50 protein-coding genes, 3 pseudogenes and 1 other annotated feature (1 of these 54 running past the window's edge) are annotated in these 57,671 nt (G+C 36.4%); of the genes and pseudogenes, 38 read left to right on the plus strand and 15 right to left on the minus strand.

Annotated elements, in window-relative coordinates; all coding sequences use genetic code 11:
• The 3 genes and pseudogenes from PY093_RS13040 to PY093_RS13050 all read right to left on the minus strand — a co-directional run.
• Positions 1–705: pseudogene (locus PY093_RS13040) on the minus strand (IS1595 family transposase); the annotation flags it as partial.
• 58 nt (positions 706–763) lie between these two features.
• Positions 764–1,129: pseudogene (locus PY093_RS13045) on the minus strand (MFS transporter); the annotation flags it as partial.
• Positions 1,130–1,478: 349 nt separating this feature from the next.
• Positions 1,479–1,904, minus strand: a complete 426-nt coding sequence (locus PY093_RS13050) for an SRPBCC family protein (RefSeq protein ID WP_275646308.1) — start codon at positions 1,902–1,904, stop codon at positions 1,479–1,481.
• 1,223 nt (positions 1,905–3,127) lie between these two features.
• Here PY093_RS13050 and PY093_RS13055 point away from each other — a divergent pair.
• The 3 genes from PY093_RS13055 (at position 3,128) to PY093_RS13065 (ending at position 7,479) form a co-directional block, all read left to right on the plus strand.
• A complete protein-coding gene (locus PY093_RS13055) occupies positions 3,128–3,412 on the plus strand; it encodes a M20/M25/M40 family metallo-hydrolase (RefSeq protein ID WP_275646309.1) in 285 nt (94 codons plus the stop codon).
• A 185-nt stretch (positions 3,413–3,597) separates the two neighbouring features.
• Positions 3,598–4,530, plus strand: a complete 933-nt coding sequence (locus PY093_RS13060; protein WP_275646310.1) for a D-2-hydroxyacid dehydrogenase — start codon at positions 3,598–3,600, stop codon at positions 4,528–4,530.
• 961 nt (positions 4,531–5,491) lie between these two features.
• Positions 5,492–5,711: a binding site (T-box leader), on the plus strand.
• A 61-nt stretch (positions 5,712–5,772) separates the two neighbouring features.
• Positions 5,773–7,479 carry a 2-isopropylmalate synthase gene (locus tag PY093_RS13065; protein ID WP_275646311.1) on the plus strand — a complete coding sequence of 569 codons (1,707 nt, stop codon included), beginning with the start codon at positions 5,773–5,775 and terminating at the stop codon, positions 7,477–7,479.
• A gap of 510 nt (positions 7,480–7,989) precedes the next feature.
• Here PY093_RS13065 and PY093_RS13070 read toward each other — a convergent pair.
• Positions 7,990–8,904 carry an SDR family oxidoreductase gene (locus tag PY093_RS13070; protein ID WP_275646312.1) on the minus strand — a complete coding sequence of 305 codons (915 nt, stop codon included), beginning with the start codon at positions 8,902–8,904 and terminating at the stop codon, positions 7,990–7,992.
• Positions 8,905–9,060: 156 nt separating this feature from the next.
• On the opposite strand from PY093_RS13070, the gene PY093_RS13075 reads away from it, so the two are divergent.
• The 4 genes from PY093_RS13075 (at position 9,061) to PY093_RS13090 (ending at position 13,390) form a co-directional block, all read left to right on the plus strand.
• Positions 9,061–9,231: a hypothetical protein gene (locus tag PY093_RS13075; protein WP_275646313.1), complete on the plus strand. Its 171-nt coding sequence runs from the start codon at positions 9,061–9,063 to the stop codon at positions 9,229–9,231.
• Positions 9,232–9,846: 615 nt separating this feature from the next.
• Positions 9,847–10,716, plus strand: coding sequence for a cation diffusion facilitator family transporter (locus tag PY093_RS13080; RefSeq protein WP_275646314.1), 870 nt, complete (start codon positions 9,847–9,849; stop codon positions 10,714–10,716).
• Between the two features lie 145 nt (positions 10,717–10,861).
• Entirely contained in the window at positions 10,862–11,638 is a 777-nt protein-coding gene (locus tag PY093_RS13085; RefSeq protein WP_275646315.1) for a 2-keto-4-pentenoate hydratase, read from the plus strand.
• A gap of 495 nt (positions 11,639–12,133) precedes the next feature.
• Complete coding sequence (locus tag PY093_RS13090) at positions 12,134–13,390, plus strand: MFS transporter (protein ID WP_275646316.1); 1,257 nt, start codon at positions 12,134–12,136, stop codon at positions 13,388–13,390.
• 399 nt (positions 13,391–13,789) lie between these two features.
• Here the strand turns inward: PY093_RS13090 and PY093_RS13095 are convergent, their stop codons facing one another.
• The 3 genes from PY093_RS13095 to PY093_RS13105 form a co-directional block, all read right to left on the minus strand.
• On the minus strand, positions 13,790–14,302 hold the full coding sequence (locus PY093_RS13095) for an MBL fold metallo-hydrolase (protein WP_275646317.1): 513 nt from the start codon (positions 14,300–14,302) through the stop codon (positions 13,790–13,792).
• Positions 14,296–14,661, minus strand: a complete 366-nt coding sequence (locus PY093_RS13100) for an MBL fold metallo-hydrolase (protein ID WP_275646318.1) — start codon at positions 14,659–14,661, stop codon at positions 14,296–14,298. The genes PY093_RS13095 and PY093_RS13100 overlap by 7 nt, the downstream gene beginning before the upstream one ends.
• A 444-nt stretch (positions 14,662–15,105) precedes the next feature.
• Positions 15,106–16,530: a hypothetical protein gene (locus PY093_RS13105; RefSeq protein ID WP_275646319.1), complete on the minus strand. Its 1,425-nt coding sequence runs from the start codon at positions 16,528–16,530 to the stop codon at positions 15,106–15,108.
• Positions 16,531–16,958: 428 nt separating this feature from the next.
• Here PY093_RS13105 and PY093_RS13110 point away from each other — a divergent pair, with 428 nt between their 5' ends.
• Positions 16,959–17,243 carry a hypothetical protein gene (locus tag PY093_RS13110; RefSeq protein WP_275646320.1) on the plus strand — a complete coding sequence of 95 codons (285 nt, stop codon included), beginning with the start codon at positions 16,959–16,961 and terminating at the stop codon, positions 17,241–17,243.
• 338 nt (positions 17,244–17,581) lie between these two features.
• Here PY093_RS13110 and PY093_RS13115 read toward each other — a convergent pair whose 3' ends face one another.
• A complete protein-coding gene (locus PY093_RS13115) occupies positions 17,582–18,172 on the minus strand; it encodes a guanylate kinase (RefSeq protein ID WP_275646321.1) in 591 nt (196 codons plus the stop codon).
• Positions 18,173–18,536: 364 nt separating this feature from the next.
• Complete coding sequence (locus tag PY093_RS13120) at positions 18,537–19,331, minus strand: hypothetical protein (RefSeq protein ID WP_275646322.1); 795 nt, start codon at positions 19,329–19,331, stop codon at positions 18,537–18,539.
• A gap of 432 nt (positions 19,332–19,763) precedes the next feature.
• Between PY093_RS13120 and PY093_RS13125 the strand changes: the two genes are divergently transcribed.
• A complete protein-coding gene (locus PY093_RS13125; RefSeq protein WP_275646323.1) occupies positions 19,764–20,048 on the plus strand; it encodes a hypothetical protein in 285 nt (94 codons plus the stop codon).
• 352 nt (positions 20,049–20,400) lie between these two features.
• On the opposite strand, the gene PY093_RS13130 is transcribed toward PY093_RS13125, so the two are convergent.
• Positions 20,401–21,828: an alanine/glycine:cation symporter family protein gene (locus PY093_RS13130; protein WP_275646324.1), complete on the minus strand. Its 1,428-nt coding sequence runs from the start codon at positions 21,826–21,828 to the stop codon at positions 20,401–20,403.
• A 440-nt stretch (positions 21,829–22,268) separates the two neighbouring features.
• On the opposite strand from PY093_RS13130, the gene PY093_RS13135 reads away from it, so the two are divergent.
• The 4 genes from PY093_RS13135 to PY093_RS13150 all read left to right on the plus strand — a co-directional run bounded on the left by PY093_RS13135 (position 22,269) and on the right by PY093_RS13150 (position 25,902).
• Positions 22,269–23,000: a class I SAM-dependent methyltransferase gene (locus PY093_RS13135; RefSeq protein WP_275646325.1), complete on the plus strand. Its 732-nt coding sequence runs from the start codon at positions 22,269–22,271 to the stop codon at positions 22,998–23,000.
• A 404-nt stretch (positions 23,001–23,404) separates the two neighbouring features.
• On the plus strand, positions 23,405–23,575 hold the full coding sequence (locus tag PY093_RS13140) for a hypothetical protein (RefSeq protein WP_275646326.1): 171 nt from the start codon (positions 23,405–23,407) through the stop codon (positions 23,573–23,575).
• Positions 23,576–23,744: 169 nt separating this feature from the next.
• Positions 23,745–24,296, plus strand: a complete 552-nt coding sequence (locus PY093_RS13145; protein WP_275646327.1) for a nucleotidyltransferase family protein — start codon at positions 23,745–23,747, stop codon at positions 24,294–24,296.
• Between the two features lie 376 nt (positions 24,297–24,672).
• Complete coding sequence (locus tag PY093_RS13150) at positions 24,673–25,902, plus strand: DUF438 domain-containing protein (protein WP_275646328.1); 1,230 nt, start codon at positions 24,673–24,675, stop codon at positions 25,900–25,902.
• 62 nt (positions 25,903–25,964) lie between these two features.
• On the opposite strand, the gene PY093_RS13155 is transcribed toward PY093_RS13150, so the two are convergent.
• A complete protein-coding gene (locus PY093_RS13155) occupies positions 25,965–27,350 on the minus strand; it encodes a class II fumarate hydratase (RefSeq protein ID WP_275646329.1) in 1,386 nt (461 codons plus the stop codon).
• 472 nt (positions 27,351–27,822) lie between these two features.
• Here PY093_RS13155 and proB point away from each other — a divergent pair, with 472 nt between their 5' ends.
• Both proB and PY093_RS13165 read left to right on the plus strand, forming a co-directional pair.
• Positions 27,823–28,926 (plus strand): glutamate 5-kinase, encoded by a 1,104-nt coding sequence (proB, locus tag PY093_RS13160; RefSeq protein WP_275646330.1) that lies wholly within the window; start codon positions 27,823–27,825, stop codon positions 28,924–28,926.
• 17 nt (positions 28,927–28,943) lie between these two features.
• Positions 28,944–30,209 (plus strand): glutamate-5-semialdehyde dehydrogenase, encoded by a 1,266-nt coding sequence (locus PY093_RS13165; RefSeq protein ID WP_275646331.1) that lies wholly within the window; start codon positions 28,944–28,946, stop codon positions 30,207–30,209.
• Between the two features lie 176 nt (positions 30,210–30,385).
• On the opposite strand, the gene PY093_RS13170 is transcribed toward PY093_RS13165, so the two are convergent.
• On the minus strand, positions 30,386–30,817 hold the full coding sequence (locus tag PY093_RS13170; protein ID WP_275646332.1) for an IS1595 family transposase: 432 nt from the start codon (positions 30,815–30,817) through the stop codon (positions 30,386–30,388).
• 870 nt (positions 30,818–31,687) lie between these two features.
• On the opposite strand from PY093_RS13170, the gene PY093_RS13175 reads away from it, so the two are divergent.
• The 3 genes from PY093_RS13175 (at position 31,688) to PY093_RS13185 (ending at position 32,711) form a co-directional block, all read left to right on the plus strand.
• Positions 31,688–32,011, plus strand: coding sequence for a hypothetical protein (locus PY093_RS13175; protein WP_275646333.1), 324 nt, complete (start codon positions 31,688–31,690; stop codon positions 32,009–32,011).
• Positions 32,012–32,073: 62 nt separating this feature from the next.
• Positions 32,074–32,331 carry a hypothetical protein gene (locus tag PY093_RS13180; RefSeq protein ID WP_275646334.1) on the plus strand — a complete coding sequence of 86 codons (258 nt, stop codon included), beginning with the start codon at positions 32,074–32,076 and terminating at the stop codon, positions 32,329–32,331.
• Complete coding sequence (locus PY093_RS13185; protein ID WP_275646335.1) at positions 32,307–32,711, plus strand: retropepsin-like aspartic protease; 405 nt, start codon at positions 32,307–32,309, stop codon at positions 32,709–32,711. Before PY093_RS13180 ends, PY093_RS13185 begins: the two co-directional genes overlap by 25 nt.
• Before the next feature lie 135 nt (positions 32,712–32,846).
• On the opposite strand, the gene PY093_RS13190 is transcribed toward PY093_RS13185, so the two are convergent.
• Positions 32,847–33,785 carry a cupredoxin domain-containing protein gene (locus tag PY093_RS13190; protein ID WP_275646336.1) on the minus strand — a complete coding sequence of 313 codons (939 nt, stop codon included), beginning with the start codon at positions 33,783–33,785 and terminating at the stop codon, positions 32,847–32,849.
• 214 nt (positions 33,786–33,999) lie between these two features.
• On the opposite strand from PY093_RS13190, the gene PY093_RS13195 reads away from it, so the two are divergent.
• The 8 genes from PY093_RS13195 to copZ (PY093_RS13230) all read left to right on the plus strand — a co-directional run bounded on the left by PY093_RS13195 (position 34,000) and on the right by copZ (PY093_RS13230) (position 41,287).
• A complete protein-coding gene (locus tag PY093_RS13195; RefSeq protein ID WP_275646337.1) occupies positions 34,000–34,749 on the plus strand; it encodes a PIG-L deacetylase family protein in 750 nt (249 codons plus the stop codon).
• A 25-nt stretch (positions 34,750–34,774) separates the two neighbouring features.
• Positions 34,775–36,571, plus strand: coding sequence for an ABC transporter substrate-binding protein (locus tag PY093_RS13200; protein WP_275646338.1), 1,797 nt, complete (start codon positions 34,775–34,777; stop codon positions 36,569–36,571).
• A gap of 66 nt (positions 36,572–36,637) precedes the next feature.
• Complete coding sequence (locus PY093_RS13205) at positions 36,638–37,615, plus strand: ABC transporter permease (protein ID WP_275646339.1); 978 nt, start codon at positions 36,638–36,640, stop codon at positions 37,613–37,615.
• Complete coding sequence (locus PY093_RS13210) at positions 37,608–38,465, plus strand: ABC transporter permease (protein ID WP_275646340.1); 858 nt, start codon at positions 37,608–37,610, stop codon at positions 38,463–38,465. Before PY093_RS13205 ends, PY093_RS13210 begins: the two co-directional genes overlap by 8 nt.
• 3 nt (positions 38,466–38,468) lie before the next feature.
• The gene (locus PY093_RS13215) at positions 38,469–39,437 is read left to right on the plus strand and encodes an ABC transporter ATP-binding protein (RefSeq protein ID WP_275646341.1); all 969 of its coding nucleotides are present in this window, start codon (positions 38,469–38,471) and stop codon (positions 39,435–39,437) included.
• Complete coding sequence (locus PY093_RS13220; RefSeq protein WP_275646342.1) at positions 39,430–40,434, plus strand: ABC transporter ATP-binding protein; 1,005 nt, start codon at positions 39,430–39,432, stop codon at positions 40,432–40,434. Before PY093_RS13215 ends, PY093_RS13220 begins: the two co-directional genes overlap by 8 nt.
• A gap of 286 nt (positions 40,435–40,720) precedes the next feature.
• Complete coding sequence (locus tag PY093_RS13225) at positions 40,721–41,065, plus strand: metal-sensitive transcriptional regulator (RefSeq protein WP_275646343.1); 345 nt, start codon at positions 40,721–40,723, stop codon at positions 41,063–41,065.
• A gap of 15 nt (positions 41,066–41,080) precedes the next feature.
• The gene (gene copZ / locus PY093_RS13230; protein ID WP_275646344.1) at positions 41,081–41,287 is read left to right on the plus strand and encodes a copper chaperone CopZ; all 207 of its coding nucleotides are present in this window, start codon (positions 41,081–41,083) and stop codon (positions 41,285–41,287) included.
• Positions 41,288–41,593: 306 nt separating this feature from the next.
• Here the strand turns inward: copZ (PY093_RS13230) and PY093_RS21435 are convergent.
• Positions 41,594–41,901, minus strand: a pseudogene (locus PY093_RS21435) (IS4 family transposase); the annotation flags it as partial.
• 614 nt (positions 41,902–42,515) lie between these two features.
• Between PY093_RS21435 and PY093_RS13235 the strand changes: the two are divergent.
• The 10 genes from PY093_RS13235 (at position 42,516) to PY093_RS13280 (ending at position 54,299) form a co-directional block, all read left to right on the plus strand.
• Positions 42,516–43,916, plus strand: a complete 1,401-nt coding sequence (locus PY093_RS13235; protein WP_275646345.1) for a fused MFS/spermidine synthase — start codon at positions 42,516–42,518, stop codon at positions 43,914–43,916.
• 268 nt (positions 43,917–44,184) lie between these two features.
• On the plus strand, positions 44,185–44,547 hold the full coding sequence (locus PY093_RS13240) for a hypothetical protein (RefSeq protein ID WP_275646346.1): 363 nt from the start codon (positions 44,185–44,187) through the stop codon (positions 44,545–44,547).
• Positions 44,548–44,746: 199 nt separating this feature from the next.
• Complete coding sequence (locus tag PY093_RS13245; protein ID WP_275646347.1) at positions 44,747–45,658, plus strand: YIEGIA family protein; 912 nt, start codon at positions 44,747–44,749, stop codon at positions 45,656–45,658.
• A gap of 1 nt (position 45,659) precedes the next feature.
• A complete protein-coding gene (locus tag PY093_RS13250) occupies positions 45,660–45,866 on the plus strand; it encodes a capping complex subunit for YIEGIA (protein ID WP_275646348.1) in 207 nt (68 codons plus the stop codon).
• Positions 45,867–46,021: 155 nt separating this feature from the next.
• Positions 46,022–46,528, plus strand: coding sequence for a QcrA and Rieske domain-containing protein (locus PY093_RS13255; RefSeq protein WP_275646349.1), 507 nt, complete (start codon positions 46,022–46,024; stop codon positions 46,526–46,528).
• Between the two features lie 512 nt (positions 46,529–47,040).
• A complete protein-coding gene (locus PY093_RS13260) occupies positions 47,041–48,147 on the plus strand; it encodes a YncE family protein (protein WP_275646350.1) in 1,107 nt (368 codons plus the stop codon).
• A 314-nt stretch (positions 48,148–48,461) separates the two neighbouring features.
• On the plus strand, positions 48,462–48,668 hold the full coding sequence (gene copZ / locus PY093_RS13265) for a copper chaperone CopZ (protein ID WP_275646351.1): 207 nt from the start codon (positions 48,462–48,464) through the stop codon (positions 48,666–48,668).
• Between the two features lie 121 nt (positions 48,669–48,789).
• Positions 48,790–48,999, plus strand: coding sequence for a hypothetical protein (locus PY093_RS13270; RefSeq protein WP_275646352.1), 210 nt, complete (start codon positions 48,790–48,792; stop codon positions 48,997–48,999).
• 2 nt (positions 49,000–49,001) lie between these two features.
• Positions 49,002–51,434 (plus strand): heavy metal translocating P-type ATPase, encoded by a 2,433-nt coding sequence (locus tag PY093_RS13275; protein WP_275646353.1) that lies wholly within the window; start codon positions 49,002–49,004, stop codon positions 51,432–51,434.
• Positions 51,435–52,442: 1,008 nt separating this feature from the next.
• Positions 52,443–54,299: a copper-translocating P-type ATPase gene (locus PY093_RS13280; protein WP_481769299.1), complete on the plus strand. Its 1,857-nt coding sequence runs from the start codon at positions 52,443–52,445 to the stop codon at positions 54,297–54,299.
• A 214-nt stretch (positions 54,300–54,513) separates the two neighbouring features.
• Here the strand turns inward: PY093_RS13280 and PY093_RS13285 are convergent, their stop codons facing one another.
• A complete protein-coding gene (locus tag PY093_RS13285; RefSeq protein WP_275646354.1) occupies positions 54,514–55,467 on the minus strand; it encodes a metal ABC transporter solute-binding protein, Zn/Mn family in 954 nt (317 codons plus the stop codon).
• A 232-nt stretch (positions 55,468–55,699) separates the two neighbouring features.
• On the opposite strand from PY093_RS13285, the gene PY093_RS13290 reads away from it, so the two are divergent.
• Both PY093_RS13290 and spoIIP read left to right on the plus strand, forming a co-directional pair.
• Complete coding sequence (locus tag PY093_RS13290; protein WP_275646355.1) at positions 55,700–56,590, plus strand: multicopper oxidase family protein; 891 nt, start codon at positions 55,700–55,702, stop codon at positions 56,588–56,590.
• 248 nt (positions 56,591–56,838) lie between these two features.
• On the plus strand, positions 56,839–57,671 hold the 5' portion of the coding sequence (gene spoIIP, locus PY093_RS13295) for a stage II sporulation protein P (protein WP_275646356.1). The gene runs 346 nt beyond the window's last position; only the first 833 of its 1,179 coding nucleotides appear in the window; it begins with the start codon at positions 56,839–56,841; the stop codon falls past the right edge of the window.

Here is a 57,671-nt window from a genome sequence, read left to right on the forward strand (position 1 = left end):
TGCCCCTAAACGATGGAACCATTCACCTTTGAATTTTCTTCGATTAAATCGATAACAAAATTCGTCTAGGTAGGATTGGAGATGCTTGGAGTCAAGTCCGTGATACGTTCCACCAACAAATGCTTTAGCATTTGAAAGAACAGTGTGTAGCCAGTGAAGATGGTCTGGACTTTCTTTGGCATTGAATACTTGATACTCATGTTTAAAACCAGCACCTTTGAGTGATCGGTACGAATGATAGGCATCGCTGCTAATTGTTGAACCTTTTTGGATGTTGTTCTCTGCAAAATCAATCAAGGTTTCCCGCTTTATGTTAGGGACGACCTTCATTTTTAGAAAAAGAGGATGTCCTTGTTTGTTCAAGGATAAACCTACTAATACCTTGGTTTTGTCTGTGCCTCTCCCGCGCTTTCCGCCTTCGGACGGCGCACCAAAGAAGGCATCATCTAGCTCTACGATTCCTGCTAGCGTATAGTTTGCATCACGTTTTCTCATTGCTTGGCGAATCTTATGAAGCATAAGCCAAGCGGTTTTATACGTTACTTCAAGTTCTACTGAAAGCCTTGTCGCAGATACACCACGTTTATCATGAGCGATCATATAGATGGCTAAGAACCATTTAATTAAGTCAGTTCTTGTTTTTTCCATCACAGTTCCGACAGTGACAGTAGCTTGATACCGGCACTTTTTACATTCATAAAGCTTGTGCTTACGCGTTTTTGTTTCAAAATACATCCACGGGGCAAGCCCGCGTGGTTTTACGGGCTATTTCTATAACAAGACCACCAGCTGCTGCAAATCCTTGTAAAAAACGAGCTCCAATAAAAAGATAAATAGATGGAGCAAGGGCGCATATTACGGAAGCTAGTAAATATAAGAATAGAAAAATAAGCAATGGCTTCCGACGACCTAGCACATCACTCATTGGACCAATAAATAATTGTCCTATTCCTAGACCCAATAAACATGTCGTTAAGCTGATTTGTACTAGGGATGCTGTCGTTCCATAATCCTCCACAATCGTCGGAAATGATGGTAAATACATATCGATCGTGAATGGACCTAATAGTCCAAGTGATCCTAAAAGCAGTGCAAGTTGTAAACGTTTCGTTCCTGTAGGTTTATTCATGTAGTTTTCGCCTTCCTAATCTGTGTTTAGGACAAGGGAGTTGTCCGTCGGTACCACTATGTACGATTTTCTTATCGTAACAAGCAACAGATTTATCCGTCAATTTTTATGGACTTTAACATATTTGAAAAAGTCGAGGCGATGGAGAAGATTTTGCGGAAGTAATAATTGAAATTCCGATTACTCGAAAATAGCTGTCTTAAATTATCGGATTGAGTTGCACCCTAGTTTAGCTAAAGATGTATGTTAGTAGAATAAAGGCCATAATAAAAATGCACATCTGCAGTTATTTTATATTAACAGATGTGCCATTAAATGTCTTATGAAAATAGTAACTGGAGGAGCTATTTTAATCGTTAGCTTGCTCAACATAATTTTTAAAATTATTCAAAATAGCCTGCCATCCTTGTTGTTGAAACTCAATCGGATGTGTAGTCTCGGCATCGAAAGTTTCAATTACTATGGTTTCGTTTTCCTGATAATTAAAATTGATTTTTACTTTTCTTCCATCGCCCATGGTGTAAGCAATAACCTCATGTATTTTTACTTCATCATAGATTCCACCAAAATCGAAACCAGCACTACCATCTTTGGCTTCCATTCTTGAAACGAATTTTCCACCTGTTCTAAGATCATTTTCAGCAAATGGAGTGTACCAATCTTCTGAAGCATTGTTCCATTTTGTTATGTGATTTGGTTCTGTCCAATACTTCCACACCTTTTCTAATGGTGCATGAACTGTTGTTTCCACTGTGATTTTTTTAGATGTTTGCATTTTATTTCCACCTCTACAAATACAAAAATTTAATGAAATTTGTTTACATAAAGTGCCTGGATATATTATAAATGTTCCCAAGTGTTTTGACTATTATAAATTGGGAATAAATAATTTGTAAAACTTTTCTTATTTCCTTTGCGTAATATTAAACGAGGTGGAGAAGTAGTTGAGGAAAGCTAATAATAGATAGGTATTATTTTAGCCAAAGACAAACTCAAGGACCAAGAGATGAGGGAATCAGCATGGTTTAATAAATAAGCGGAGAAATTTCTCTTAATTACGAAATAGCACTTAAAATAGCTTAAATAGACGGAAGAATTCCGGCTATTTACACAAAAAACGTCAAAATGGATCATTTTGCATTGCTTAAGCGGAATACCTCCGCTTATATACCTCGAACCAAGCCTTATTACGCAGTTTAACCGGAAAATCTCCTCTTATTTTAACGATCACTGGTTACTAAATTCAGGAGATGACTTCTGATGTATATGGAAATGTATTTCTACGGGTTTTGATCGAAAGTTGGGCTAAGACTTACCCTTTGGTCATTACATGTTAAACAAACTAATTTTTCTTCATAATCTGGGCAATGATTAAGTTTGAGATGCCGTTTATGCTAGACATGGAGGGGCGGAAGGAAGAATATAACACACCATTAGGGGAACTAATGGGTGTAATTATCGTCTCTCACACAGTAGCTAAGTAACTACTACTATAGCAGAGTTTATCTTTGTAAAATCTAGAAAAAAATAGTATAGTCTATTAAACAGAATATACAAAAAATTAATTTCAAGATAACCCTAGTTATACTTTATAAAGAGGGATGATATAAGATGGAAAATAAAAATCTAGAATTAGTAAAACAGCTCCGTCATGAATTGTATCAGCATCCTAAACTCTCCAACCAAGAGGTATGGACCAAAAAGCATTAAATTGAATTTCTTAAAGAGAATACACAACTGGAAATCGTAGACAAGGGTAAGTGGTTTTACGCGATTTATCAGGCAGGAGAAGATAAAAAAAACATTGCATTCCGTGCTGATTTTGATGCACTTCCGATAGAGGAATCGTTTGACATTCCACATGCTTCACTGTTCTCTGGGATATCGCACAAATGTGGACATGATGGCCACTCTGCATGCCTTGCTGGGTTTGCACTAGAAATCGATCAAAAGGGTGCAGATCTTTCTATTACTCTAGCAGAAAAGTACGGTCTCAAAGTGAGCTTTTCGTATAATGATTGTTTCCCAGAAACAGTTAATCACAAGGAAAGCTCTGATAAGATACATAAAGTATGTCAAACTAAGGGGATTCAGTTAGTTGAAATGAAGGATGCCTTCCGTGCGTCTGAAGATTTTGGTTACTATTTAAAAGAGACAAAAGGTGCAATCTGCTACATCGGGAACGGAGAAGATCATCCTCACATCCATACTTCAGAGTATGATTTCCCAGACGAAATCATCGAAACAGCAGTTGAACTTTTTAAAGGGCTAACTGAATTGTAATTCAATCGACTTAATAATTTCTTTTTCGATAAATTCCCCGACGGTAATTGACAGAATCTTTAATATATTGTCAGTTCCTGCGCTTGCCTAGGAAATATATAGTAAGTACTGAAGCTGCAATCGTATTGATTAAAACGTTACTACGAAACAAAAACTAGTTCAAATAATAGAATAGGAGAGTATCCATGATAATAAATAATATTGTAATAGTAAGCCCGATGTATAAAGAAATTCAAGCTTTAATAGAAAGTGCCCAACTACAGAAAGAATTTCGGTATTTACCTGAAGATGAAGTAACAGATAAAGATCTAGAGTGGGCTGATGCGTTTCTTTCTTTTAAAACGAAAAACACCTATGATTATAGCAAATTCAAATGGGTACATTCTCTAGGAGCAGGGGTTGATAGCTTCTTATTCAAAAAAGAGTGGGATGAAAATGTCCTGTTAACAAGAACAATCTGTTCATTCGGACAACGGATTGCAGAATACTGTTTGAGTTACATATTAAAAGATTTACAGTTTCACGCTCAATTCTATCAGTTGAAAACTGAAAAGAAATGGAATCCTATTACACCAAAGCTTCTACATGAAGCAAAAGTCATGATCTATGGAACAGGAGAGATTGGTCAAAAAACGGCTCAAGTTCTTTCTTCATTAGGGGTAGAAGTGTATGGTGTTTCATTAAGTGGAAAAGACAAAGAATTTTTTAAAGGAGTATTGCCTGTTGATTCACATGATTCACTTTTAAATAAGATGGATTATGTTATTAATACCTTGCCACTAACGGAAAAAACAGAAAACCTGTTTAATGAACAAATCTTTAAGTTTTTAAATAATGTAGGTTTTATTAATGTAGGGAGAGGTGCTTCCCTAAATGAAACAGCCCTTTTAGCTGCAATGGATGAAAACCAAGTAAGATTTGCAGTTCTTGATGTATTTGACCAAGAGCCACTACCAGTAGATAATCCTTTATGGAATCATCCAAACGTGACGATCACACCGCATATATCAGCTGTAACAACACCTTGTGAAGCAGTGGATTGTTTTATTGAGACACTTGAAAACTTAGAATGGAATAAACCACTTCGTAATAAAGTTGATGTTATAAAAGAATTTTAACAGAAACATTGGGAAACAAGGGGGACGTCTCTATTGCTCCCTTTCATTCTTCAGTTTTGTACCATCGAAATATCGGTGCCAATCAGCATTACTTTAACTTACTGGTGATAGGTACCATTTTTTTGAAATTTTCATTTCTTTGGTATCAATTAATAGGCTTATTTGCCGACTTCACTCTGCGAAAGTTATGTAATAAGTGGGAATTATGAAGTGAATTTTTCATTTTTGAATGATAAGAAAGTATAAAAGTTTGTACCTAGTTTTAGTGCCCTAGCTCCGGGCGCCATCGGACCTAAGGTCATAAGCCAAACCGTCTTCTTTTAATAACCTTCTACAATATGTTACGATTTAAAGCGCTAAAGTGGATTAACAGAAAATTCATTTTAGCATAGGTCTGTATCTATCTAAGTAAAGAGGTGATTACATCGCCTTTTTCGTGTAAATAGGAGGGACTAAACAAAGAGGTTCATTAATGGTGAACTAAGTCAATCATGTATGGGTAGATACACTAGAAGGAGCACAACATGAAGCTGGGGATCTTATTCAACCAGTTGAAGCTGAACTTTATTCCTAGGATAGGTGTAAGTGGCGAGATCGCAGGACTAGTAGCTGAGTAAAATCTGGTCGAAATCACGATTCAGAGATTACATTATATAAATCGGTAGGTGTATCCTATATGGATACCATTGTAGCTCCCAGAGAGTATGAAAGGGCGGTTCAATAAACTATTTATACGAAATCAGCTTAAATAGGTAGTAGTTAAAAAAAGAGTATTCCTAAAACAAAAATAACCCTCTAGGCATGATTAGGTGCCGGATCATCACTAGTTTAAAACCTAACCTTTTCTTACACCAAATGTTCTAAGAAAAGTTCTGACTAAATAGGAGCAAATTTATAAATTATGGCTTGAATAATATCTAAAACCATTATAAAATTAAAATAATCAGATTAATATAATAAATAAAACACTATGAACGGGAGTATTAAGGAATATTTATTGTATAGAGAGCTGTCGGCTGGTGAAAGACAGTCAATAAATTCCCCAACTCACCCAGGAGTGGTAAGTCCGATTTGTAGGTCTTAACGGTTGACTGCCGTAATATAGTCTTTTAGTGGGTTCGTTGTTTTTTTAATGAATCAAAAAGAGTGGTACCACGTAGGTAAAGCCTGTCGTCTCTTATGAGATGATAGGCTTTTTTATTTTTAATTAAACTAACTATCATGGAAAAGGTGGGAGTCAGAATGAAAAATATTGAAAAATATTCTAGAGGTTACTTTATGCCCCCAGTAAAAAGCCTGAAATGGACAGAGAAGGAATATATTATGGAAGCTCCTACATGGTGTAGTGTGGATCTTCGAGATGGAAATCAGGCTTTGGTTGTCCCTATGAGTCTGGAAGAAAAGTTACAATATTTCCAATTGCTTTTGGAAGTAGGTTTTAAGGAAATAGAAGTGGGTTTTCCCGCTGCCTCGGAAACAGAATACGCATTTTTACGTACATTGATTGAACAAGATTTGATTCCAGATGATGTGACAATTCAAGTATTAACACAGTCAAGAGAACACATTATCAGTAAAACATTTGAAGCACTACAAGGTGTGAATAAAGCAGTTGTGCACCTGTACAATTCCACATCTGTGGCACAGCGTGAGCAAGTATTCAAAAAGCCTAAAAAACAAATTATTGATATTGCTGTAACTGGAGCAAAAATGCTTAAGAAATATGCTGCCAAAACAGAAGGGGATTTTCAGTATCAGTATTCCCCGGAAAGTTTCACGGGGACAGAGGTGGAGTTTGCACTTGATATTTGCAACCAGGTACTTAATGTATGGCAGCCAACAGCCGATAACAAGGTAATTATTAACCTCCCAGCCACGGTGTCAATGTCCATGCCTCACGTTTACGCAAGTCAAATTGAGTATATGAGTGACCATCTTAACTACCGGGACAATGTGATCCTTTCACTCCATCCACACAATGACAGAGGAACTGGGGTTGCAGACGCAGAGCTGGGAATGCTTGCTGGTGCGCAAAGAGTTGAAGGAACATTGTTTGGAAATGGAGAACGAACAGGTAACGTAGACATTGTAACACTTGCATTAAACATGTATTCACATGGAGTAGATCCAAAACTTAATTTTGATAATATCCCTAAAATTATTTTTAGGTATGAAAAGTTGACAAAAATGATGGTTCACGAAAGACATCCATATGGAGGAGAACTCGTCTTTACTGCATTTTCAGGCTCCCATCAAGATGCCATTGCCAAAGGAATGAAATGGCGTGAGGAAAAAGAACGTCAGTATTGGACTGTACCTTATCTACTGATTGATCCGATGGATATTGGCAGAGAATATGAAGGAGATATCATCCGAATTAACAGCCAATCCGGTAAGGGCGGAATCGGTTATGTGCTTCAGCAAAAGTATGGACTTGATCTGCCTGCCGAAATGCGTGAAAGCTTTGGATATAGTGTTAAAAATGTTTCGGATCGTAAACATAAGGAGCTTATGCCAAATGAAATCTATGACATTTTCACCAACGAATATGTGAATATTAATACCCCTGTCGAGTTTATCAATTACAGATTTACTCAAAATGATCATTACGAAACAATTGTATCGATCTTGATGAATAAAGAAGAACATGAGTTTATCGGTGTGGGAAATGGTAGACTAGATGCTATCAGCAACGTTCTTCAAAACCAATTGGGTATCCATTACAAAGATCTAATCTATAAGGAGCATGCGCTAGAAATAGGCTCAGGATCAAATGCTGTATCTTATGTAGGGATTACCGCTATGAATGGTGATGTATATTGGGGCTGCGGAATTGATGCTGATATTATGACCTCATCTGTAAAAGCCCTGTTTAGTGCCGTTAACAACATGATAGTTAAATTACAATTACCTGTTGAAAAAAAGGTTATCTTTTCAAATGGCTCTTAAAAATTGTTGTTTTTAAATAGATTCTTTGAACAAGAACTGTTTAAGGTTGATAGAAGCGAAAGGTCCAGGACTCCTGCGGGAGAGCAGCGGGAAGGTGAGCCCAACAGGCGCTGTACGCCGAGTATGCTCACCGCCCGCCTCGCACAAAGCGATTCCTTTCGCCTCCAATCACCCATTCCCCACTATTTGTTAGAAAGCAACAAAATTTGTGGAAACAGCCTTTCAAAAAATAACTGAGAAATGTTTTCGGGGATAATTAATTTCCTTACCCTGATTGTTTAAAAACAATATTGATGTTGATAAAAAAAGGTAAAAAACTATATTATAGTAGTAAAATTATCGGCTATTTAATAGATCCTATAATAAAAAAGCCTGGAGTTTTGTTAATTAGGTAGTTCCTAAAATGTGGAGAAAAACTAAAAAAAGGGAGAAATCACCTAGTAACTTCTTGCATCGCTGAAGCCATTAGTTCAATAACCTCTGCATCAGTTTGATATACTTTATAAGGTGTTAACCAAACACCTGCCCACCATTAACATGCATCGTCTGTCCAGTTACAAATCTAGAATCATCTGATGCAAGATAGACAAACGTTGGTGCAACTTCAAATGGTTGGCCTTGGCGGTCCATTGGATTTCCAGCTAGTGGTACTTGATCTGCAGAAAAGCTTGATGGAATAAGGGGAGTCCATATTTTTCCTGGAGCAATCGCATTTACTCTAATTCCTTTGCTAACCAAGTTTCGTGCCAAAGCACGGGTAAACCCAACGTTTGCTGCTTTTGTCGCTGTGTAATCCATTAATTGTTCATTACCGTAAAATGCAACAACGGAAGCGGTATTAATAATCGAACTCCCAGCTTTTAAGTATTTTAGTGCTGCACGAGTAGTGTAAAAATGGGAGTAAATATTTACTTTAAAGGTATCATCAAACTGTTCATCGGTAATATCTAGTAAGCTATGTTGTTGGAATTGGATACCAACATGATTACAAAGGATATGAAGTTCACCAAACGTTTCAATCGTCTTTTCGACTATATCGATACATTGCTGTTTTTTTCTAAGATCACCTGGTAATAATAGGCAACGCTGTCCAAGCTCTTCAACTCTACTTTTTGTGCGATTTGCATCTTCATGCTCATCTAAGTAAGCGATGGCTACATCGGCACCTTCTTTTGCAAAAGCAATCGCGGCCGCTGCACCCATACCACTGTCACCACCTGTTATTAGAGCTACTTTGCCTTTTAATTTCCCACTGCCTTTATAGTTAGGATTCTCGATAATCGGTCTTGGTACCATTAAATTTTCGACCCCGGGTTGACGGTATTGACGTTGTTCAGGAACAGTAAGTGCAATGTCTTCATAGCGCGTTATTTTTCCGTAGTTGGGATACAATGGATATTTTTCGTTGGTTTTATCTTCAGCCATTTCTGGTCATCCTCCTAAATAAAACGAATGTCAGATTACATTATGTTAAATAGGCGACTATCGTGCTTGACTAGTGATTCAACTAACTAGTACAGGCTCATTACCTGAGTAGGCTGAATACGATTAAAAGAAATAGGATCTTAGGAGGGTAGCGTAATGCAATTTTATTACAATCCTGAAGTAAAGTTATTATTAATACCTCAGTCCAAAGAAATAGAAGAAATGATATATGCCAACAATAAGAACAAATTCAATGTTCCTAAAATCGGACCTAGACCGCCATACTATTATAATCCGAGGTATGATCAGTATTATCCGGTTATTTAGTTTTAAGGTACAACTAATGTTAGCGAGCGAATAATCAGTTTCAGAAACATGCATTACTCACTCAATTTCGAATTGTTTTGATAGGGAAGAGGTCAATAGTTTTGCTAGTCTGAATCCTTGTATTGTATCAAAGGGTTCAGACCTTTTACTCATGGAGAGAGTTGTTAATAAATACATACGCGAAAAAGTTTTTCAGAGGAAATTGTTTGAAGATGGTATAGAAAAAGTTATAACTACAATAAATTTATCGTGAATAAAATTGTGAATAAGTGCCAGTCCCTAGGGCGTTCTAGAGGGACTGGCATTTTTTTAAAGAATTATCCTAGTTGGTTCAATACTATTATTAATTTGAGTTAATAATAGTATAGCTCATCATTATGGGGCAACATCTATAGGGACAAAATAGAAAAAATCGATTCCTTTCTAATCAATCCAGAATGAGCTACACGTGTGTTTTTAATGTTTTGGTGTAATTTTCCCAAAGACTTATTTCCCTTACGAAACACTTTTATATGTAGTCCATTTATTTCAAACGACACAAAAATGTTACTATAGACCCACTCATATTTAATTTGATATCCTATTCAAGTACTGAATTTATATGGAGGGCGAAGGATGGAAAATGAAAAGTATCATGATCTGAAATTAGGCGAACGTGGAGCAATCATTAGTATTATTGCATATATCGTTCTTTCTATCATGAAATTAGTTATTGGCTATATGACTGACTCTGCTGCTTTGAAAGCAGACGGTCTAAACAATGCAACCGATATCATAGCATCTATTGCTGTACTTATTGGACTAAAGCTTTCACAAAGACCACCTGATAAAGATCATGGTTACGGTCATTGGAAAAGTGAAACAATTGCATCAATGTTTGCTTCTTTTATCATGTTAGCCGTTGGTCTACAAGTGTTGGTTGATGCTATTACCTCTTTGTTTCAAGGTGGAAAAGAGTCACCTGACATTACTGCTGCTTACGTAGGCATTTTTGCTGCAATAGCCATGTATTTTGTTTATCGTTACAATAAAAAATTGGCTATTAAAATTAATAGTAAAGCCGTGATGGCAGCCGCAAAAGATAACATTTCAGATGCTTGGGTAAGTATAGGAACAGCTGTAGGTATATTGGGTTCTCAATTTAATATGCCTTGGCTAGACACATTAACTGCCTTTATTGTAGGATTATTAATATGTAAAACAGCTTGGGAAATCTTTAAACAAGCTTCTCATGAACTTTCAGATGGATTCGATGAAAATAAGATTCAACTTTATCGGGATGTCATTTCAAAAGTAGATGGAGTTAAAGGAATAAAAGAAATTAAAGGGAGAAATTATGGAAATAATGAAGTAATAGATGTAGTGATACTTGTAAATTCAACTTTAGACATTAGAGAAGCTCATGATATCGCAACCCATATCGAAAAAGTCATGATAAAAGTTTACGGTGTATATGATGTTCATGTTCATGTAGAGCCACATTAGGGACGAAGAAAGCTCGTCTCTCTTCGGGAAGCAGGGACATTCCCTAAATTGGTATTACCTAATTTGCAAATATCATGGATGAGAGGTTGCCAGACGACAAACCTGTCCCTACGTCCCAAAAATTCAATGTGAAAGGTGAGTTAAAGTGACTAACACTACATACAACAATAAATTAGAGGAAACAATACTAAGTGCATATAAAAACAATCAGCCCCTTTCCAAAGAAACCTTTCCAGATGAGCTAGAAAAACCAGCGGCTTATCAAATTCAACACGAAGTCACTACTAGAAGAAGAACAATTAACAATGAGGAGCTTATAGGGTATAAAATCAGTTTAACGAGTAAGCAAACCCAAAGTTTGTTCAACTCAAATACACCTCTATATGGCGCGTTAACAACTTCTAATCTTTCTAATGGAAATATATTACTTAATGACATGTTCTCTCCTCTTATTGAAATCGAGCTAATGTTCCTTGTAAAAGCGGATCTTTCGACAGAGGATAGTTTGGATGATATTCTTGCTAAAACCAGTGTTGCACCAGGACTTGAAATTCCAGATTCCCGTTTTACAGACTGGTTCCCAAAGCTTACTTTAGGGCAGATAATTGCGGACAGTGCAGTTGCAGGTAAAGTAATTATAGGTACTCCTATTGAAGGACTTACGTTTGAAAAACTAAATGATGTGCCTGGTACCCTGAAATTTAATGGCGAAGTTGTTGATAAAGGATCTTCAAGTCAAGTTCTTGAGCATCCTATCAATGCGATAAAATGGCTGATAGACGAACTAGCCACCACTGGTCATACAATAAAGAAGGGGATGGTTATCTCATCAGGTACCTTTATTATGCCTAAAGTATTAGAAAAAGGAAGATACGAAGCTACTTATGAAGGGATCGGAGAAGTTAGCCTTGATGTTATGTAACAGGGACGGAGGGACAGGTTTTTTGTCCGAGTGAATTTTTTTCTTTTAACCAGATAATTAGGGGACGGTGTATCTTTATTTTAGAAAGGTTTAACTTGGGTGAAGACTACTTTGACAAACAGAAACAACAATCAATTGTACGCCATTCTCTTGCCTAACTTCTCGCCGAAGGGAATCTGAACTTGAAAAAGCCGGCAGTTGGGCTTTCTCAAAAGATAAGAAAGTATAATAGTTTGTACTTAGTTTTAGTGTCTAGCTCCGGATGCCCTCGGCTCTATGGTATAAGCCAAGCCGATAGGCGGGCGCCCTGCGCTTTTCTTATGATTCCCCACGGAAAATAAGTGCCTAGACCAGAAATCAACGGACAAAATTAATAGAACTATCCAAAATAACAACAATCCTTTAGACAACAGCCAAAAAATTATAAAAAAAACTGGTTCCTACCAATACAAAAACCATATATATAGAGTAAAAGCCTAACAGGAGTAGATATAGTTGGACAAACAAAATAGCCGATTTAGATGGGTTGTATTTGCTTCTGTATTGTTTACTTATGTGTTAATGTCAGGCCAACGAACCGCTCCGGGATTGATTACAGACCAAGTCATGTTGGATTTTAATGTAACGGCTACAACCATTGGGTTACTAACAAGTATTCAATTTTTTGTGTACACTGGTTTGCAAATTCCCATGGGGATTTTAGCCGATCGGTATGGACCTAATTTTTTTCTCATAATTGGTGCCATTCTTACAGGAGTAGGTACAATCATCTACAGTCTTAGTACGCATGAATTTATCTTGTTTTTTGCCAGAATTTTGACCGGGACAGGGGATGCGACCATCTGGGTGAATATGGTGTTAATTTTGAGCCAGTGGTTTAATGCAAAGGAGTTTACGAGATTAATTGGTGTGGCAGCGATGACAGGGAGCCTCGGTTTTCTATTGGCGACCGTTCCTTTCTCCTTAATGATTGACTTCCTAGGATGGAGGGCAGCATTTTTTTCACTAGGCCTACTATTATGTTTAAGTAGCATTCTCCTTTATTTTGTACTCTTAAAAAAACCGAACCAACTGGTATTTAGTAAAAGTGAAATACAACGTGAAAAAACATTCGTTTTACTACGAAGAATATTTTCGAATCGACAATCATGGTCTTTATTTTTATGTCACTTTGGGATTGTTGGAACATATGTTGGATTTATCAGTTCTTGGGGAGTGCCTTACGGGATGAATGTGTATGAAATGACACGTTTAGATGCGAGTCAGTTGATTATGATTGGTTTAATCGGGGCACTTATTGGAGCACCTCTAGCAGGTTGGATTTCTAGTCGGTTAGGGATGATTAAACGGCCGTATATTGTTGTACACTCTATTCTTTTGGTTAGTTGGTCAACCTTTCTTGTATTTAATGGCAACCCACCATTTATCTTGTTAATTATACTTTTCTTTATTATCGGCCTCGCATATGGGGCAAATGCTTTAACTTTTGCCGCTGTTCGTCAATCTTTTCCTATAAAGGAAACTGGCATTGTCTCTGGATTCGCGAATACAGGTGGATTTTTAAGTGCGATATTACTGCCAAGCATTTTTGGAAAAATATTGGACCATTCTGAGGCTGTTTCGGGTAGTTTAAGTGATGGATATTACTATGGTTTTATCACTCCAGTTATCTTCTCCATGATTGGCTTACTTGGAGTCATTCTATTAAAGGAAAAGCGTCAATTGGAGGAGGTAAAGCCAGGTAGCCACTAATCTTATAGTGTCATTAACAGACTGTAATCCTAGTTGTTCATATCTAAATCTATACATGTGTCATAGGAATGGGAGAGATGTAGAGAAACGAGCTTTAGCCTTGAAAATGCATGAGGAAGGTCTTGAAGTCTCTTTAGTGGCTAAGCTATCAGAATTAAGTAAATATGAAATTCAAGAACTAAAAAACAAAAGAGACTAGTATTCAATCATTACAGTTTTAGCTCTTTTTATCAGTATTTTTGATAATAGGTCGATTAATTGTCATACATAAGACGGAATACCAACGGTGAATAACCAATCTGTCTAAAATGAACAGTTCGAGAGTTCAGGTTAAGTTTGCTTGCCCTAGCAACAAAAGGAAAAGGTAGAGCAACTTAAGTTGTGGCTCTACCTTTTCCTTTATAGATGAAACTCCATTCCTTCTTTTGCCATTTTAAACCCTCTATTAATAAGATTAGCATGTTCTGAATTTGTTGAATTTAATACAGGGTTTGTATGATTAAAATGCAGGAAGTAAACTTCACAGCTTTTATTATCAACGACTTCCTGTAACAAATCCATTGAATTCGTTATATAAGGATGAGGAATTTCTTTATAATTTCTTCCTAATTGCATTAATTCATCGGCCGAATAAAATGTTGCATCGATAAAGCAATAATCCACATTTGAAGCCATTTCTATCAGGCTAAGATCCCAATCCTCCCACCGATCAATATCAGGGATATATAGAATCTTTTTATTTGGTCCACTGATAATAAAAGCAAAGGTTTCGGAAAATTCGTTTCGATGGGGTACATCTATTGGAGTAATCGTTAAATGCTCCAACGATACATCTTCAGCCACTTTTAAACGATTGATTTTAATATTATTTAATTCGATTAATTGCTTCCATGGAGCATGATCTGTTAACATTTTCGTGATTTTTCACCAGCAAGCACATCCAACTCTTTCGTTGACATTGCTTCTCTTCCTAGAAATATTATACCAGTGTAATGACCAATATGAGCGTGAGTTAGAAAAATACCATCTAATTTCATTGAATCTTTTTGTTCTTTATTTACCAAAAGTAATTGATCTTTAAAGTCAGGTGTGGCATCTATCAAATACCACTTTTTAAAATCGGGCAAAAGGATCCCAAGTGATGAAGCATATCTTTTACTGTCTGGATTATTAATCGCCTCTATACAATTGTTACAAAAACAATTTGGTTGTGGAATGCCACCATCTTGTGCTGTACCTATTATTTTGACTGTAATTGTTGATTCTACCAAAATGTTCACATCCTATATAGGTTAAATTGATTCTTGTACTGGCTGAGATAGTGGGGGAGTAGATGCTGTATCCACATAATCCTTTTTTGCGATTGAAATACCAGTATATCCATAGAAGATATTAATAAGAATGACTAGGTATGCAAAGAAGATAAATGGGATAAAGGCTGTAGGACTACTATTTATTTCCTCAGAACCCGCTAGATTTGGTGATGAATTGATTTGAACAATGGGGTAAGGGAGCCTTATTTTTGGGTAAAGATTGTGTTTACTGATACGTATTACATATAAATGGTGTCATATCACCTTTATAGCTAATGCCGTACTTATGTATTTCATCATTACGAAAGCCCAGTTTTGTTAATGTTTTAACAAGACTGGGCTTAAATACTATATTCTTTCAAGCGTATTCGGTTTGATGGGAAACATGGGGATGGTATTACTTTACCAGATAAATAAAGCAACAATGGTTGATATGACTAGACCTATGATAACCGGCTTGAAGTTTTTTCGAACAAGATCCATAACAGGAACTCCACATAACCCCGCAACAGCGACAAGGGAGGACCAGGCAATGATTGTTCCTCCACCAGTCCAAATCGAACCCATTTGTCCTATAGCTGCAAGGGTAGATGGATCAACTGAATTTGATGCTAATGCCCCTGATAATGCACCTGTTAATGGTAATCCAGAAAATCCAGATCCATCTAAACCGGTGATGATTCCGATGAGTAAAATCCCAAAGGCCGTTAATACCATATTCTCAGGGATGACCGTCTGACCTGCCTGAACTAAATCAAAAAGGAAGGCTGGACTGGCTTGATCTCCGAGAGATAAAATACTTGCCGAAAAATCTCCACTACCAAGGAAGAAGAAGCCTGCTATTGGAATAACGGGTCCCATTGCTTTAAATGCAAAAACAAATCCTTCCGTTATATGCTCACTAATTCTCTCTAAAGCTTCACTTTTGTCTTTTGTAAGAGTAGCTAAGGCGAGTAATAGAACGGCAACCCCGCCAATAAATGCAGCACCATCTCCACCTTCAAATCCACCCATTCGGCCGCCACTCAGCTTTGTGTAAATCATGAAAATCATCACTGCAAGCATCGATAAAGGAACTAAAATCGCAAAAAATTTACTTTTTACTCCCTGATGAACAGGTTTATTTTTACCAGCTTCATCCTGCTTACTTTGTAGTAGGATTAATTCTTTTTCGATAATAGGGTCATCCGATTTACGCATGTGCTTTCTGAACCCTAGGTAACCAAGTAGAATTGCGACGATACCGGCTACAAGTGATAATACTAGTGCCTTTTGGGCAACAAGGGCCTGATCAATTCCTGCGGCTGTAGCACTTAAGCCAGGAGCAACTTGGATGACATAATCTGAAGAAAGTGCCATTCCTTGACCAGCAAGGGCTACTGCCATAGCGGCACCCATTACAGGTAAACCGGCTCTTACGGCTGCTGGTACGAGTAATGCACAAATGAGAGGAACTGCTGGAGTAGGCCAGAAAAAGAGAGAAATAGCATATGTGACTGCGACGAGTGTAAAATAAGCAATATGGCCATTCTTCATCACCTTTTTTATAGGAGAAATCATTTGTTTATCTGCGCCCAGATCCTTTAATGATTGAAGTAAAGCAACCATAAACGTAATAATTAAAAAAATACTAAACAATTCTTTTGCAGCGGTTAAATTTGCGTTAAAAACGGAAGTGAAACCACCTACAAGACTCCCTTTATAAACCCACGCTACAAGGAACGTACCTAATAAAGTCGGTAAAACGACACCCTTCTTGAAAATCATGGTTAATATAACAGCCAAGGTAACAAGGAAATATAACCAATGAGCGAGTGTTAATGTCATCTAAAATCCCTCCTTTTTCACCTTATGTGAACCTCTTCAGGTTTGATTTATACTATGCACACATGCCTAGTTTTGTGATGTACAAAGAAAACTATCTTATCGATTTTTTGAACAAGCAATTAACAGAGGAAGCTAAACAGGTAGGAGAATACTAGGTAAGGTCCATGTTGATGTAGGGATAAGATTTGTCATTGATTCTTACTCTTCTCTTACAACGAATGACAATCTTCCAGAGAAAGTAACAGAATTGGAAGAAACCGAAGCAGAGTTTTACCATTCGCTTCACAGGTTAAAAGGTCTTATCGGGAGGTAATCATTTTGCGGATGATAAAAGGGTTAACAATCCAAAAAAACCGTAGACATCTTAAACTTGACTGAGGGTAAAGTGAAAATCACTTTATACCAAGCGTTAGAAGCCTAAAAACCAGATGATCAAGGAGGGCTATAATCATCAAGCGAATAATGATAATCCCGTTATTGATGAAACATTGACTAGATTCCAAAAGATCGAATTAAATGAAGAAGAGAAAAGGGAAATTCACTTGAAGATGATGAATTCTTTAGAAAAAACAAAGCCTCGGAAAAAAATGTGGGATGTGCGACCACCAGACCTTAGTACGGTTTTGGCTGGAATATTATTTATTGCTGGTGGATACCATTTTGCCTCAGAGACGATTTTCTTTAGAGAATGCAAAGCAACGTCTGTTAAATGAAGAATTGGACAATTTAAAAGGGGAACAAAACAGCAAAACGAGGTTGTCGGAAAAAGGTTGTAGTGATCAAATTAAAAGTAGAAATCCCATTTTGGCGGGATTTCTACGGGTTTAAGTCCAAAGTCTGGCTAAAAAACCAGATCCCAGGGACATAGATCCTTTGCGATCTGTTTTTTTCTTACTCTAATGTTTTCCTATAATATAATTTTTTATAATTACTAGTTTATGTTTTTTTACATTTGATAGGATAAATCTAAAAAAGGGATGGCAGAAGATAGTACGAAAGGAAATGTGCCAGGAGCATGAAATATTCACGCTCCTACGCTCTAAAAAACAAATCAATAATCAGTTTCAATTAACTTTCTATCTAAATAAGATTCTATGACTTCACTAATTTGGAATGAAACCTGAGGTAAATCATAGTTTTGGAAGACATGTTCACATTCGGTGTTATAAGCCATCGTTTTGTCATAGTAGTCCATATGGCGTTGAATAGCTAAATCATCGTCGCCACGTTCTTTTTGTCTTTGAATAACAGTATCCCTGTCTGCTGAAATAAAGATTCGTACAACCTGATCTTTATACAAGTCTTTTAGAAGCTGGGCACCTTCTATATTCATTGTTAAATAAACAACTTTATGTTTGTTGAAAATTTTTTTAATATCTATTTCACGAATACCGTAATGGTAGCCATGAATATCAACACTCTCTAAAAATTCATCTTGTTGCTTCATTTGCAGAAACGTATCCTCACTTACAAAGTGATAATCTTTTCCATTGTTTTCGAAAGGACGGGGGGCACGAGTAGTAAATGAGGGGACTGTTTCCATGTCGAAAGCTGTCGAAACCATTTTAGCTAACGTTTTTCTTCCTGATCCATCTGGACCTGTGTAAATGAATAGCATCTCTTTTTCTTTTAACTGATACATAGAATCCTCCTTAAGTATATGAAGTAATATTTGATAATTCTGTAAATTATTATACCATAACTTGGACGAAATATCATATTTTGTTTGTGAATGTTTGTTGTAGTGGAATCGTTTTTCGAGCAAAAAGAAAGCCCACAACAATCGTAACAACGTAATTAACGCGACACTAAAGCACAACTCTTTCGTTTGAACGACATCTACTAGGCCTTTTAATTGTCGTTCCGGCTCAAGTTTTCAATTATGGAGGAGAAGGAAGTCCATTAGTCACCTTAGGGCTTGGGCTAGACGTCAGTGGACATATAAAAGAAACTCATATGGTATGATTTTCTATACATGTAAAAAGCTAAAGGTACAAATTTCACCTTTAGCTTTTCTTGATTTTAGAAGGATTATTGACCTTATATAAAACAGGTTCCTCCACTATAAACTCTTCTTCCACGTCTTTTCCTTTAGGCAATTTCTTTTTAGTGATTTTCCCATCAAATTCAAGCATCTCCCCAGGCGCTAATTCAAACTTTTTCAAGGTTTTCGAATGAGAGCACCAAGCTAGTCCCACTTCAATTGGGTTCTCCTGCTCAATGATGACATTCTCCAAAACAACTATTTCGTCATGTTCTTCATTAAAGTGATTCCAACTTAATGCGAACTGTTTAACAGTCGCGGTGAAATGCAGCTTTTCTAGAGGTAAATCAAGTTTTGCTGGTTTTTCCTTTTTCACTTTCTCTTTCATTTCAGTCGTCTTTGCTTCTGTAACAGCTGTTTTGGATTCTTTAGTAGGAGTGGGAATTGATGGTGATTCTTTTTCAACGTGCGCTTCCTTGTCTCCTGAAAACGTAATTGCTTTACCGAAACTAGGTGACTGCATTTCCTTTAAATAAGCGGGGTGAATACAACTCAGATTTCCGTCTTGGAACTCGATGATGATGGTGTTAGAGTCATTTCCTGCCCCGTACACCTCATAGCCTTTGATGGTGACAAGACGCTGGTGTGTTGCTTCCTTGTACCAGAACTGTTTTTTGACTTCTTTCGTAGTTGATAAACCCCATTCTCTAACTTTTTCCGTATAGTGGGAATCATCAGTAAAGATTTCAAAATCTCCTTTTGGTGGTAAATACAATGTTCTGTTCGAATCTTCAATGTGAGGTAAAGTAATTGCCATCATTCCACATCCTTTCAAAGCTATTGTATACTAAGACGTTTTTTATCGGCAACCGTTACAAAGCAGGCCATAAGAAAAGCGCAGGGCGCCCGGAGCTAGACACTAAAACTAGGTACAATCTTTTATGCTTTCTTAGCTTTTTAAAAATAAGCGGACGTTACCTTTAATCGTTATTTGGATACAATCAGTAGTAAAGGGAATGAATAAAATAAATAGAAACGCACTATCTACGAATATCAAGGATAAGTAATTTACACAAATTAGCCAAATGATGAATGAACCCATCCTATCATCCTAGCGTTTTATTTTTAATAACTACTGAAACTAGATGTAAAACACTAGCGTTTCATCATATGTTATTGTTTTAAGGCCTTTCTCAACCTCTAATAATATAGCCTGATGACCGAATCACTCTAAAGAGGAGAGACGAACATGATTTTTTTATTGCTCAGTTTATTGACGATTGGCTTAATCATTAACTTCGTCCAAAAATACATCCTTCGCATTAAAGAACCAAACATAGAGGAACTTTGGGTAGAACTTGAACAAGAGCCATGGTTCAAAGAATTGATTCAGCAACCTAGAATTAAGGACTTTGTAAAAGCCTCTATGATTACGGGATTATTAAGGGACCCCCATTATGTGCGTAAAATCATTGACCAAGAAGGGCACCGGGATGGGTTTATTCAATATGTAATCGAAAATACGAATAAATAAACATCGGGACAGGTTTATAATCCCATCAAATAAGTCGATTCCCCTTTAACTCAAGAAAAGCGCAGGGCGCCCGCCTATCGGCGCGTTGATTAAAACCCGCCACATCCTGTGGCGAACATCGACATCAGCACATCCTGTGCATGTCAAGCATAAGACAAGCCGGCTGGAAGGTTGTTCTTTACCTTCCGGACGGATTGGCTTATACCATAGAGCCGGGTGGCGCCTGGAGCTAGACGTAGATAGACAAAGACACGAAGTTTACACAACCTTACAATTTTATAAATTCCTAAACAATGAAAAAAAGAGGAGAAATATCTCCTCCTTGACTCTATTTAATACTCAAAACCTTATTCTAAGCCTCTTTTTCAAGCTTACTATCTTCTACATCTTCCCAGCAGTCGGTATTTTTTAACCCTTTTATAGAAGAAGCATAGAACACAGGATCTTTGCCTTGTTTCCTTTGGTCAGTATAGTCCTTTAATACTGCTATCGCAACTTTGCCGAGAAGGAAAATCGCAATCAGGTTAATCAATGCCATTAGTCCCATAAATAAGTCCGCTAGATCCCATACTATCTGGATACTTGCTACCGAACCAAAAATAACCATACCGATCACAGCGATACGATAAATGAATAACCACTTCTTATTTGAATTAATAAATTCAATGTTGGTTTCTCCATAATAGTAGTTTCCTATAATTGAACTAAATGCAAATAATAAAATAGCAATGGCCACAAAACTGTTTGCCCATACTCCGATATGTGATCTCATCGCTACTTGTGTTAGCTCAATACCAGTTAAGCTACCATCAGTAAATGATCCCGATAATAAAATCATAAATGCTGTTGCACTACATATTAATATTGTATCTGTAAAAACTCCTAATGTTTGAATAAATCCTTGTTTAGCCGGGTGGGTGACATGGGCAGTAGCGGCTGCGTTTGGAGCACTACCCATACCTGCTTCATTGGAGAATAATCCACGTTTTACTCCGTTCATAATTGCAGCACCAATTCCACCACCAATTGCTTCATTTAATCCAAATGCACTTGAGAAAATCAGTGCGATAATACCAGGCAACTCTGTAATATTAATAGCCATAATGTAAAAGGCTACGGCTAAATAAAGTAAAGCCATAACGGGAACGATAATTTGTGAAACTTTTGCAATTCTTTGAACTCCACCGAAGATGATGAAAGCAGTAATAATAGTAATAATAATTCCAACTGTAAGTCTATCTACACCAAATGCAGATTCAAATGCAATTGAAATCGTGTTTGCTTGAACAGAGTTAAATATTAGACCAAAACCCAAAGTGATTAATACCGCAAAAACAATACCCATCCAGCGTTTTTGCAAGCCTTTTTCCATATAATAGGCTGGACCACCTCGAAATCCGTTTTTGTCTTTGACTTTGTAGACCTGCGCAAGAGTACTTTCTATAAAGCTTGATGCTGCCCCTAGTAATGCGATTAGCCACATCCAAAAAATAGCTCCCGGTCCGCCGATAGAGATGGCGATTGCAACACCCGCCAGATTACCAGTACCAACACGGGAAGCCGTACTAATACAAAAAGCTTGAAAAGAAGATATAGTTTTAGTACCTGTAGTTGATACGGTAGCTTTATCGGCTAATAGTCTGAACATCTCACCGATATAACGAAATTGCACAAAATTTGACCGTAAAGTAAAATAAATTCCTAAAATAATTAGTAATGCAATAAGTAAGTACGACCATAGTATTGTATTTCCAGTTGAAATTAGTGACTCAAATAACATTAATTACGCCCACTCCTTTTTATATGACATAAAATATTTTAATATAAAATCATTATATAATAAATAGTATTCTGTAATAATATTTTCTTTTTTTTAAAAAGCCTCTAATTGTTAGCAACAGCTAGATAGAAATTTTAGATATCCGTTTTTTCGAACAAAACAATAGAATAAGATCAATCTTATAATTCTACATAATTTCAACAGTATTTCTTGTTTATTTTATAATCTGGTAGCTCATAAAACTTATATGGTTAATAATGTATTAGTATTATACAGAGAGTGACGAGGAGATAAACAACAAGTTGAGCGCTGCGATAGATTGGTTGAGTAAATATTAGGGTATGGTCGAGAAAACTGGCAAACAATATTATACTTACCATTAATACAGTTACATTGTTGATGCGGAAGTAAATTTCGGAATGAGGAGTGGGGGATGAAACGTGGAATACAGAGGAGCAAGTGTGTATAATCAGCAGGATTTTCTATCAAATTATTTAAAAAGAAGGGAGAGGAAAGACAGTCCTAATAATGCAATTGAAGGACCAATCATTTACGAAATGATTGGGGATTTTTTTGAAAAGAACATCTTAGATTTAGGATGTGGTGATGCTTTATTTGGGAAGGAATTATTACAACTAGGAGCAAAATCTTATACTGGCTTAGAAGGCTCTGAGCAAATGGTTGAATTAGCAAAATCTAACCTACAAGAAAAAAATGCTGAAATTCTATGTGAATCAATGGAAACGTTTGACTATCCAATCGGAAATTTTGACCTTGTTACCTCCCGCTTTGCGATACATTATGTTTCAGATGTTAATCAATTATTTCAACAAATATATAATACATTAAATGCAAATGGACAATTTGTTTTTAGTGTTCAGCATCCTCTAACAACTTCTACATTTGCTAGCAAACTATCAGGAGATAAACGAAGTAACTGGATAGTTGACAATTATTTTAATGATGGTGAAAGGAAGGAACCTTGGATTGAAAAAGTAGTCGTAAAATACCATCGTACGATTGAACAATACTTTACATCATTGACACATGTGGGATTTAAGGTCATAGACTTACGTGAAGGTACACCAAAACGAGAACATTTTAGTAATGAAGAGGAATTTGTAAGAAGGAATAGAATTCCAGTAGTGTTAGCATTTTCTTGTATAAAGTAATTTTCAATTACTATTCAATCACTTAAAGTTGATATAAAAAACATTTTAACATTATCAGCAAAAGAATCCTTTGACCGTTTATTGAACCTACTTCTATCTACTTTTGAAAGCGGGAGTTTTAAAGAAGCTTGTCAAAACGTTCAAGGAGAAACAGCCTTTTTATGTGTAGTGCGAAAGGACAAATTTCTTTGGTGTCGATTGGTGATTGTATCCTATATCTAAATCACCCAGAACTATCAGTCCTAAACGAATACCAACAAAATCACCGTAGCTTTTATGAATGGATTGGAAAAGTTAACACTTTTGAATTAGAGGTTCCCTGATTCAGTACTGGTAGAAAGGAACTCTGGCAAGGTAGAAATCATATATTTCTAACCACAGATGGGCTTGTTGAATGTCCTAACGTGAACTTTGTAAATCCAATAGAAATATTTAAACCATTTGAGAGGTTTACTAATGAGGAAAGCGTATGGACTTTATTGAACGAAATTAAAGAGAAAAATGTCCGAGATAGTACGACAATTTTGTCGTGGTTTGTTGACATTGATAAAGAAGGTAGTCAACCAAGTAAATGAGTAAAATGTTCCCAAGAAAAAAGGAATTTCAATAGATTAGCTCGACCCTACAACAGAGGAAGGCCCAAAAACATTCCATTAACCCTGGTAGTGTACAATCTATTATTAGATAAGTCTTTAAACCATAATAAAAACAAAGAATTACAAAAGAAAAAATTTATAAAGGAGAATGAATGTGTTAGAAACCTTATCTTTTATAGGTGATCGAGTAAATAACAAGAAAATTACTTGGGGAGTTGGTGGTTCACTTCTACTTAATTTTCATAAATTAATAGATAAACCTAATGATATAGATATTTTAGTGGATGAAATTAATGCCGATCATTTAAATGAAATTATATCACCCATTGCGAGAACTATAGAAGCCAAACGTTCTAACCCCTTTCGAACAAGCTATTTCACTAAATATTGTATTAATAATATTGATATAGATATAATGGGTGGATTTGCAATACAACATAACGAAGGGGTTTATAAATTATCGCTTAAAGAGGAATCAATTGTAGCCCACAAAAAAATAAATGGGGTGGATATTCCTTTATGTTCACTGGAAGATTGGTATATTTTGTACTGGTTAATTCCAGACAAACAAAATAAAGCAGTTCTTATTGAAGATCATTTAAGAACTACTGGCGTAAAACATCCAAGATTGTTAGAAGAGGCTCTGCAACAATCTTTACCACTTGAAGTGAAAGATAGGGTAGTTAATTTATTGAGCTAATAGGCGCGATCGCGTAAATTTGAGTTAGGGTTTGGTTTGTAATTCCCGAGGAAACGCTTTAACAAATATCGGGTAGCGTTTTCTTCAAAAATAGAGTTTGTTTATTGAGATTGGAAAGAGATTATGAAGAAAGGACCTTATTTTGGTTAAATCATAATCACTTAACATCAACTGAAATTCAAATTCCTAAACAGTAAAAAAATGATATATATCACGTTTTGTCAATATGTTGAAATTTACTTGAGATATGGTGGAGAATTTTAAAGATACTGGTGATTAATATCACGGCTTTAATATTTAATAAATGGTACGGTGTTTATGAGAGATATTCTCACTTGTAGTGAAAATACAATTCCATACCAAAGGAGAATCCCTTATGAGTGAATTCATAAATAACCGTGAACAACAAACGACTACTAATTTAGAACGTCAAGCGAAGTTAAAACAAATCTTTACTGACCTTTATAACGGAAAAGATGTCGCTGAGGTAAAAGCTTATTTTGATAAGGCTCTTGGAAAAGTCACCGTCGCGGAAATATCACAGCTCCAACATCATGAAATGGAAGAGAGCGGTATCTCGAAAGCTGAAATGCAACGCATATACTCAGCACACACAGAAATTTTTAAAGGCTCAATCGAGGAAATTCAGAGATCCGAAAAGCCCGAAGATCTTCCAGGTCACCCGGTTCATACTTTTAAACTAGAAAACCAAGAAATTAATAAGCTCATAAAAAACCAGGTCCAATTGCACTTAGAACAGTTTGAAAAAGAAGATACAGATCAAAATGTGTATCAATTAATAGGAGATTGCAATCTTTTATTTGACATTGATAAACATTACAGTCGTAAAGAGAATCTATTATTCCCCTATTTAGAAAAATACGGAATATTTGGACCTACCAAAAATATGTGGAGAATTGATGATTACATCCGTGATGCGATTAAAGATGCGAAACATCAGTTGACAAATTACAACGGATCAAAGCTGGCTGTTATTGATGTTGTTACATATATCATTAGAGAAGTAGGCGACATGATTTACAGAGAAGAGAACATTCTCTTTCCGATGGCCTTAGTGAATTTAACAGAAGATGAATGGGTAAAAATAGCGCATGAAAGTGATGAAATTGGATTTTGTTTAACAGGTCCTGCAGAAAAATGGATGCCTGAAAGGAAAGCACTTGATGAGAAGGCCATTTCTGAAGGATATATTAAGATGGAAACTGGGATTTTATCCTTAAAACAATTGGAGCTGCTGTTAAACCATTTGCCAGTTGATATTACATTCATTGACGAGGATGATATTGTCCGCTACTTTTCTCATGGAAAAGAGAGAATCTTTGCCCGAACTAAAGCAGTAATCGGCCGCACCGTCCAAAATTGCCATCCACCTAAAAGTGCCCATGTAGTTGAGGAACTATTGGAAGACTTCAAATCTGGAAAGAAAGATAGCGAAGACTTTTGGATAAAATTTCGCGATAAATATGTGTATATTCGATATTTCGCGGTTCGCGATGAGAACGCAAAGTATATCGGTACCCTAGAGTTCACACAAAATATTGATCCAATTCAAGTAATTGAAGGGGAAAAGCGAATATTATCTTAAAATAAGTTTTTGCACTACAACCGGCGCTATCCTTCGAAAAGGACAGCGCCTAGTCTGTATCGTTAAACCATTCCTCTAGGATCTAAAAGTTTTTCAATCTCAGCTGTTAGTAAACCTTTTTCTTGAAGCACTTGTTTTATTGTTTTATTTTCTTCATCTGCTTGTTTGCCAATTTGTGAAGCAACATCGTACCCCATCTTAGGACTTATTCCCGTTACAAGTGACAAACTTGCTTCCATCCACTTTTTACATTGTTCTTCATTTGCCTGTATCCCACTAATGCACTTTGTTACAAGTGTAGGAATAGCATTTGAAAGCAACTCAATTGAATGTAGCAGGGTATACGCGATTACTGGCATCATGACATTGATTTCCAACTGACCTGCCATGCCCGCTGTTGCCATCGCGGTTTCAAAACCGATGATTTGACAGCAAACCATATGTGTCATTTCTAAAATAGCGGGATTGACTTTTCCAGGCATAATTGTCGAGCCAGGTTGAACAGAGGGCAGTGTGATTTCCGTTAATCCTGTTCTTGGACCGGAGCTTAGCAAGCGTAAATCACTTGTGATTTTAATTAAATGGATAGAGAACTCCTTAAGTGCTAGCATCATCCGAATGGGAGCATTTCTATTTTGCATAAATGAAAACATATTCTCGGGTTCACGAAACGGTAATTTGGTGCGAGTACATACTTCCTTAATCACTTTGGAAATATAGTTTGGGTCTAAGTTGATTTTCGTTCCGATAGCATTACCACCTAAGCCAATTTCGTAAAAAGCATCAAGTGTTTTTTCAATCTCAGCATACGTTTCTTTAATCGTTCCTGCAAAACCTGAGAACTCTTGTCCTAGCCGTATTGGGACAGCATCATGTAAATGAGTACGTCCAGATTTTAATACCGTCATGAGTTCTTCCGATTTTTTCTCGAGTCCCCGCTGTAGTTGTGAAATGGCAGGGAGGAGCTTATGTACAATATGATCAGCTGCTGCAAGATTTAAGGCTGAAGGAAAGGTGTCATTTGTTGATTGAGACATGTTTACATCATCATTTGGGTGAATAAGCTGATTATCCAGGGAACCGCCGAGAAATTCTGAGGCCCGATTTGCAATAATTTCATTTGCATTCATATTTTGAGATGTACCAGCGCCAGCTTGATAGACATCGACAACAAAGTGTTTATCCCATTTTCCTTCAATGACTTCCTCAGATGCTAATAAAATCGCCTTCCCTTTTTCTGATGATATTTTACCCACTTCCATATTTGCAACTACTGCCGCGGCTTTAATGATTCCTTGTGCTTTTATAAATGAACGAGGTAACCTTGTTCCGCTTATCTGAAAATTATCAATAGCCCTTTGTGTTTGAGATCCATAATACGCTGATATTGGAACCTTTATTTGTCCCAAAGAGTCATTTTCTGTACGGTATAAATCAGAAGATGCCATATTTCTCTCCTTCATATCTCATAATTTAGTATGTGTCACATAACTTTGTCTTTATTGTTTCCAGTGGGTGTGTGTAATAACCAAGAATTCCATAAACCACTTCGCAATCTCTATATTTTTTACATTGACATTAGATTCATCATCGTACATAATATGGCTAATCAATATCCTAAAAATTCTAATATAATTCTATATATTTATAGTGTTGATAGGGACCTAATAAGTAGAAATCAGGTAAAAGAGAGTGAAATTCGAGAGGCTGAAAGATTTCACAACTTGCTAATCTACCGAACCTACCCCTTGAACTGTTAGGCAAAACCTAACCGTTTTCCTGCGTTAATGGAATTTTAAAGTGGGCATTAGAATAGGTCTAGTGTCAATGAAGGTGGTACCGCGAAAGACTAAGTTCTTCCGTCCTTTTTATAGGGATGGAAGGGCTTTTTTTATTTTTAAAAATCGGGGGTGATAGGTTGTGAAAAAAAAGAGAATCGTCGTCAAAATAGGAAGTAGTTCACTGACGAATACAAATGGTGGACTTTGTACCGAGAAATTACATGATCATGTTGATGCCCTTGCTCGCTTAAAGCAACTCGGTCACGAAGTCATTTTAATTTCATCTGGAGCCGTTGCAGCGGGTTTTACGAAACTCGGTTATTCATCACGCCCAGTCACGATTGCTGGCAAACAAGCCTCTGCAGCAGTTGGGCAAGGGTTATTGCTTCAAGCTTACACGGAAGAATTTAAAAGACATGGGGTTGTTACGGCACAATTACTTTTAACTAGACAAAACTTCCTGTACAAAGATCAATATAAAAATGCGAGTGCAACACTATCAGAGCTTTTAAAAAGAAATGTACTGCCTATTATTAATGAAAATGACTCCGTGTCGGTAGAGGAACTAACATTCGGAGATAATGACATGTTATCAGCACTCGTTGGCGGGCTCGTTCACGCCGATTTCTTAATAATCCTTACAGATATCAATGGAATTTATGATAGCAATCCACGGACAAACCCAGATGCTAAGAAATATAATTTCCTTCCGAAGATAGATGACGAATTGGTAGATGCCGCTTCTGGGGCGGGTTCTAAGGTAGGTACTGGTGGGATGAAATCAAAGGTAGAGGCAGCAAGAACAGCATTAGCAGTGGGGGTCCAAGTGTTTATAGGAACTGGTACTGGTTCAGGAAAGCTTGTTGATATCCTCGAAGGCAAAGGGGATGGAACATATATTGGCGATACACAGCAAGCAAGTGTAAATACGTCGAAACAATGGTTGGCACTACATTCTATTCCTAGTGGAAAAATCGAGGTAGATCAAGGTGCTGCACTTGCCATCTTAAAACAAGGCAGAAGTCTACTTCCAGCTGGTGTCACAAACATTGTTGGTCATTTTACTGTCAATGATGTTGTTGAAGTTGTTAATCCAAAAGGAGATATTATTGGAAAAGGCCAAGTGAATTTTTCTTCCAGTGAATTAGGTGAAATAAAAGGCTTATCTAGTGAAGAGGCAATGGTAAAAGCAGGAAGTGACCACCGGGTTGTTATTCACAGAGATCACTGGGTAAGTAAGTAACGAGAGGAGCATAAAGAATGAATAAAGTCAATCAACCAAGTAATGAGTTACTTCAAAAAGCCGTGAAGGCTAAAGCCGCAGCAGCTGTACTAGCCAAGATGACAACTACACAAAAAAATACTGCCCTACAGCTTATTTCAGCACAATTGACCGAAGAACAGGCTTTTATTTTAGCTGAAAATAACAAAGATTTAGAAATTGGAAGAGATAAGGGAATGAGTGAATCCCTACTAGATCGCTTGAAATTAGATGAAATTCGTTTAAAAGATATGGCTGAAGCTCTCGTCCATTTAACGAAACTTAATGATCCAATTGGTGAAATACTAGAACAATGGGATCGTCCTAATGGCCTAGACATCTCTATGGTTCGAGTACCGCTTGGAGTTATTGGAATGATCTATGAGGCTAGACCTAATGTAACGGTTGATGCATCTAGTCTTTGTTTAAAAACAGGAAATGCGGTATTGCTTCGTGGCAGTTCAACGGCGATTCATTCAAATAAAGCGCTCGTTAAGGTCATTCATCATGCTCTTGAAAAAAGTGACCTACCTACCGAGTCTGTACAACTACTTGAAGATACTAGTAGGGAAACAGCCTCTCTGATGTTCAAGTTAAACAAATATCTCGATGTTTTAATTCCACGTGGGGGAGCGAAGTTGATTCAAACAGTTGTCGAAAACGCGACTGTTCCAGTTTTAGAAACTGGCGCTGGAAATTGTCACGTTTACATTGACGAAACAGCTGAACCGAAGATGGCAATTGAGATAGCGATAAATGCCAAAACACAGCGACCATCTGTATGTAATTCTTGTGAAACTATACTGGTACAGAAAGATTGGGCATCTCATCATTTACCAGAATTACTTAAAGCCCTTCAAGATAAAGGGGTTCACATTCATGGGGATGAAACGGTACAACAGCTAAGCAATGATATCATTCCCGCTACTGCTGAAGATTGGGGCACCGAATATCTGGGTCTAGAAGTAGCACTCAGAGTCGTTGAAAACGTTGATGAAGCTATTAAACATATCAATCAGTATAGTACAAAACATTCCGAATCTATTATTTCTTCTGCAGATGAACATGTAGTGAAGTTCTTCACCGAGATTGATTCTGCCGCCGTCTACCATAACGCCTCAACTAGATTCACTGATGGATTCGAGTTTGGATTCGGTGCTGAAATTGGGATCAGTACACAGAAACTTCATGCTCGTGGACCTATGGGATTACCTGCCTTAACCTCAACGAAATATATGATTAGAGGAAATGGGCAGGTGAAATAGGGTTTTGCATCTAAAAGGAACTTGGAGAAAGTTTTATTCTTTTCTAGATATATAAAATTGCTCTTTGCTAAAATAAGTGAAGTTAGTGGCAGGTCTACCGAAGTTTAATATTTAGAGCTTATCCAATTAGGGTAAGCTTTTTTTGTGAATTAAAGTAAAGTTCATAGTAAATTCATCTAACAATCAATTAAGGCATCTACGATTCCTGCTAGCGTATAGTTTGCATCACGTTTTCTCATTGCTTGGCGGACTTTATGAAGCATGAGCCAAGCGGTTTTATACGTTACTTCAAGTTCTACAGAAAGCCTTGTCGCAGATACACCACGTTTATCATGAGCGATCATATAGATGGCTAAGAACCATTTAATTAAGTCAGTTCTTGTTTTTTCCATCACAGTTCCGACAGTGACAGTAGCTTGATACCGGCACTTTTTACATTCATAAAGCTTGTGCTTACGCGTTTTTGTTTCAAAATATGCATCGTGACCACGCTTTTCACAACAAAAGCCATTCGACCACTTCAATGAAAAGAGATAATCATGACAAGCTTCTTCGGTCGAAAACTGTTTTTGGAAAGAAATCAGACTCATTTTTTGGTATCTGGACATACTAAACACCCTTTTAAGAACGATTGTTAGTAACCATTATTACCAAACATTGGTTCTTGGTATACATCCTCAAAATTAAGTGTCAATTGGGATGTCCATTCTTACACATTTCCATATACATCAGAAGTCATCTCCTAAATTTAGTAACCAGTGATCGTTAAAATAAGAGGAGATTTCCGGTTAAACTGCCTAATAAGGCTTGATTCGGGGTATATAAGCGGAGTTTTTCCGCTTAAGTAATGCAAAATGATCCATTTTGACGTTTTTTGTGTGAATAGTCGGAATTCTTCCGTCTATTTAAACTATTTTAAGTGCTATTTCGGAATTAAGAGAAATTTCTCCGCTTATTTATTAAACCATGCTGATTCCCTCATCTCTTGGTTCTTGAGGGTTCGCTCTTTTTTTTTATTTATGGGTGTCAAAGAGGTGTCAAATCTGTAGTCAGACTGCACGCCTTTTTCATTGTTTAGGTTATAAAATTGTAAGGTTGTGTATAACTTCGTGTCTTTGTCTATCTACGTCTAGCTCCAGGCGTCATCGGACCTGAGGTCATAAGCCATTTCCTTTAAGAAGGAAAAACCACCTTCTTGAATAAACCGTCTTATGCTTGACTTCCACAGGATGTGCTGATGTCGATGTTCGCCACAGGACGTGGTGGGTTTTAATCGACGCGCCGATCAGCGGGCTTCTTGCGCTTTTGTTCTTGTCATTTATAGGATTTGCACCTCAAAACGGAACCCTTTAGCAAAAGAAACACCCGTTATTTTGAGGTTATTGTGGACTATGAAGGTGTGGGAGAAGTGAAATTATACTTCAGCCGATTTCCATATCAAAAAGATTGGAAACTGCCTTAATTACTTTGACCATAAGGTGCCTTTTTGGCACCTTATTCATTTACGATTTTTTTACACTTACAACAAATCAAGGAGAGCATCTTACAAAGCCTATTTTAATTACTGGAATTGGGCTTCTACTCATTTAACTGAATTACTCTCTGTCTTACAGGAAAAAGGATTTCAAATTCATGGTGATGAAGCTGTACAACAACTACAAAATAATATTATTCCCGCTACTGAAGAGGGTTGGGGTACAGAATATTTAGGGCTAGAAGTAGCACTAAGGGTTGTTGGAAACGTTGATGAAGCCATTACACACATTAATCAGATATATGAAATACATATTCAAACTAATTAAAATTTACTGTTTACTAGCTTGATGTTATGATTAATATAGTAGGAAATAGGGAGGGAAACTAGATGCAATGGGAAGAAGTTAGACAAGCTTATCCAGGTAAATGGGTAGTGTTAGAATCAATTGAAGCGTACTCACAGGATAATATCAGAGTAGTTAAGGATATGGCTGTACTTGATTGTTTCGATGATTCCATGGAAGCATTACGCAGACATGCTGAGTTACATAAACAAAAGCCAGATCGAGAGTTTTATTTTTTTCATACATCCCGTGAAACCCTTGATATTCATGAGAAAAAGTGGACTGGATTAAGAAAAATATGATGATCATTAATGAAATAAATTGCTTACCTTTTGTTGAAGCTACAGTCATATTCAGAGGAAGGTCCCTACAATTAAACCACTTATTAATTGATACTGGTTCAGCTGGAACAATTCTAAACGTGAATAGTTTAGAAAAAATTGGTGTTAAACCAGAAGCAAATGATGTTACACATACCATATATGGAGTGGGTGGAACTGAGTTTGTTTATACAAAACAAATGGATCAAATATGCCTTTCAAAAGATATTAGCATAAGTGACTTTCTTGTTGAATTAGGCTCTATGGATTATGGTCTTGAGATAGATGGAATTATTGGATACGATTTCATGAAAAAAGTTGGCATTGTTATAGATCTTAATAAACTGAGCCTACACATATAAGTATTACATACATTTCCCCGCTAAAATAATTTTTCTTCGATAACAGTTAGCTCTTCTAACCTTTTTCTCTTATTTTACCTATTTCAAAAAGGAAAGCCTCCCCACTGTATAAAATGGCGGGGGAGGCTCCCGGTGTTAATTTACTACTAATTCTCCTACCATCCCATTTTCGGCATGACCAGGTATTGAGCAATAAAACTTGTAAACACCAGCCTGTAACGGGGTAAATGTGAGTTCAGTCTGACTGTTTGCTGTAGCATGTAAATGCAAAACTCCCTGATCATGAGAATCCACTGACTCATTAGCGTCTGAATTCATCTGAATGCTAATGCCTTTTATTTCTATATCATGTTCAAGAGAATCATGATTTACTAGTGTGATGGTTACAGCTTGATTCTTTTTTACAATAATTTTAGATGGACTATAAGAAAAAGATGAAGGATGTACATTGACCGTTATCTGCTGTGCCTCAATATCGGTTGATTCTCCTTGACTTCCATGGTTACTGTGAGATTCTCCGGTGGAGGAATCTGATTTTGAAAATGCTAGATTTTTTTCAAGATGATTACCAATGAGGAGAAAGGAAGATAGAAAAACAAACGTTAGAATTGGCTTTAAAAACCACCTTTTATTGTTAATATCATTCTCATTTGATTGGGTATTCGGCAAAATTAGAAAAAGTAGTAACGAGCTGATTGTGAGCGTAAGCAAAATGTTGACCATAACACCTGATTGCTCTGTAGTGATCATTTCTCCTAGCATCGCTCCCATCATTCCACCCATTAAACCAGACATAAAACCTTCTAAAGTAGGTAGTATTCCTAAACGGCCACCACAAGCTAGACCAGCAAGTGAACCAATACTCATTGATAGTATTGTAGAATAGTATAAATCACCCTGATAGAGAGCTCCTAACAGGACTCCTGATGTTAATCCAACATTCATACCCATCATCATTGCAATTATCATTCCTTGCATGTTCGTCAATCGTTTTTTTAGTTTGACAGTTAGTATTACAGCTAAAAATGTGCTAATCATCAGTGTGAGTACCACAAAAAAAACAAACAAACTCATCGATTTCTACCTCCTTGTGTTTGCTAAATAATATGTGTTAGCGAGACAGGCCATGCAAAAAATATTTTTAAAGTTTTTGAAATCCAAAAAATTTTTTAAAAGGTAAAAAATTCTCAATATTTAATGTTTACAAAAATTCAAAATAGTAATAGTATAGTTTTAATACCGCAATATACGATAGTGGGGTATTGTAAATTATTAGGGGGGTTAAAAAATGGCAAAGGGTCAAAAGGTTCTTTTCCTAGGTGTTTACGGAATGGAGGTAGTTGAGTGTGGTGGTGCTTTGGCTAAAAATGTTCTAAGTGGAGGAGAATCGTATGCAACGATTATGCTCTGTCGAGAAACAAGTCAACCACAAGTTAGACAAGCAGCAGAAGTGTTAGGCGTTAATGTTTCTTTCTTAAATTTTCAGTATGGGACAGTGGATTTAAGTCTAGAGTCAAAATTGAAACTTATTAAAGTTATTCGTGAGGTAAAACCAGACATTATTATTACTCAAGACCCTGAGCATTCTTTTCATGATTTAGATCCTGACCGTCGCCCTGCAATGACGCTTTTACTAGAATCTATTGCACTTTCAAGCAGAGACTTCGGTTTAGAAGAGTTACCGGGACTTAGTCCGCATCCAATTCCAACCATCTATTACATGACTCCTCATCATCCAAATACAGTTGTTGATATTGCAGAAGTATGGGAGAAAAAAGAAAAAGCAATGGATATGCTAGAGAGCCAAATGGAATTCAGTGGAATGCACTTTGATGAAATGCTCGATTCAAAAACGGTTGAAATTTTATCACCAGGATTTTCTCAACTATCGAATTTCCATGAAAAGGGAAGAGCGATACACAGAGTACTTGATAAAGCTGTTCATGTCTATCATGGACTTGCTACACACGGTCATTTTGCTCTTGCTGAGGCGTACCGTAGAGAAGGTAATTTTCACCTGAATGAACTAACCGTGTAGGAAAACTAAAAAGGAGGAAACATAAATGAGGAAATTTTTGTTAATGGGACTTGTTTTTATGTTCTTGTTTTCAAATGCAGCACCTAGTTTCGCTCAAACAGATGTTCAGTCACTTAAAATAGGAATTATCGGTGATGAAAGTACACTAAATCCTTATACGTATAACACAGGCTATCCTGGTCTTGATTTAGTAAGCTTACTTTATGATACTTTGTTTCAACTGGATCAGGATAATAAACCAATTCCTTGGCTTGTAAAAGAATATACAATAAGTGAAGACGGATTAACTTATAACCTTAAGCTAAACGAAAATATTAAATGGCACGATGGGAAGCCATTGACAGCAGAAGACGTGAAATTTACGATTGACTATTTTCTAGAATATCCGAAATCGAGATTCACTAATCCACTTAAAACTATTTCTTCTGTTACAGTTGAGAATGAAACAGATATTACACTGGTTTTAACTAAACCAGAACCAAATTTTATGATACAGCCACTTGCTGACCTTCCAATTCTTCCAAAGCATATTTGGTCAAGCATAACAACACCTGATAGTGAAAGTAACGCTATAGGAAGCGGCCCATACATCTTAACTGAATATACGGCAGATCAATACTATAAAATGACAGCAAATCCTGATTATTTTAAAGAAGAGCCACCTATTAAAGAGATTATTTTTCCGATTATAGAGGATACAACAGCATTATATAATGCTCTTAAATCAGGTGAAATAGATGCAGTAACATCAAACATCTCTCCAGAATTAGTGAGCCAATTTGAAAGTAATCCATCCCTTAAGATTGCAAGAGGGGCAGGATTTAGTACCACTTTATTTCAGATAAATGCTGAAAAATATCCAATGACAGAAAAGCCTTTTAGACAGGCCATTAATTTTGCGATCGATAAACAGAATCTTGTAGACACCGTTTTATTAGGTTTTGCCGAAGTAGGAAGCCCTGGTTTTATTCACCCAGAATCACCTTTTTACAACAGTGAACTTAAGCCTGTTTACGATACAGAAAAGGCAAAGCAAATTTTGGAAGATGCAGGTTTTAAAGATACCAACGGTGACGGCTTTAGAGAAGATCCTAATGGAGAAGAAATTGATTTGACGACCCTTGTACACTCTAACAATCCGATAAGAATTCGCGTGGCTGAATTAATTTCAGAGTCCTTAAATGGTATTGGTATCAAAAATACAGTTAAAGCATTAGATGATACAACTGTAATTAGTTTAATGTGGCCTGATTACGATGTCAGCAAGGGAAGAAATTTTGACTTAGGTATTTTCGGATGGTCAAATACAATGCAGCTATTCCCAGACCGTATTGTAGAACTCTTTTACTCAGACCCTGCAGTCGGCGCAGTTAATATTGGTGGGTATAAGAATCCTGAATTTGATAAGCTTTCAGATCAGCTTAGAGCCACTTTTGACGAAGTAGAACGTCAAAATCTTATAAAGGATCTTCAGTCCTTCGTAGCCGATGAGGCTCCTATTGTCACACTATACTATCAAGAAATAGTCAATGCTTATAATCCGAGCATCTATGATGGATATGTATTCCAAGCTGGGAAAGGGATTATTAATAAATTATCCTTTGTTGCTGGTGAAAGACCTGTGGATGCCTCTGAAAATGAAAATCCTAGCGAAGTAGAGAAAGATAAGTCAACAGATAGCGATACTGCAGGGGAAAGCAGCACAGAAAAGAATAATAGCGGGATCCTACTATTTGGTGGACTTATCATATTAGGTGTCATTATCTTCTTTATATTAAAGAGAAAGAAGAAATCAGCTAATAACGATGATTTTGAATTCTAATCATAATTGTATTCCCGTAAAAATATTTTGCGGGAATTTTTTTCAACAGAACAGGAGGTGCTGGATATGGGGAAATTTGTAGCCGGAAAACTACTGCAATATGTAATCGTCATTGTACTAATGTTAACTTTAAACTTTCTTTTACCTAGACTGATGCCTGGTAATCCGCTTGTCTTTCTAGCGGGAGAGGATGTTGGACTTATGTCAAGTGCTGAAAAGGAAGCCATTTTGGAAAAACACGGATTAAATGATTCTCTCTTGGAACAATACTTCACTTATATTAAAAATATTTTTATCGGTGATTTTGGATTCTCTTACCAGCAGAAACGACCTATTACCGATATACTCTTAGAACGGCTTCCTTGGACTATGCTGTTAGCAGGTCTGGGTTTAGTGCTTTCTACTATTATTGGAGTGATGTTCGGGGCGATTTCAGCCTGGCGTAGAGGGACAAAAACAGATGCTAACCTACTAACGTTATTCATGTTTCTAAGTGCCATGCCCTCATTTTGGGTAGGTATGATCTTAGTGTCCGTTTTTGCTACTCAACTAGGTTGGCTCCCTGTATTTGGAGCAGAGCAAGCATGGGCGAATTTTTCAGGGGTTGACCGACTATTGGATATTGGGAAGCATTTAATCTTACCTTTGACAACTCTTATTCTTATTTCTGTAACAAGTACATTTATGATCATGCGTTATTCCATGTTAAACGTGTTAGGTGAGGATTATATCATGATGGCGAAAGCAAAAGGGGTAAAAGATAAAGTTATTAAATATAAGCATGCGATGAGAAATGCACTTTTACCCGTTGCAACTGTTTTTATGTTGAGTTTAGGTTTTACATTGGGTGGTGCAACAGTTATAGAAACGGTATTTGCATATCCTGGTGTTGGAAGGTTAATGTTCGAATCTGTATTGAGTAGAGATTATCCACTTATTCAAGCAACCTTTCTAATCATTACCTTTAGTGTTGTCATAGCGAATTTCCTTGCAGATTTAATTTATCCTTTATTGGATCCAAAGGTGGGAAGTAAAAATGGGTAAACAAAAATGGGGCCGATATTGGAAGGTTCTTACGTCAAGTAACCTTGGTATGTTTGGTTTAAGCCTGTTGGCTATCTTTTTATTAATTGCTCTACTTGCCCCTGTAATTGCTCCTTTTGATCCAACAGATCGTGTAGGTACACCTTTTTCGAAACCTAGTGCACAATTTTTATTAGGTACAAACGATGTTGGTCAGGATATTTTAAGTGAACTTTTATATGGAACAAGGGTGTCTTTATTAATAGGAGTCATTGCCGCTTTTATATCTATTTTATTGGGATGTCTAGTTGGTATCATTGCAGGTTATTATGGAGGGAAAGTTGAAGCATTATTAATGAGATTAGTAGATTTAGTGCTTGTGATTCCTTTTTTACCACTTATGATATTATTAGCTGCATTTATCGGGCCAAGCTTTTGGAATATCATTCTCGTTATAAGTTTAATTTCTTGGGCAAGCCCGGCAAGGGTGATTCGCTCTCAGGTCTTAACTTTGAAAACAAAAGGCTATGTCGAGGCAGCAAGATCGATAGGTACAGACATTAAAGTCATTCTTGTTCGCCACATATTACCTGGTGTTATTCCAATTGCACTGTCACAATTCGTCCTAGCTGCAAGCCACTCCATTTTAATCGAGGCTTCCTTAAGTTTTCTTGGTCTTGGAGATCCATTTACGAAAAGCTGGGGAACGATTTTATACTATGCTCAAGCAAGAGGGGCATTTTTAACAGATGCCTGGATATGGTGGGTCCTTCCACCAGGTTTATTAATTACAACGCTTGTTATCGGTTTTGCTTTCACAGGATATTCTTTAGAAGAAATTTTAAATCCCCGTTTGAGAAAGGAGCATTAAATCATGAGCACTGTACTATCGGTAGAAAACCTATCTACTTTTTTTAAAACGGATAAAGGCATTGCAAAAGCTGTGGAAAATGTCTCCTTTTCAATTAATAAAGGTGAGATGCTTGGACTAATTGGCGAATCTGGTTGCGGGAAAACTACTGTTGCCCAGTCAATTTTACGATTAATAGAATACCCAGGAAAAGTTGTATCAGGCAAGGTACTCCTAAATGGCAAAGACTTGTTAAAAGCATCAGAATCAGAGCTTTATTCCCTTAGATGGAAAGAGATTTCTGTGATTCCACAGAGTGCTATGAACGCCTTAAATCCAATTTATACAATAGGGGACCAAATCATCGAAGCGATTCAACTTCATGAGAATGTAACGAAAAAAGAGGCTATAGAACGAACTAAAACCATGCTTGAATTGGTTGGGATTGACGGGGATAGGTGGAAGAGTTATCCTCACGAATTTAGTGGAGGAATGAAGCAGCGTGTAGCAATCGCAATGGCCTTGTCATGTAATCCGAAGCTAGTAATCTCTGATGAGTCGACAACCGGTTTAGATGTATTAACACAGGCACAGGTTATTGCACTTATCAAGGATCTTCAAAAGAAAATGAATACGTCAGTTATCATCATCTCACATGATCTTCCAATGGTAACAGCCATTTGTGACAGGATTGCCATCATGTACGCTGGGAAAATTGTAGAGTGGGCTACAACGGAAGAAATAGTAAATAATCCAAAACATCCATATTCTCAAGCACTTTTAAAGGCCACTCCCGATTTAGCGGAGCCAGATCGAGAAGTGATTTCCATCCCAGGTAGTGTTCCAAACCTGATCAATTTCCCAACTTGCTGCCGCTTCCATACCCGATGTCCTTTCGCATTTGACCGATGTAGGCAAGAATCACCTGAATTAAAAGAGGTGAAACCAGGGCATTATACTGCTTGTTTTTTGGAGGAGGAGGAAAATGGATAATACAATTCTTATTAAAGTAAACAACTTAAAAAAGACGTTTGTAAAAAAATCAGGTTCCTTTTTAAATAGAAAGAAGACCGATGTTTACGCTGTAAATAATGTAAATTTTGAAATTAAAAGAGGAGAAATACTTGGAATCATCGGGGAAAGCGGCTGTGGTAAGACGACATCTGCGAGAATGGTAATGCGCTTAATGAAAGAATCGAGTGGTGAAATATGGTTTGATGGGAAAAATCTTTGTACATTAAAGGAATCAGAGACCAATCGATTGCGAAGTAAAATGCAAATGATTTTTCAAGATCCTTACGATACATTAAATCCCGGTATGAGAGTTCTAGATCTCTTACTTGAACCGATCAATGCCCATGAAAAAGATCTACCTTATAATGAAAAAGTTGAAAGAGTAAAAGAGGCAATCGAGTCTATTGAATTAAAGCCTGCTGAGGACTTTATGTACCGTTTTCCTCACCAATTAAGCGGAGGGCAAAGACAGAGAATCGCGATAGCAAGAGCGGTAATTTTAAAACCAGCCTTTATTGCAGCCGACGAACCTACCTCAATGCTTGACGTATCGGTCCGGGCAGGAATTCTTAATTTGTTATTAGACCTTAGAAAGAAAATGGGCTTGACTATGATGTTCATCACCCACGACTTAACAACGGCTAGCTATATGTGCGATCGAATCGCCGTGATGTACCAGGGGAGAATTGTAGAAATTGGAGAAACGAAGCAAATTATCCAACGCCCGTCACACCCTTATACGAAAGCACTTGTTTCTGTAGTTAAAGACCTAAACTATTTTATTGAAAATAGAGAAAAGCTGATCCTCGACGGGGAGGTGGATTCCACAAAGAATGATATAGGATGTCCTTTTGTTTCTAGGTGTCCTCATAAGGAAAGCGTTTGTCATACCCATAGTCCCGAGTTGGAACTATTGGAAAATGGCCATTCTGTTTCTTGTCATTGCCACACTCAACTATTAGAAAAATCGTCTTAAAGCTAGAAAAACTCTTGTTTCAACGATAAAACATGTAGGTACGAATGTGTAGTAATCTAAAGAAAAAAGTATAGATATAAAGCGTGACAATTTTGTCTTGTGAGTAAAAGCTGATGTTAAAAAATGACAAATTATGATTAGTGTGTTATAATGTAATAGGCAAATGATTGCGAATTTTTTAAAAAATAAAAGATATGTACCAAAATATTTTTTTAGCTAATAATACGTTCGCCCTTTACATACTGTATAGGGGTATATTATAATTTCAACTAAGGAGGGAAGATTTGTGCTTTCTGAAATAAAAAATGATCCCTTGTACGAAGAAGACGACTGTTGTTCAACCTCAAGTGACAGAAAAAGCCATCACTCCGATAAAGTGAAGAAAAACCTCGTCACTCGATTGAATAGGATAGAAGGGCAAATTCGTGGGATAAAAGGTTTAATCGATAAAGATACGTATTGTGATGATGTTATTACTCAAATTTCCGCTACACAATCTGCTTTAAACAGTGTAGCCAAAATACTTTTAGAAGGACATTTAAGGGGCTGTGTAGTAGATCGGCTTCAAGAAGGGGATCTAGAAGTTCTGGATGAGGTCCTTATAACCTTCCAAAAATTAATGAAAAAATAAGGGAGATGAATGATTATGGAGAAAGTGACATTACAGGTAGAAGGAATGTCTTGTGGGCATTGTGTTAAAGCTATTGAAGGAAGTGTAGGAGAATTAGCTGGCGTAGCAAACGTGAAAGTCCATCTTGAAAATGGTACAGTAGATGTGGAATATAATACAACTGATGTTTCTTTGGATAAAATCAAAGAAGCAATTGATGATCAGGGCTATGATGTGAATTAAACCGTAATCGCCGACAAGCATTAGCTAACTGCTGACAAAAGGCACACTTTGACTTCCAAAGCGGTTGGCGTATGACCTGCGAGTGGATGACACCTAAACTAAGGATAAATTTTTATACTAGGAATAGTAAGTAGTACCAAGAAATATCGTAAATAGCATACTAATTACTTGAGTTTCGCACCCTTAATAAACAGGATTTTCTAACTCATAATCCTGCCTAAACCCTTGTTATATAAGTCTTGTCTATTATTCCATTTTAATTGCCAATGCAGCTTTATCCTCTTGAAATAATTGTTTACCTAATAATTAGTCTTCAAATAACTCCCTTTAGAAATTGATATTCTGGGGAGTTTTTGAACTCTTTGATGTCGACCGTTTCAGAGTCTACTACCTGCCGTGATCACTACCTGCAGAAGCTCCTCGAACATATCCCATAACCTTTCGGCTAAATTTTTTTCAATCATCTCGTCTTTGTCATGTTCAAATAGGACTCCAAGTGTCTCATAATCATTGACCCTGCGAAAATAGGAAAGAAACACACAGAGGATATAGGTGGTGGTCACACGGCTAATTTGGGCGTCAAAATCCTGGGATTGACACTTTCCAAACTTCAGATATTGGTTGACCTCAGAGCGAACCCTCAAGGACCAAAAGATGAGTGAATCAGCATGGTTAATTAATAAGCGGAGAAATTCCTCTTAATTATGAAATAGCACTTAAAATAGCTTAAATAGACGGAAGGATTCCGACTATTTACACAAAAAACGTCAAACTGGATCATTTTGCATTGCTTAAGCGGAAAACCTCCGCTTATATACCCCGAACCAAGCCTTATTACGCAGTTTAACCGGAAAATCTCCTCTTATTTTAACGATCACTGGGTACTAAATTTAGGAGATGACTTCTGATGTATATGGAAATGTGTAAGAATTGACATCCCAATTGACACTTAATTTTGATTGTCCAATAAGCATTGTCCTTTGACTTTCTTGCTTTTTTGTTCCTATTAAAATAAGGGATAAATCGCATTGTTGCTAGGTGCGAAACTCAACTAATTAGTAGACCAAATCACATATTGATTTGGTCTTTTATTACATCAAAAATTAACCCACCCGACTTCTTCCAAACAACATTTTATCCTTTTTTTAAAATCAACCCTTATTTTCCCCTTGAAATTAAACTATACTAATAAAGAAATATAGTAATTTAGAGAAATGGAAGTAATATGATGAGAAAAGTTATTTATTTAAATTTAGTGATTGTTAGTTTTATTATTATGGGTTTAGAGATGACTGCCACTCGCTTTATTGCACCAACTTTTGGGAATACCGTTTACACTTGGGGGATCATTATTACAGTATTTTTAATTGGTTCTTCAATCGGTTATGTTTTGGGTGGGTGGATAGCAGATCAGAATGAGTATTTAAAAATCCTACTCGTTCTTTACCTGGTAAGTATGTTTTTCATTTCGTTTATACCTGTTGTAAAAGACATGTTTTTTCCATTATTAAATTCTTTTTCAAGTGAATTCGGGACATCCTTAGGCGTCATACTTTTATATTTTATTCCAAATTTATTGTTAAGCAGTATTATCCCTATACTGATGAAAGTAGGGTTAGAAAATGAAATAAGTGGTACTATTATTGGCAAATTACATTCTTCCTCAGCAATTGGTAGTGTGCTTGGGACAGTTGTCACAACATTTTGGATTATTCCGTACACAAACATCAATTCGGTTATTAGTATCCTAGTCTTTATTCTGTTTATTGGATTTTTAGCCTATTTTCATAAGAATAAGGTAGGACATAGGACGATGTTACTGTTACCAATACTTATTGTTATTTTCCCTTTCTATTCAGCTAATAATATAAAACCAAATGTGATATATCATTCTACAAGCTTATACCATGATATCTATGTCTATGAATTGAATGATGAAAAAAATGATAGTCGTTATCGCTATCTAACGTTTGGAAATAAGGATACCATTCAAGGAAAAATGAATGTTAATAATCCGGATCAACTCGTATTAAATTATTCGCAAGATATTTGGGACCTCTCGAACGAATACAAAGACAATAGTAAAAATGTATTTATTGTCGGGCATGGAATAGGGTCAATCGTTAAAAAATTTGAGACAGAAGGAAAGAAAGTAAAAGTAGCAGAGATCGACAAAACAGTTTTAGAGGTTAGTCGAGAGTACTTCCAATATAATGGGAATAGTGTAATTATTGGTGATGGGAGAAAAATATTAAATGATGAAAAAATGAAATCAGACATTATATTTTTGGATGCGTATAACAATACAACCCAAATACCATTTCATTTAGTTACAAAAGAATTTTTTAAATTAACGGAATCAAAATTAAAACAAGATGGAGTCCTATTGGTGAATGCAATAGGTAAACCAAAAGGCGATGAATTTATTAATTCCCTTTACAGCACTTTAGGAAGTGTCTATCCATATGTTAAAATATTTGGGAGGCTCGAACAGGGTCAACAAAACCTCTATTTTCTAGCAAGTAACACACCGCTAAAAGAAAGTGAAATTGAAAGATTGAGGGAGCTAAGAATTGCTAAAGGTGAAGTAATTTTGGATACAGATACAAAATTAAAAGAATTGAATTAGTGACTTGCATAGAGAAAAAGATGAAATTTTACAAAATGGATGCATTCGCTTAAAAATAATAAAAAATTTATTGAATATCATGACAAAAAAAAGATATAATCATATTATATAAGTAAAAAGTTGGTCTCGCTCAAATTATTAAGCTTGAGTAAAAAGAGGTGGGGTTATCAAAGAGTCAAGTTTGATCCCGTATTAACGGGCAGTATAACCCACACTTCATCAAAAGAATAAGTGTAAATCCTTAAAAAATGAATAATGAGGTGAATTTATGTGTATTTCTACTAATTTTATAGAGCAACAAGCATACGAAATGAGTGAAAAAATAAAGAAAAATTCGTTATATAAATTTGTAGGAGTAGCTTTTTCGGGCAGTGATAGTTCTAGCTTTAACCAAAATCAAAATTGGAATGGATCAGGTCTCATCACGAAGGTGAATTTAGAAGATAAGGACGGAACATCTTATATTATAGAACCTAATAGTAATGGACTTAGGTTTGCACAAGGTGAAATAACATTTTCTGAATACAAAAAGTTACAAAGAAAAGAAAATTATTTTGGATACACTCTTATTTTTATGATATTGGGCTTTTTTAGCGTGATTATGTTTACATTGATGAAATTTGTAGCCTGACTATCGATATCAAATAAAAAAATTATTTTTCAAATGTAATATTCTGTAACTATTGAATGCTAATATTTAAATGAACTAAGGAGCCAGCCTGATTGTAGGACACTTATACAATTTAGGAGGGTTCCTTTTCACTTATTACATGAAAATTGTTTATCTGCCGTCCATTTTGTCCATCATTGTAAGTAAAGAGGGTGAAAATGTGAAAGATGGAGCAATTTCAACAGAGCAAATTGTAATAATTGTTACAGCGATTATAATCGGAACTTTAGCGAGAATTCTAACAATAAAAGAAGATTATCGGCAGTATCCAAGCTATCCGAATGGGTATCTTATACATCTCTTAACTGGCTTTGTGGCAGCTGCATTAGGAGCAGTCGCCATTCCAGCTTTAATGACCAAAAACTTTGTAGCAGTGACCTTTCTAACTCTTGCTATTCAGCAGTTTCGAGATGTTCGCAAAACGGAACGAGAAAGTTTAAAAGACCTAGAAAACACAGAATATGCTTACCGCGGTGACGCATACATTGATGGGATTGCGAAAACATTTGAAGCACGAAATTACTTTGCACTTATTGTTTCTTTTGCAACAGCACTTACCATTCAATTAGTTGATACAAAATTCATGTGGATTAATATCTTATGTGGCACAATTGTTGGTTTTATAGTTCTGTTTGTGTTAAAACGCTTTTCAAAAGGAAAGACCGTAGGAGATATTGCAACTGTAAAAAAAGGAGAGGTTGAAATAAAGGGCTCCGAGTTATTTGTTGATGGTATTTATGTATCAAACCAACTTGGAACCGAAAACGCCAGAAATTTGTTTGAAAGCGAAGGCGTAGCAGTAGTTATCTACCCTAAAGAGGAACATTTTCGGATTACATTAGACAACTATGGCCAAAGACAAGCTATCCTATTTGAAGCAACAAGAGCAATTGGTGTTAAGAGATATCATTTCACAAGAAAAGACTATGAAAAAGGCTATATTGTGATTGCATTAGTCCCTATTGTTAATGATACTAGCAGACTGATTGAAACGGTTAAAAACACTCCGTTGCTTGAAAGTGCAAAGAAAAGCCATGCTGTGATGAAAACGAATTTGATGGGGAGAGAGTAATATGGGACGTGAATCAACGCAAAAACCAAACTACGAAATATTAGCATTTATTACGGTAGACAAAGAAAAAGTATTGGGTGGCACACCTCTTTCATTATTAGCAAAGGATGAAAAAGACGCAGAAGCCTTAACCGTAGATATCGCCAAGGCAATGAAGGCAGATGTGGTACAAATGAAATCCGGTGACTACCTTGTCATAAGGGTATAAAGAATATAAGAAAAAGCTGTCTACAGGAAGACAGCTTTTTCTTATATTTAAATAATTTGTTTTGTGTTAAACAAGTGGTATTTTCATACAAAATCGTTTCAAATTCAAATTTTCTGCATATTTTAGCGTTATGATAAGTGAAAAGGAGGGAACTAATGATGAACAGGAGAGATTTTCTCAGCAATTCGGTAAAAGGAACGGCTGGGTTATTTGCAATTTCCGTATTGCCGTTAGGACTAGTGGCCTGCAGTAATGAAAAAAAAAACATCGATAAAAGTTCTATGGCAAACCTTGGTCCTTTAAGTGAGTTAGAAAAGGGTGAGTTTCCGAAAAGGGTACCTTATAACGTTACGATAAAGGATGCCTGGACTGAACAAAAAATGGATGGATTTGTCTATATCAATAAAAATAAAGAAGATAATTCTTTACTTATTATGTCACCAATTTGCACCCATCTAGGTTGTATCGCAGGAGATGCTGAAGCAGAAATGAAAAATACAGGCATTCAATTTTATTGCCCGTGTCATGGAGGCCAATATGATGAATTTGGTATTAATGTTGGGGGTCCCCCACCACGACCATTAGATACCTTTGAATCTTATGTTCAAGAGGGCAATGTGTATATTTCCGTGCTAAGTCCAATCAAACGAGAAAAATCCTAAAATCTGGTGATAAAATGGGTTGCTGTCAAAATAAAAATGATAATAAGAAGAAAATGTCATCTGTGTACTTTTTCATCGTTTGGTTTCTATTTATAGGGTTTATAGGTGTTATTAGCTTTTTAATAAAGTGAGGCATAAAATGAAGAGAAGAATAAAAATAATTAGCATGCAAAAACGCTTGGGGAGACATAATGACCCAAGCGTTTTCTTTATAGTAATCGATTTGATGCAAATGTAAATCTTGAAGAAGTACAAATAGTGGAATGGGTGACAAAATGAAAACCGCCATATCTAAAACTACATAGGTAAAGGCTGACGATCCTTTTTATATGAGGCTACTAATGTTAGTGATAGCAAATTTATTAATTTTAATAGCAATATTTGCAGTTTCTATGGATTTTCACAATATTTATGATTTTGTCTTTCTTTTTTTACATAGTGATGCGAATCACTTATTAGATGGTGTGGAGTTATTATGCTAACGGTAGATTCCAAAAAGGAGGAAGCAAAACATGAAAAAAACAAAAATTAGTCTTATTATTTTATTGGTATCCGGGGCAATCCTTGCAGGGTGTAGTTCTGAATCTGATCAAAGTTCAGCTGTCCAAAAAGTGAAAGAAGAGACACAGACACAGTCTTCTGAGTTAGCAACAGATACTACTCTTTCCGAAACAGAAAGCATAAAATATTATTTTACTGGAAATGAAGGTGGAAGCATCTCAAAAATTGATGCATCTTCCAATGAAGTAGTAGAGACAATTGAAGTGGACGGTGCAGTTCACAATGTACAGGTATCTCCAGATGGGAAAATACTTGGCGCCACCGTTGTTCCAGCAATGAATAATGATGAAGAATCACATGGCGATATGCCTATGGAAATAAAAGGGCAAGCATTATTTTTTGATACAAAAACCAACGAACTCTTAAACACCACTGAAGTAGGGAATCATCCAGCTCACTTCGTTTTTACTGAGGATGGAAAATATGCGTTAGTTACCAATAATGAAGATAATACTGTTTCTGTTATCGATATGGGAAGCTTTTCTGTGATAGAAACCATTGATTCTGGAAAAGGACCACACGGATTTAGGATTTCCGTTGATAGTCAAAAGGCTTATATAGCGAATATGGGCGAAGATTCTGTCAGTGTATTAAACCTTGAAACGATGGAAGAAGAAAAGAAGATTACAGTAGGTTCCACACCGGTTACAACAGATATTACGTCTGATGGTAAGACGCTTGTGACTACATTAAATGCAGAAAATATGCTTGCCATTGTAGATTTAGCTACCGATCAAGTCGAAAAAGTAGAAGTCGGGAAAGGTCCTGCACAAGTTTATATTGATGGAAATAATCAATATGCTTATGTAGCCAACCAAGGTACTGTTGATGCTCCTTCTAATTCAGTTACGGTTGTTGACTTGGCTTCAAAGAAAGTAACTGCAACAATTGAAACAGGCAATGGTGCTCATGGAGTCGTATTAAGCTCTGACAATAAACGCCTATATGTAACAAATATGTTCGAAAATACAGTTACAGTAATTGCTACAGAACAAAATAAAGTGATTGATACATTTGAAGTTGGTGAAATTCCAAATGGTATCAGCATAATGAATTAATCTCCATAAACAGCCGTTACCTAGAAATAGGTAACGGCTGTTTAGCAAATTGAAGTATAATTTAGTGGAAGATAAGTACTCATCCGCTAATCTATTGTGCAATTTTTTTTTTTACGAAATAGTAACTTTACATAGGGTACTAGGGTATACTATAATAAATAACATAACATAGCATTTTGCAAAAGTTCCTTTCAAAGCTCATTTGAAAAATTGTGTTTTAGGGTAAAATTTCAGGAAGCCGATATTCGAAGTTTTAAATGGGTACTTGGAATAACTCGAAAGGATTAATGAAAAAATAATAGGAGATGATTGGAATGGAAAAAGTAACGCTTAATGTACAAGGGATGTCTTGCGGTCATTGTGTAAAATCAGTAGAAGGAAGCGTTGGAGAACTTAAAGGTGTAACTCATGTAAAAGTTCATCTTGAAAACGACACTGTAGATGTAGAATTTGACGCTAATGTGATAACATTAGATATAATTAAAGAAACCATTGATGATCAAGGTTATGATGTAGATTAGAAAAGGATGAACAGTTAAACACTATACACTCATTTTTTTCTATACAAATAAATCCTTATAGGTATAAACTAGAAACACTAAGTGATGATATTCAAAAACCAATGAAGATGAGGGGATCTTAATGTCCTCGATTGACCAAGTAATATGTCGCTTAAAAGAAAAAAAGATATTGGTTAGCAAAGTCTTGTCACGAAAGGAGTTAATGAAGCGATTAACAGACACAATCCAAAACGGAAACAAAAATAATAACACGGAAGGCGTTAGTGTTGAAGCATTTTTATGTGCTTCACATTTCAAAAAACTAATGCTAGGTGATGATAGGAGAGAATAGTTATGTCAGTACAGGCAAAGGCGATGGATCAACCTAATGTGGTCACTGGTGAAAGTGTCTCATTGAGCATTACAGGAATGACATGTGCAGCATGTGCCACTCGGATCGAAAAAAATATTGCTAAAGTACCAGGTGTTCAGAAAGCGAATGTAAATTTAGCTACTGAAAAAGCATCGGTTACTTACAATCCGTCCGAGGCTTCTGTTGAAGATATTATTGCTAAAGTTAAAAAGACTGGGTACGGTGTTCAAGAAGAAAAGGTAAAACTTAATATCATTGGTATGACATGTGCGGCTTGTTCAACTAGGATTGAAAAAAGTCTGAATAAGGTCGATGGGGTAACAAATGCATCAGTCAATCTTGCAACGGAAAAAGCAAATGTTGAATACGTTCCTGGCAATACAAATGTCGAGAAATTAATTGCTGCAGTAAAAAAAGCCGGGTATGATGCTAAAGTAATTGGTGAAGCAGATGGGGACTATGAACGTAGCGCCCGTGAAAAAGCATACAAAACTCAAGTGACAAAATTTACCATTGGTGCAATTTTATCAATTCCTTTTTTAATACAGATGATCTCGGATTTTACGATGGAATACGGCAATGGCGGATTTTTCCATATGGCTCCGTGGATTCAATTTTTACTTGCTACTCCCGTTCAGTTTTTTGTAGGCGGCCATTACTATCGTGATGCGTATAATTCCGTCCGTGGAGGCAGTGCCAACATGGCAGTGTTAGTTGTACTTGGAACATCAGCGGCCTATTTTTACAGTTTAGTCGTTACCATTTTGGGAACCGGGCAATTTCTATACTTTGAGGCGGCTGTCATCGTTATGACGTTGATTGTTCTCGGTAAATTGCTTGAAACAAGGGCAAAAGGACAAACTTCAGAGGCAATTAAGAAATTAATGGGGCTTCAAGCAAAAACTGCTCGTATCATTCGTAATGGTGAGGAAATCGATATACCACTTGAAGATGTTGTATCAGATGATGTGGTTTTCGTACGTGCTGGTGAAAAAATTCCGGTTGATGGAATACTTATTGAAGGTAGTTCGTCTGTAGACGAATCTATGTTGACGGGTGAGAGTATGCCTGTAGGCAAGAAAGTTGGCGACACTGTCATTGGTGCGACTGTCAATAAACATGGTTCTTTCAAATTCAAAGCAACTAAAGTCGGAAAAGATACAGCACTATCTCAAATCATCAAGCTAGTTGAAGAAGCACAAGGCTCAAAAGCGCCGATACAGCATCTAGCAGATAGAATCTCAGGAGTCTTTGTACCGATCGTTATTCTTATTGCATTAGCAACATTCGCCATTACTTATTTCGTTACAGGATTTACACCTGCTTTAATTAGCACAATCGCAGTACTTGTGATTGCATGCCCATGCGCATTGGGGCTAGCAACTCCAACGGCTGTTATGGTTGGTACAGGGAAGGGTGCTGAAAATGGACTCCTTATTAAAGGAGCCGAACATCTTCAAAATTCACAACGTGTAACAACAATTGTTCTAGATAAAACAGGAACTATTACAAAAGGTGAACCCGATGTGACAGATATCGTTGCTTACGGAAATTATTCAGAGGATGAGTTACTACAGATAGCGGCCTCAGCTGAAAAGGGATCCGAACATCCACTTGGAGAAGCAATTGTTAATGGTGCAAAAGAAAAAGGACTTCAACTTCAGGATGGCAAGAATTTCAATGCTATTCCAGGACATGGGATACAAACTGAAATAAATAACCAGTTTGTTTTAATTGGAAACAAAAAGCTGATGAAGAAAAATGATGTAAATATAGATCAAGCTCTTGAAACAATGGAAAAACTTGAAGGTGAAGGGAAAACGGCAATGCTTATGGCAGTTGAAGGTAGTCTTGCTGCCATCATCGCTGTGGCGGATACTGTTAAGGAAACATCTGCAGAAGCCATTAAGCTTATGAAGCAACTTGGTATTGAGGTAATTATGATTACCGGTGACAATCGCCTTACAGCAGAAGCAATTGCCAAGCAAGTTGGCGTTGACCGGGTGCTCGCAGAAGTTCTGCCAGAGGAGAAATCCGCTGAGGTAGAAAAATTGAAGCAGGAAGGAAAAGTTGTTGCAATGGTTGGCGATGGTATCAATGATGCCCCTGCACTTGCTGCCGCCGATGTTGGCATCGCAATTGGAACAGGAACGGACGTAGCAATTGAAGCAGCTGACATTACTCTAATGCGTGGAGATTTAATGGGAATTGTCGATACCATCCGACTATCAAAATCAACAATGCGTAAGATTCGCCAAAATCTATTCTGGGCATTTGCTTATAATATTATTTTAATACCAGTTGCAGCTATTGGTCTTCTAAATCCAATTCTAGCTGGTGGAGCAATGGCCTTTAGTTCTGTATCTGTTGTAGGAAATACGTTATTCCTGCGAAAATGGAAACCTGTACGTTAAATAATATTAATATATTAAATTATTATTGCCGTACATTAATGAGTTTAACGTATTTATAAATATTGGAATTCAGACAAGAAAAGCGCAAGGCTCCCGCCTATCGGCGACAAGCATAAGACTGTTCCTTTAAGAAGGTGGTTTTTCCTTCTTAAAGGAAACGGCTTATGACCTCAGGTCCGATTGCGCCTGGAGCTAGACGTAGATAGACAGAGATACGAAGTTATACACAACCTTACAATTTTATAAATTCCTTACCAATAAAAAAGAGGTCGACTCACAGCTTTCAATGTGAGTCGACCTTTTTTTATCTGATTTTATATGTGAAAACATAAAATTTTGTACCTTGTTTAAGGTGTCTAGCTCCAGGGCACCATCGGCTCGAGGTTTACATGAAAGAAAGATCAGCAAAATTCTTATCTTATCTTCTTCTCATATTGTGCATCAGCTACGGATGATTCAATTTCTATGTTTTCTAAGGTATAAAATGGATACCGATTATGGATAATAATAGACTGAATCGTAATTTTTTTATTATCAGAATTTATATGTGAACGTATAAAATTTTTTGCCTAGGTAATGTGTCTAGTTCCGGCTCCATCGGGCCAGAGGGCATAAGCCATTTTCTTTAAGAAGGAAAATGTTCTGCTGTTCTGTTAGTAACAATTAAGTTGGGTTGGAACGAAAAAAATAAAATTTTTTTTAAAAGGGTGACTTAATTTGGATAAAAACGAGAAAAACACACCGGAAAGCCTGCCTGGAGACCACCATCATAACCATGAAAAAGTACATAACCACCATGATCAACATACACATGAAAATCATCAATCAAAAAAGCACGATGAACAGATTGCACATCACCATGAAAAACACCATGATCATACCGATCACAACGTAGGAGGCCATGGGGGCCATGGCCACGATGGTCATCATGATCATATGGTAGCGGACTTCAAGATGCGATTTTGGATATCTCTTATTATCACGATTCCAATTCTAATTTTATCACCAATGATTCAAATGTTCTTGAATGTCGATTGGCGCTTTCAGTATGATTTGTACATATTATTTATCCTTTCTTCTTTTGTTTTCTTCTACGGAGGTCATCCGTTCCTTAAAGGGGCGATAGATGAATTAAAACAAAAAAGTCCCGGGATGATGACGCTGATTGCCTTAGCCATTGTTGTGGCATATGGATTTAGTACACTCGTTATTTTCGGGTTTTCCGGTAATGATTTCTTTTGGGAGCTAGCAACGTTAATTGATATCATGCTTCTTGGTCATTGGATTGAAATGCGCTCCATAATGGGAGCGTCAAGAGCCCTTGAAGAACTTGTAAAGCTAATGCCGACAGAGGCACATCTACTATTAGAAAACGGCGAAACTAAGGATGTTCCACTATCTGGACTTAAAGCAGGCGATCAAGTATTGGTCAAACCAGGTGAAAAAATTCCGGTTGACGGCGAAATTGTCAAAGGTAAATCAACGGTTGACGAGTCAATGTTAACAGGTGAATCCGTTCCAGTTGATAAACAGGTTGGGGAAGAAGCGATTGGAGGAGCCATCAACGGGGAAGGGTCGCTTGTTATCAGCGTTAAAAAAACTGGAGCAGAAACCTATTTATCTCAAGTTATAAACTTGGTAAAAGAAGCTCAAGAATCAAAGTCAAAAACACAGGACTTATCAAACCGGGCAGCAAAGTGGCTATTTTACTTGGCGTTGTTGGCAGGAATAGGGACGTTTTTCATCTGGGTAATGCTTGGTTATCCTATATCCTTTGCTGTAGAACGGATGGTTACGGTGATGATTATTTCTTGCCCACACGCCCTAGGATTGGCAGCACCTTTGGTAATTGCTGTTTCAACAGCGATTTCAGCCAAAAATGGTTTGCTTATCCGCAACAGAACTAATTTTGAAGGAGCAAGAAATATTAACGCTGTTGTTTTTGATAAAACGGGTACCTTAACAAAAGGTGAATTCGGAATAACAGATTTGCATCTTGAGAAAGGGTTTTCAGAAAAAGAAATATTAACTTTTGCTTCATCTCTTGAAGCTCAGTCTGAGCATCCAATTGCTCATGGAATCGTCCGAGAAGGAAAAAAAAGAAACCTGCCGTTTAAGCAAATAGACGAGTTTCAATCTCTCACTGGAAAAGGTCTTATGGGGGTAATTGAAGGTAGAGAAGTATTGGTTGTAAGCCCTGGCTACATGAAGGAAAAGAACGTTGATTATCCACAAGAAATTTTCCAACAGCTTGCATCCCAAGGGAAAACAGTCGTATTTGTTTTAATAGACAAGCAGCTTACGGCCATGATTGCCCTTGCTGATATCATCAGAGATACTGCCAAAAATGCTATACAAAGGCTAAAAGAAATGAATATACAGTCCATTATGCTTACAGGAGACAATAGACAGGTTGCCGATTATGTTGGGGAGCAATTAAATATGAGTGATATTTATGCAGAAGTTCTTCCACATCAGAAGTCTGATAAAATTGATGAAATTAAGCAAAAAGGGCTAAAGGTAGCTATGACAGGAGATGGTGTTAATGATGCTCCCGCTTTAGCAAAGGCTGATTTAGGAATTGCGATTGGAACTGGGACGGATGTTGCTATTGAAACTGCCGATGTCATACTTGTCAAAAGCAATCCAGAGGATGTAGTAAATTTAATTCACTTATCAAAAGCAACCTACCGAAAAATGATACAAAATCTATGGTGGGCTGCAGGATATAACATTGTTGCGATACCCTTAGCAGCAGGTATACTCTATAATTATGGAATTATATTAAGTCCAGCTATTGGAGCGGTATTAATGTCTTTAAGCACTGTAATCGTAGCGATAAATGCTAAGCTATTAAAAATATGATCGATCATAAATTGTGAAAGATGGTACGTGAACACAGTTTTAGGTTCTTAGTCGACAATCATTTATCATACATCATTTTAAATTAAAATTAGTGGCCCCTCATTTATCATAAGGGGCCCAATAGAAAAGGATAAAATTTTGAGCCCAGGTTAGGTGTCTAACGCCTGGCACCATACCACCGGTTCCGAGGGCCGGTACCATTTCCTTTAAAATATCAATTAAGACCTTGTTTTAGGGCCTGTATATTTTTTTTCATTAAAGAAATGTAGTCTTCATTGTTAGAACGATTTTGATCAGAAATTGATTCAAGATTATAAAGAGTTAAAATTTTTGTTCCCGTTTCTCTTTGCACCGTTTCAGCAATTTTTGTTGTAGAATTCTCCTCAAAAAATATATATGTTATGTTGTTTTCTTTCACCAAGTTTATCAAATCAATTAATTGTTTTTGTGAAGGTTCATCAGATGGGGAAAGACCACTAATTCCAATTTGCTTAAGTCCATAAGAATCTTCCCAATACCCGTATGCTGAATGTGATACTAAAAAATTTTTATTCTGAGCATTATTAACCATATTTATAAATTCAGAATCTACTTGTTCTAAGTCCATCTTTAAGGAATTAAAATTCTTTTCAATCTCTTCTTTTTGATCTGGAATTAACTGAACGAGTGCGTTTTTAATGTTTAATGCTGCACTAATCGAACGCTTAGGCTCTAACCAAAAATGAGGATCCCTATCCGTTTCTTCCTCGTGCTCCTCGCTATCTTCTTCTGCATCATTTTCGGTTTCCTTAGCCTTTATAATATCAACATTATTAGTTGCATTAACAATTAATACATCTTCATTTTTAACCGCATCTATTATTGAATTAGCAAAACCTTCTAAACCTGTACCTGTATAAATAAAAGCATCACTCTCAGCTAGGCTTACCATAGTCTTTGTGGTAGGTTCAAACGTGTGAGCATCAGAGCCAGAAGGAATGATTAGCTCAACATTTATATTCCCGCCACCGATTCGCTCAGCAAAATACTGAAGCGGATAAATCGTAGTGTAAATAGTACGTGTATCTTTATTTTGAGAATTCTTATTTAAGTTTACATTATTACTACAAGCAGATAATGCCAAAAAAGTTAATATCAAAAAAATGGGCGTTAGTATTTTCATTTTCATCGTTTTATCTCTCCTTTGATGTATAGGGTACATTTCGTATTATAGTAGGAATGATTACGATTTGCAACATAAATTTTTATTTTCATTCATTTGCGTTGCAATCAGTCACTTCAAAAATAATTTGACCATAGAAGTTATTATTAAAATTGGAGCGCTTTTTATAAACATGTAATGATAAGGCTTTTTCATTAATAGGATATTATAAATCCAAAATTGTTTAGGGGAGATTGAAGTGAATCTATGGGAAAAGAGAATGAAGATGCCTGACGGAAAAAAAGCTACGTATAAAAACTTCGAAAATGTCAGACATTTCAAATTTACTGCCCAGCTTATTTCGCAAAAAATACTAAAAGATATAACTTTAAATGCTATAGGCTATAACGGTACTACACCTGGACCGCTAATGATTGTTAAACAGGGGGAACTCGTTTCTCTTGAAGTCGAAAACAGGCTGGATGAACCAACTGCTCTACATGTTCATGGATTATCAAAACCAAATAGTCAAGACGGAATGCCCGAAATAGAACCTACACCAAAGATAAAACCCGGGGAGTCTTACACTTATAAATTTTTTGCTTGGCAAAGTGGGACATTTTTTTATCATTCCTCAACACCAAAGCAAGAAAGTAATGGTTTAATAGGAGCATTTGTTGTACTGCCAAACGAATTCTATCAAGTACCTAACCATGATTATGTTTTACTGTTACAACAATGGGAGATTGATCAGCCTGAATTAGGAAAGATAACCCCAGGAACGTATAAGCCCAAAAACTTTAATCGTAATCCAAACTTCTTCACGATAAACGGAAAAGCATTTCCAATAACAACACCACTTTTAACAAGACTTGGAGAAGTAATAAGAGTACGACTAATTAATAATTCAAACCAATCACATACAATGCACATACATGGTCATGACTTTAAAATAATAGGTGAGGATGCCTTCTTAAGAAATGGAAAAATGTTAGATACTATTAATGTAGCATCTGGGAAGAGATTTGATCTTGAACTTATCGCAAATAATCCTGGAATATGGCCAGTGAATGGTACTAAACCATTTCATAAAACAAATAATGGTGTTTCACCAGGTGGAATGCTCACTAAATTAAAATACGTTAAATAGTAAAGACATACATGAGATACAATTGATTGGTAGCAATCTACTATTCTTTTTAAAAAGTGGAAGTGCAGAAATTATCTGACTTCCACTTTTTCCACTTGGTTATTTTATTAGGACTATTAACGAAAGTTATTATAATCCTAGATAAACTCTATTAAAGGGATTTTTTCTATCATTTTCCTTCTAAATATATCGTTTTGTACATATCTTTTAATAGGGTAAATAACCATTATTCGATATCGGAGGTCATTATGTATAGCCGTTATAAAGCAAATAGTCACAATGCAACACTATCACTAAAGTCAGTGTTTACTATATTTATAGTACTACTATCATTTATATCAAGCACTATTGCTGTTATTTCTTCTTCCGAATTAAAATCTCATTTTACGAGTCAAACCTTAAATGAATGGATTGATGAATTTCCAACGGAATCGCTAGTATATTTAATAGGCTTAGAAAATAACTACTTTAAACAAGGCTTACCGTCAGAAAGTAGGCCCCCAAGTTTATCATCAATTGCGTTAGAACTTTTTACTAGTATTCAGTTTGGAGATATTCGTAGCCTATTGGGAAGTGAAATCCCAGGGTACAAAATCTATGACACAAAAATATTAGTAGCTGGGGAAGGAACAGACTATACAACCTTGCCTATTGAATCGGCAGCACCTTTAGAGGTGTTACTACAAGAGCGCGAAGCCTCTATTGAAAATTTGAATAAATTAGATACTAACGAAAACGAAAATACAAAACCAAAACCACCCATCAATACAACAAATGGCAGAAAGGTAGCTTATATATACCATTCACATAGTAGAGAGTCATTTTTACCTTATCTAAAGGGTGAAACAGATCCAGATAAAGCACATAACTCTAAGATAAATATAACAATGGTGGGACAAAAGTTAGGTGAAGCTCTTGAAGAAAGGGGAATAGGTACAGAGGTTGATACCACAGATATTATTAGTTTACTAAATACTAGAAATCTAAGTTATTATAATGCTTATAATGTTGCGAGAGAAGTAGTCGAAACAGCAACATCTGAAAATAAAGACTTGAATTTTCTCTTTGATATTCATCGAGA

It is taken from the genome of Cytobacillus sp. S13-E01 (genome assembly GCF_029193815.1).
Lineage (GTDB): Bacteria > Bacillota > Bacilli > Bacillales > Bacillaceae_L > Bacillus_BV.

Bases quoted from the DNA above. Each gene is read 5' to 3' on its own strand.
- PY093_RS13050 (WP_275646308.1), bottom strand. From the start codon at position 1,904: ATGCAAACATCTAAAAAAATCACAGTGGAAACAACAGTTCATGCACCA.
- PY093_RS13060 (WP_275646310.1), top strand. From the start codon at position 3,598: ATGATAATAAATAATATTGTAATAGTAAGCCCGATGTATAAAGAAATT.
- PY093_RS13210 (WP_275646340.1), top strand. From the start codon at position 37,608: ATGGGTAAACAAAAATGGGGCCGATATTGGAAGGTTCTTACGTCAAGT.
- PY093_RS13285 (WP_275646354.1), bottom strand. From the start codon at position 55,467: ATGAAAATGAAAATACTAACGCCCATTTTTTTGATATTAACTTTTTTG.
- PY093_RS13165 (WP_275646331.1), top strand. From the start codon at position 28,944: ATGAATAAAGTCAATCAACCAAGTAATGAGTTACTTCAAAAAGCCGTG.
- PY093_RS13125 (WP_275646323.1), top strand. From the start codon at position 19,764: ATGATTTTTTTATTGCTCAGTTTATTGACGATTGGCTTAATCATTAAC.
- PY093_RS13080 (WP_275646314.1), top strand. From the start codon at position 9,847: ATGGAAAATGAAAAGTATCATGATCTGAAATTAGGCGAACGTGGAGCA.
- PY093_RS13190 (WP_275646336.1), bottom strand. From the start codon at position 33,785: ATGAGTTTGTTTGTTTTTTTTGTGGTACTCACACTGATGATTAGCACA.
- PY093_RS13200 (WP_275646338.1), top strand. From the start codon at position 34,775: ATGAGGAAATTTTTGTTAATGGGACTTGTTTTTATGTTCTTGTTTTCA.
- copZ (WP_275646351.1), top strand. From the start codon at position 48,462: ATGGAAAAAGTAACGCTTAATGTACAAGGGATGTCTTGCGGTCATTGT.
- PY093_RS13105 (WP_275646319.1), bottom strand. From the start codon at position 16,530: ATGACATTAACACTCGCTCATTGGTTATATTTCCTTGTTACCTTGGCT.
- PY093_RS13260 (WP_275646350.1), top strand. From the start codon at position 47,041: ATGAAAAAAACAAAAATTAGTCTTATTATTTTATTGGTATCCGGGGCA.
- PY093_RS13120 (WP_275646322.1), bottom strand. From the start codon at position 19,331: ATGGCAATTACTTTACCTCACATTGAAGATTCGAACAGAACATTGTAT.
- PY093_RS13250 (WP_275646348.1), top strand. From the start codon at position 45,660: ATGGGACGTGAATCAACGCAAAAACCAAACTACGAAATATTAGCATTT.
- PY093_RS13170 (WP_275646332.1), bottom strand. From the start codon at position 30,817: ATGTCCAGATACCAAAAAATGAGTCTGATTTCTTTCCAAAAACAGTTT.
- PY093_RS13255 (WP_275646349.1), top strand. From the start codon at position 46,022: ATGATGAACAGGAGAGATTTTCTCAGCAATTCGGTAAAAGGAACGGCT.
- copZ (WP_275646344.1), top strand. From the start codon at position 41,081: ATGGAGAAAGTGACATTACAGGTAGAAGGAATGTCTTGTGGGCATTGT.
- PY093_RS13235 (WP_275646345.1), top strand. From the start codon at position 42,516: ATGAGAAAAGTTATTTATTTAAATTTAGTGATTGTTAGTTTTATTATT.
- PY093_RS13095 (WP_275646317.1), bottom strand. From the start codon at position 14,302: ATGTTAACAGATCATGCTCCATGGAAGCAATTAATCGAATTAAATAAT.
- PY093_RS13155 (WP_275646329.1), bottom strand. From the start codon at position 27,350: ATGGCATCTTCTGATTTATACCGTACAGAAAATGACTCTTTGGGACAA.
- PY093_RS13145 (WP_275646327.1), top strand. From the start codon at position 23,745: ATGAATGTGTTAGAAACCTTATCTTTTATAGGTGATCGAGTAAATAAC.
- PY093_RS13195 (WP_275646337.1), top strand. From the start codon at position 34,000: ATGGCAAAGGGTCAAAAGGTTCTTTTCCTAGGTGTTTACGGAATGGAG.
- PY093_RS13280 (WP_481769299.1), top strand. From the start codon at position 52,443: ATGATTCAAATGTTCTTGAATGTCGATTGGCGCTTTCAGTATGATTTG.
- PY093_RS13065 (WP_275646311.1), top strand. From the start codon at position 5,773: ATGAAAAATATTGAAAAATATTCTAGAGGTTACTTTATGCCCCCAGTA.
- PY093_RS13070 (WP_275646312.1), bottom strand. From the start codon at position 8,904: ATGGCTGAAGATAAAACCAACGAAAAATATCCATTGTATCCCAACTAC.
- PY093_RS13220 (WP_275646342.1), top strand. From the start codon at position 39,430: ATGGATAATACAATTCTTATTAAAGTAAACAACTTAAAAAAGACGTTT.
- PY093_RS13275 (WP_275646353.1), top strand. From the start codon at position 49,002: ATGTCAGTACAGGCAAAGGCGATGGATCAACCTAATGTGGTCACTGGT.
- PY093_RS13110 (WP_275646320.1), top strand. From the start codon at position 16,959: ATGATCAAGGAGGGCTATAATCATCAAGCGAATAATGATAATCCCGTT.
- PY093_RS13215 (WP_275646341.1), top strand. From the start codon at position 38,469: ATGAGCACTGTACTATCGGTAGAAAACCTATCTACTTTTTTTAAAACG.
- PY093_RS13130 (WP_275646324.1), bottom strand. From the start codon at position 21,828: ATGTTATTTGAGTCACTAATTTCAACTGGAAATACAATACTATGGTCG.
- PY093_RS13115 (WP_275646321.1), bottom strand. From the start codon at position 18,172: ATGTATCAGTTAAAAGAAAAAGAGATGCTATTCATTTACACAGGTCCA.
- PY093_RS13075 (WP_275646313.1), top strand. From the start codon at position 9,061: ATGCAATTTTATTACAATCCTGAAGTAAAGTTATTATTAATACCTCAG.
- PY093_RS13180 (WP_275646334.1), top strand. From the start codon at position 32,074: ATGCAATGGGAAGAAGTTAGACAAGCTTATCCAGGTAAATGGGTAGTG.
- PY093_RS13240 (WP_275646346.1), top strand. From the start codon at position 44,185: ATGTGTATTTCTACTAATTTTATAGAGCAACAAGCATACGAAATGAGT.
- PY093_RS13150 (WP_275646328.1), top strand. From the start codon at position 24,673: ATGAGTGAATTCATAAATAACCGTGAACAACAAACGACTACTAATTTA.
- PY093_RS13205 (WP_275646339.1), top strand. From the start codon at position 36,638: ATGGGGAAATTTGTAGCCGGAAAACTACTGCAATATGTAATCGTCATT.
- PY093_RS13270 (WP_275646352.1), top strand. From the start codon at position 48,790: ATGTCCTCGATTGACCAAGTAATATGTCGCTTAAAAGAAAAAAAGATA.